This is a genomic window from Sinorhizobium sp. BG8 (assembly GCF_016864555.1).
Lineage (GTDB): Bacteria > Pseudomonadota > Alphaproteobacteria > Rhizobiales > Rhizobiaceae > BG8.
Map to the genome: position 1 here is coordinate 1,849,013 of NZ_CP044011.1, position 54,373 is coordinate 1,903,385.

At 62.9% G+C, this 54,373-nt stretch carries 51 protein-coding genes, 2 tRNA genes, 3 pseudogenes, 1 riboswitch and 1 other annotated feature (1 of these 58 only partly in view); of the genes and pseudogenes, 27 read left to right on the forward strand and 29 right to left on the reverse strand.

Features of this window, described 5'->3' with window-relative positions:
- Positions 1-1,936, reverse strand: the 5' portion of a protein-coding gene (locus F3Y30_RS08535; protein WP_203426025.1) for a hypothetical protein. Its footprint begins 350 nt before the window's first position; 1,936 of the gene's 2,286 nt are visible here — the first part of the coding sequence; its start codon is at positions 1,934-1,936; its stop codon lies beyond the left edge, outside the window.
- A 166-nt stretch (positions 1,937-2,102) separates the two neighbouring features.
- Here F3Y30_RS08535 and ppdK point away from each other — a divergent pair, with 166 nt between their 5' ends.
- Positions 2,103-4,769 carry a pyruvate, phosphate dikinase gene (gene ppdK / locus F3Y30_RS08540; RefSeq protein ID WP_203426026.1) on the forward strand — a complete coding sequence of 889 codons (2,667 nt, stop codon included), beginning with the start codon at positions 2,103-2,105 and terminating at the stop codon, positions 4,767-4,769.
- 46 nt (positions 4,770-4,815) lie between these two features.
- Here ppdK and F3Y30_RS08545 read toward each other — a convergent pair whose 3' ends face one another.
- Complete coding sequence (locus F3Y30_RS08545; RefSeq protein ID WP_246752916.1) at positions 4,816-5,088, reverse strand: hypothetical protein; 273 nt, start codon at positions 5,086-5,088, stop codon at positions 4,816-4,818.
- A 77-nt stretch (positions 5,089-5,165) separates the two neighbouring features.
- Positions 5,166-5,543, reverse strand: a complete 378-nt coding sequence (locus F3Y30_RS08550) for a hypothetical protein (RefSeq protein WP_246752917.1) — start codon at positions 5,541-5,543, stop codon at positions 5,166-5,168.
- 215 nt (positions 5,544-5,758) lie between these two features.
- On the opposite strand from F3Y30_RS08550, the gene F3Y30_RS08555 reads away from it, so the two are divergent.
- Complete coding sequence (locus F3Y30_RS08555; protein ID WP_203426536.1) at positions 5,759-6,664, forward strand: DUF1499 domain-containing protein; 906 nt, start codon at positions 5,759-5,761, stop codon at positions 6,662-6,664.
- A gap of 21 nt (positions 6,665-6,685) precedes the next feature.
- Here the strand turns inward: F3Y30_RS08555 and F3Y30_RS08560 are convergent, their stop codons facing one another.
- Together F3Y30_RS08560 and F3Y30_RS08565 are read right to left on the reverse strand one after the other, a co-directional pair.
- The gene (locus F3Y30_RS08560; RefSeq protein WP_203426028.1) at positions 6,686-7,603 is read right to left on the reverse strand and encodes an MBL fold metallo-hydrolase; all 918 of its coding nucleotides are present in this window, start codon (positions 7,601-7,603) and stop codon (positions 6,686-6,688) included.
- Positions 7,600-7,896, reverse strand: a complete 297-nt coding sequence (locus F3Y30_RS08565) for a cupin domain-containing protein (protein ID WP_203426029.1) — start codon at positions 7,894-7,896, stop codon at positions 7,600-7,602. Before F3Y30_RS08565 ends, F3Y30_RS08560 begins: the two co-directional genes overlap by 4 nt.
- Positions 7,897-8,245: 349 nt before the next feature.
- Here F3Y30_RS08565 and F3Y30_RS08570 point away from each other — a divergent pair.
- Positions 8,246-8,320, forward strand: a tRNA-Gln gene (locus F3Y30_RS08570).
- A gap of 11 nt (positions 8,321-8,331) precedes the next feature.
- Here the strand turns inward: F3Y30_RS08570 and F3Y30_RS26285 are convergent.
- From F3Y30_RS26285 to F3Y30_RS08580, 3 genes and pseudogenes are all read right to left on the reverse strand, one after another.
- Positions 8,332-8,556 (reverse strand): annotated as a pseudogene (locus F3Y30_RS26285) (flagellin); the annotation flags it as partial.
- Positions 8,557-9,675: 1,119 nt separating this feature from the next.
- Positions 9,676-10,191, reverse strand: a pseudogene (locus F3Y30_RS26290) (flagellin); the annotation flags it as partial.
- 187 nt (positions 10,192-10,378) lie between these two features.
- Positions 10,379-10,642 carry a hypothetical protein gene (locus F3Y30_RS08580; protein WP_203426031.1) on the reverse strand — a complete coding sequence of 88 codons (264 nt, stop codon included), beginning with the start codon at positions 10,640-10,642 and terminating at the stop codon, positions 10,379-10,381.
- A gap of 191 nt (positions 10,643-10,833) precedes the next feature.
- On the opposite strand from F3Y30_RS08580, the gene F3Y30_RS08585 reads away from it, so the two are divergent.
- Positions 10,834-11,172 carry a hypothetical protein gene (locus F3Y30_RS08585; RefSeq protein WP_203426032.1) on the forward strand — a complete coding sequence of 113 codons (339 nt, stop codon included), beginning with the start codon at positions 10,834-10,836 and terminating at the stop codon, positions 11,170-11,172.
- A 149-nt stretch (positions 11,173-11,321) separates the two neighbouring features.
- Here F3Y30_RS08585 and F3Y30_RS08590 read toward each other — a convergent pair whose 3' ends face one another.
- From F3Y30_RS08590 to F3Y30_RS08600, 3 genes are all read right to left on the reverse strand, one after another.
- On the reverse strand, positions 11,322-11,651 hold the full coding sequence (locus tag F3Y30_RS08590; protein ID WP_203426033.1) for a hypothetical protein: 330 nt from the start codon (positions 11,649-11,651) through the stop codon (positions 11,322-11,324).
- 126 nt (positions 11,652-11,777) lie between these two features.
- Positions 11,778-12,530 carry a class I SAM-dependent methyltransferase gene (locus tag F3Y30_RS08595; RefSeq protein ID WP_203426034.1) on the reverse strand — a complete coding sequence of 251 codons (753 nt, stop codon included), beginning with the start codon at positions 12,528-12,530 and terminating at the stop codon, positions 11,778-11,780.
- Positions 12,531-12,606: 76 nt separating this feature from the next.
- The gene (locus tag F3Y30_RS08600; protein ID WP_203426537.1) at positions 12,607-12,945 is read right to left on the reverse strand and encodes a hypothetical protein; all 339 of its coding nucleotides are present in this window, start codon (positions 12,943-12,945) and stop codon (positions 12,607-12,609) included.
- A gap of 242 nt (positions 12,946-13,187) precedes the next feature.
- Here F3Y30_RS08600 and F3Y30_RS08605 point away from each other — a divergent pair, with 242 nt between their 5' ends.
- On the forward strand, positions 13,188-13,646 hold the full coding sequence (locus tag F3Y30_RS08605; protein ID WP_203426035.1) for a YbaK/EbsC family protein: 459 nt from the start codon (positions 13,188-13,190) through the stop codon (positions 13,644-13,646).
- A 100-nt stretch (positions 13,647-13,746) separates the two neighbouring features.
- On the forward strand, positions 13,747-14,931 hold the full coding sequence (locus F3Y30_RS08610; protein ID WP_203426036.1) for a DUF3095 domain-containing protein: 1,185 nt from the start codon (positions 13,747-13,749) through the stop codon (positions 14,929-14,931).
- 38 nt (positions 14,932-14,969) lie between these two features.
- Here F3Y30_RS08610 and F3Y30_RS08615 read toward each other — a convergent pair whose 3' ends face one another.
- The 3 genes from F3Y30_RS08615 to F3Y30_RS08625 all read right to left on the reverse strand — a co-directional run bounded on the left by F3Y30_RS08615 (position 14,970) and on the right by F3Y30_RS08625 (position 16,879).
- Positions 14,970-15,926 carry a DMT family transporter gene (locus tag F3Y30_RS08615; RefSeq protein WP_203426037.1) on the reverse strand — a complete coding sequence of 319 codons (957 nt, stop codon included), beginning with the start codon at positions 15,924-15,926 and terminating at the stop codon, positions 14,970-14,972.
- Positions 15,927-16,060: 134 nt separating this feature from the next.
- Positions 16,061-16,645: a dual specificity protein phosphatase family protein gene (locus tag F3Y30_RS08620; protein ID WP_203426038.1), complete on the reverse strand. Its 585-nt coding sequence runs from the start codon at positions 16,643-16,645 to the stop codon at positions 16,061-16,063.
- Between the two features lie 157 nt (positions 16,646-16,802).
- Positions 16,803-16,879: transfer RNA gene (locus tag F3Y30_RS08625), tRNA-Pro, on the reverse strand.
- A gap of 141 nt (positions 16,880-17,020) precedes the next feature.
- Between F3Y30_RS08625 and F3Y30_RS08630 the strand changes: the two genes are divergently transcribed.
- The 4 genes from F3Y30_RS08630 to F3Y30_RS08645 all read left to right on the forward strand — a co-directional run bounded on the left by F3Y30_RS08630 (position 17,021) and on the right by F3Y30_RS08645 (position 22,095).
- The gene (locus F3Y30_RS08630; protein ID WP_203426039.1) at positions 17,021-17,548 is read left to right on the forward strand and encodes an MgtC/SapB family protein; all 528 of its coding nucleotides are present in this window, start codon (positions 17,021-17,023) and stop codon (positions 17,546-17,548) included.
- 214 nt (positions 17,549-17,762) lie between these two features.
- Entirely contained in the window at positions 17,763-19,487 is a 1,725-nt protein-coding gene (locus F3Y30_RS08635; protein WP_203426040.1) for a type I secretion system permease/ATPase, read from the forward strand.
- 124 nt (positions 19,488-19,611) lie between these two features.
- Positions 19,612-20,907 (forward strand): HlyD family type I secretion periplasmic adaptor subunit, encoded by a 1,296-nt coding sequence (locus F3Y30_RS08640; RefSeq protein ID WP_203426041.1) that lies wholly within the window; start codon positions 19,612-19,614, stop codon positions 20,905-20,907.
- 558 nt (positions 20,908-21,465) lie between these two features.
- Positions 21,466-22,095 carry a LysE family translocator gene (locus tag F3Y30_RS08645; RefSeq protein WP_203426042.1) on the forward strand — a complete coding sequence of 210 codons (630 nt, stop codon included), beginning with the start codon at positions 21,466-21,468 and terminating at the stop codon, positions 22,093-22,095.
- Positions 22,096-22,192: 97 nt separating this feature from the next.
- Here F3Y30_RS08645 and cysN read toward each other — a convergent pair whose 3' ends face one another.
- From cysN to F3Y30_RS08660, 3 genes are read right to left on the reverse strand one after another with little or no spacing between them, the layout of a single operon-like run.
- Complete coding sequence (cysN, locus tag F3Y30_RS08650; RefSeq protein WP_203426043.1) at positions 22,193-23,674, reverse strand: sulfate adenylyltransferase subunit CysN; 1,482 nt, start codon at positions 23,672-23,674, stop codon at positions 22,193-22,195.
- A gap of 1 nt (position 23,675) precedes the next feature.
- Positions 23,676-24,629 (reverse strand): sulfate adenylyltransferase subunit CysD, encoded by a 954-nt coding sequence (cysD, locus tag F3Y30_RS08655; RefSeq protein ID WP_203426044.1) that lies wholly within the window; start codon positions 24,627-24,629, stop codon positions 23,676-23,678.
- A gap of 52 nt (positions 24,630-24,681) precedes the next feature.
- Positions 24,682-25,431, reverse strand: coding sequence for a phosphoadenylyl-sulfate reductase (locus F3Y30_RS08660; protein ID WP_203426045.1), 750 nt, complete (start codon positions 25,429-25,431; stop codon positions 24,682-24,684).
- 292 nt (positions 25,432-25,723) lie between these two features.
- Here F3Y30_RS08660 and F3Y30_RS26600 point away from each other — a divergent pair, with 292 nt between their 5' ends.
- From F3Y30_RS26600 to F3Y30_RS08700, 8 genes are all read left to right on the forward strand, one after another.
- Entirely contained in the window at positions 25,724-26,710 is a 987-nt protein-coding gene (locus F3Y30_RS26600; protein ID WP_203426046.1) for a hypothetical protein, read from the forward strand.
- A gap of 167 nt (positions 26,711-26,877) precedes the next feature.
- Positions 26,878-27,333, forward strand: a complete 456-nt coding sequence (locus F3Y30_RS08670) for an Rrf2 family transcriptional regulator (RefSeq protein ID WP_203426047.1) — start codon at positions 26,878-26,880, stop codon at positions 27,331-27,333.
- A 255-nt stretch (positions 27,334-27,588) separates the two neighbouring features.
- A complete protein-coding gene (locus tag F3Y30_RS08675; RefSeq protein WP_203426048.1) occupies positions 27,589-28,614 on the forward strand; it encodes a sulfate ABC transporter substrate-binding protein in 1,026 nt (341 codons plus the stop codon).
- Positions 28,615-28,618: 4 nt separating this feature from the next.
- The gene (gene cysT / locus F3Y30_RS08680; RefSeq protein ID WP_203426049.1) at positions 28,619-29,479 is read left to right on the forward strand and encodes a sulfate ABC transporter permease subunit CysT; all 861 of its coding nucleotides are present in this window, start codon (positions 28,619-28,621) and stop codon (positions 29,477-29,479) included.
- Complete coding sequence (gene cysW / locus F3Y30_RS08685) at positions 29,463-30,335, forward strand: sulfate ABC transporter permease subunit CysW (RefSeq protein WP_203426050.1); 873 nt, start codon at positions 29,463-29,465, stop codon at positions 30,333-30,335. The genes cysT and cysW overlap by 17 nt, the downstream gene beginning before the upstream one ends.
- A gap of 14 nt (positions 30,336-30,349) precedes the next feature.
- On the forward strand, positions 30,350-31,381 hold the full coding sequence (locus tag F3Y30_RS08690) for a sulfate/molybdate ABC transporter ATP-binding protein (RefSeq protein WP_203426051.1): 1,032 nt from the start codon (positions 30,350-30,352) through the stop codon (positions 31,379-31,381).
- Positions 31,382-31,487: 106 nt separating this feature from the next.
- A complete protein-coding gene (locus F3Y30_RS08695) occupies positions 31,488-31,871 on the forward strand; it encodes a DUF6152 family protein (RefSeq protein ID WP_203426052.1) in 384 nt (127 codons plus the stop codon).
- Between the two features lie 10 nt (positions 31,872-31,881).
- Positions 31,882-32,352, forward strand: coding sequence for a DUF6644 family protein (locus tag F3Y30_RS08700; RefSeq protein WP_203426053.1), 471 nt, complete (start codon positions 31,882-31,884; stop codon positions 32,350-32,352).
- A 155-nt stretch (positions 32,353-32,507) separates the two neighbouring features.
- On the opposite strand, the gene betA is transcribed toward F3Y30_RS08700, so the two are convergent.
- The 4 genes from betA to betI all read right to left on the reverse strand — a co-directional run bounded on the left by betA (position 32,508) and on the right by betI (position 37,948).
- The gene (gene betA / locus F3Y30_RS08705) at positions 32,508-34,160 is read right to left on the reverse strand and encodes a choline dehydrogenase (protein WP_203426054.1); all 1,653 of its coding nucleotides are present in this window, start codon (positions 34,158-34,160) and stop codon (positions 32,508-32,510) included.
- Between the two features lie 92 nt (positions 34,161-34,252).
- Entirely contained in the window at positions 34,253-35,716 is a 1,464-nt protein-coding gene (betB, locus tag F3Y30_RS08710; RefSeq protein WP_203426055.1) for a betaine-aldehyde dehydrogenase, read from the reverse strand.
- 1 nt (position 35,717) lies between these two features.
- A complete protein-coding gene (gene betC / locus F3Y30_RS08715; protein WP_203426056.1) occupies positions 35,718-37,250 on the reverse strand; it encodes a choline-sulfatase in 1,533 nt (510 codons plus the stop codon).
- 44 nt (positions 37,251-37,294) lie between these two features.
- The gene (gene betI, locus F3Y30_RS08720; protein WP_203426057.1) at positions 37,295-37,948 is read right to left on the reverse strand and encodes a transcriptional regulator BetI; all 654 of its coding nucleotides are present in this window, start codon (positions 37,946-37,948) and stop codon (positions 37,295-37,297) included.
- Positions 37,949-38,088: 140 nt separating this feature from the next.
- On the opposite strand from betI, the gene F3Y30_RS08725 reads away from it, so the two are divergent.
- The 4 genes from F3Y30_RS08725 (at position 38,089) to F3Y30_RS08740 (ending at position 41,616) form a co-directional block, all read left to right on the forward strand.
- Positions 38,089-38,637, forward strand: a complete 549-nt coding sequence (locus F3Y30_RS08725) for an HdeD family acid-resistance protein (protein ID WP_203426058.1) — start codon at positions 38,089-38,091, stop codon at positions 38,635-38,637.
- 43 nt (positions 38,638-38,680) lie between these two features.
- Positions 38,681-38,744, forward strand: a riboswitch (Fluoride riboswitch).
- Positions 38,745-38,854: 110 nt separating this feature from the next.
- On the forward strand, positions 38,855-39,244 hold the full coding sequence (gene crcB, locus F3Y30_RS08730) for a fluoride efflux transporter CrcB (protein ID WP_203426059.1): 390 nt from the start codon (positions 38,855-38,857) through the stop codon (positions 39,242-39,244).
- Positions 39,241-39,678 carry an EamA family transporter gene (locus tag F3Y30_RS08735; protein ID WP_203426060.1) on the forward strand — a complete coding sequence of 146 codons (438 nt, stop codon included), beginning with the start codon at positions 39,241-39,243 and terminating at the stop codon, positions 39,676-39,678. The genes crcB and F3Y30_RS08735 overlap by 4 nt, the downstream gene beginning before the upstream one ends.
- 120 nt (positions 39,679-39,798) lie before the next feature.
- Positions 39,799-41,616 carry a GGDEF domain-containing protein gene (locus F3Y30_RS08740; RefSeq protein WP_203426061.1) on the forward strand — a complete coding sequence of 606 codons (1,818 nt, stop codon included), beginning with the start codon at positions 39,799-39,801 and terminating at the stop codon, positions 41,614-41,616.
- 119 nt (positions 41,617-41,735) lie between these two features.
- Here the strand turns inward: F3Y30_RS08740 and F3Y30_RS08745 are convergent, their stop codons facing one another.
- Positions 41,736-41,993, reverse strand: a complete 258-nt coding sequence (locus F3Y30_RS08745; RefSeq protein WP_203426062.1) for a DUF1344 domain-containing protein — start codon at positions 41,991-41,993, stop codon at positions 41,736-41,738.
- Between the two features lie 313 nt (positions 41,994-42,306).
- Between F3Y30_RS08745 and F3Y30_RS08750 the strand changes: the two genes are divergently transcribed.
- Complete coding sequence (locus tag F3Y30_RS08750) at positions 42,307-43,308, forward strand: NAD(P)H-quinone oxidoreductase (protein ID WP_203426063.1); 1,002 nt, start codon at positions 42,307-42,309, stop codon at positions 43,306-43,308.
- A 61-nt stretch (positions 43,309-43,369) separates the two neighbouring features.
- On the opposite strand, the gene F3Y30_RS08755 is transcribed toward F3Y30_RS08750, so the two are convergent.
- The 3 genes and pseudogenes from F3Y30_RS08755 to F3Y30_RS08765 all read right to left on the reverse strand — a co-directional run bounded on the left by F3Y30_RS08755 (position 43,370) and on the right by F3Y30_RS08765 (position 47,043).
- Entirely contained in the window at positions 43,370-44,362 is a 993-nt protein-coding gene (locus F3Y30_RS08755; RefSeq protein ID WP_203426064.1) for a sensor domain-containing diguanylate cyclase, read from the reverse strand.
- A 123-nt stretch (positions 44,363-44,485) separates the two neighbouring features.
- Positions 44,486-45,909 (reverse strand): annotated as a pseudogene (locus tag F3Y30_RS08760) (MFS transporter).
- A 171-nt stretch (positions 45,910-46,080) separates the two neighbouring features.
- A complete protein-coding gene (locus tag F3Y30_RS08765; protein ID WP_203426065.1) occupies positions 46,081-47,043 on the reverse strand; it encodes a class I SAM-dependent methyltransferase in 963 nt (320 codons plus the stop codon).
- A 412-nt stretch (positions 47,044-47,455) separates the two neighbouring features.
- Here F3Y30_RS08765 and F3Y30_RS08770 point away from each other — a divergent pair, with 412 nt between their 5' ends.
- Positions 47,456-48,460 carry an asparaginase gene (locus F3Y30_RS08770; protein ID WP_203426066.1) on the forward strand — a complete coding sequence of 335 codons (1,005 nt, stop codon included), beginning with the start codon at positions 47,456-47,458 and terminating at the stop codon, positions 48,458-48,460.
- A gap of 32 nt (positions 48,461-48,492) precedes the next feature.
- Here the strand turns inward: F3Y30_RS08770 and F3Y30_RS08775 are convergent, their stop codons facing one another.
- Positions 48,493-49,248 (reverse strand): DeoR/GlpR family DNA-binding transcription regulator, encoded by a 756-nt coding sequence (locus F3Y30_RS08775; RefSeq protein ID WP_203426067.1) that lies wholly within the window; start codon positions 49,246-49,248, stop codon positions 48,493-48,495.
- A gap of 99 nt (positions 49,249-49,347) precedes the next feature.
- Here F3Y30_RS08775 and F3Y30_RS08780 point away from each other — a divergent pair, with 99 nt between their 5' ends.
- Entirely contained in the window at positions 49,348-49,716 is a 369-nt protein-coding gene (locus tag F3Y30_RS08780; protein ID WP_203426068.1) for a DUF4406 domain-containing protein, read from the forward strand.
- A gap of 206 nt (positions 49,717-49,922) precedes the next feature.
- Positions 49,923-50,543 carry a glutathione S-transferase N-terminal domain-containing protein gene (locus tag F3Y30_RS08785; protein WP_203426069.1) on the forward strand — a complete coding sequence of 207 codons (621 nt, stop codon included), beginning with the start codon at positions 49,923-49,925 and terminating at the stop codon, positions 50,541-50,543.
- Between the two features lie 6 nt (positions 50,544-50,549).
- On the opposite strand, the gene F3Y30_RS08790 is transcribed toward F3Y30_RS08785, so the two are convergent.
- Positions 50,550-50,786, reverse strand: coding sequence for a hypothetical protein (locus F3Y30_RS08790; RefSeq protein ID WP_246752918.1), 237 nt, complete (start codon positions 50,784-50,786; stop codon positions 50,550-50,552).
- Between the two features lie 137 nt (positions 50,787-50,923).
- Between F3Y30_RS08790 and F3Y30_RS08795 the strand changes: the two genes are divergently transcribed.
- Positions 50,924-51,844 (forward strand): LysR substrate-binding domain-containing protein, encoded by a 921-nt coding sequence (locus tag F3Y30_RS08795; RefSeq protein ID WP_203426070.1) that lies wholly within the window; start codon positions 50,924-50,926, stop codon positions 51,842-51,844.
- Here F3Y30_RS08795 and F3Y30_RS08800 read toward each other — a convergent pair.
- Both F3Y30_RS08800 and F3Y30_RS08805 read right to left on the reverse strand, forming a co-directional pair.
- Positions 51,828-52,487, reverse strand: a complete 660-nt coding sequence (locus F3Y30_RS08800) for a glutathione S-transferase family protein (protein WP_203426071.1) — start codon at positions 52,485-52,487, stop codon at positions 51,828-51,830. The genes F3Y30_RS08795 and F3Y30_RS08800 overlap by 17 nt on opposite strands.
- A gap of 186 nt (positions 52,488-52,673) precedes the next feature.
- Positions 52,674-54,134, reverse strand: coding sequence for a SulP family inorganic anion transporter (locus F3Y30_RS08805; protein WP_203426072.1), 1,461 nt, complete (start codon positions 54,132-54,134; stop codon positions 52,674-52,676).
- A gap of 69 nt (positions 54,135-54,203) precedes the next feature.
- Positions 54,204-54,259: a sequence feature (sul1 is cis-regulatory element that is thought to sense ions involved in sulfur or methionine metabolism; They are found in Alphaproteobacteria), on the reverse strand.
- Between the last annotated feature and the right edge of the window lie 114 nt (positions 54,260-54,373).

Sequence of the window (54,373 nt, forward strand, 5' to 3'; positions counted from 1 at the left end):
ATGATCCCGTGGCGCAGAAACCGTGAGGCTTGAACTTTTCGACATGGCCGTCGACGAAGGTCCACCCGTTCGCCGTCGCGATGCTGCGCAGCTTGCCATTGAGTTTCCGCGTAACCGCATCGGCAATGGCCGGCGTCACGTCGCCCGGTCTCACCTCAGACTGCGCCTTGACGCTCAAAAGTGTCGAGACGTTCAGGCCGCGATTTCCGCCGCCGCAGAAATCGGTGGCCGTCTTGTTTGCGAGGCGCGGGTAGGCCGTCAGGATGACACGGCTCGCAGGAGCGATGCCCGACCGTTCCGTCTCGATCTCCAGCTTGGATTGGATGGCGCTTGAAAGAAGGGCGAACCGCGGATCGAGGTCCCGGTCGATCCGGCGTTCCGCCTCCTGCCTGTCTATCGCGTTCGCCGCGGACTGGAAGGCCTGCACGGCAAGTTCGGTCACGCCGGGAATGGGAACGTTGAGCAGGCCGGAATTGACGACGACCTTGGAGACGAGCGGCGCGAAGCCGATGTCGTTTCCGCCGATGCTGACGAAGAGGAGGTCGATCGGCCTGCGGAACTGACCGGTCTTCAGTTGTGGACTGCGCTTGAAGGCGTTGCCACCCGGCCATGTCGGGCAGAGTTTCTTCTTGTCCCGGTAGGGGGCCCAGCCGGAGGCCTGGACCATCTGGATCTCCCGCACGAACCGGTCCGACTGCGGCACCGTGGCGGCGAAGGCAGACAGCCCGAACTGGCCGCCCGTCAGGGAATCGACCACGCCGCTGATCTGCGGCTGGAAGAACCGGTTGGCGAGCGCGGTATTGGGGCCGCACTCGCGATGGTCCTGCGGCCAGAAAACTCCGTCGGTGACTTCGGCGCCGGAACAGGCATAGGAGACAAAGGTCACCGCATGGTGGCGCTGGCCGTGGAGCGCGAGTGCGAGCGCTGCCCGGGCCTGCGCACTGTAGATCGAGCGATGGCACTGCGGGTCGAGCCATCGCGCCTGTGTATCCTCGGCGACGCGCTGTCCCGACTGGTTCAGCTTGCGCGTCGGGATGTTGAGGCCGGGCCGCGTCGTCGTGATCGTCGTATCGGAAATCCCGACATAGGGCGAGCGGGCCCGTTCCCTGTCGAGGGTAACGGGCAGTTCCGGGTTCCCTTCACCGGAACCGAAGGAATCCCCGATGCCGACGATCAGGAGGTCGCGCACCGCGATCGTGGCGGCAGCCGGCGTCGGGGCCGCACTCGCGGCGGCGGAGAGCTCGTAGCTCGCTCCGTACTCCGCCCTGAGGAACACCGGCTTGCTGCAATCCTCGGCCACCAGAACGCGTTTCTCTGGCTCGATCCCGATCTTTTCCGTGACCAGTCCGAACCCAGCATTCGGCGGGGTGGCGAGTTCCAGCCTGCATTGACCCGTGAGCGGTTGCCAGTCGGTGCCGTTCTTCGTCTCCACGGCGATCTGGACCAGGTGGCGCTTCGGGAAGACGTAGTCGTCGTCACCATTGATCTGGCCGATGTCGCTCCTGCATCCCCTGTAGGTCTTGGATACCGCGTCCCAGCACGTTCCCTTGATCGGGGCGTTTCCGGGCTCGTTCCTGAGCATGGATGCCCATCCAAGGCGTGGATCGAAGCGGATGGGGGTGCGGTTCGGATCGGCTGCGCGCAGTTCGTCGAAGAGCTGGACGTAGGTCTTGGTGCTCCCTGGCGGTTTCTTCTGCCACCAGGAAGGACTGTTGAGGCGCTTCTCCAGCTCCGATACGAGGTTCGCGTCCTTGTCGGTGATCGTGGCGTCGGCCATGATATCGGCCAATGCCCATTCATGAATCTTTTGGTCGGATTCGAAGCGCAGCAGCCGGAACGGCTGGACCACGCTCCAGGTAAGGCGGAGTTCGGCCGCCTGCGCGGCGGACCCCAGGAAGCTCGCAATCGAGAATGCGACAAGCAGAGCAATACGCATGCCAGGGCCTCCGACAGATGCCGCAGGTTGAGGAAAGCAAGCCTTTTCGCCGCCGTCAACGGTTGTAATTTTGTGCGACGCAGCAAATTCCGGCGGCGAGTGCATTTTCATCCCCGCCGAGATGCGTTAAATCTTTTAGCGGAGAGGTTTTGGGTGGAGAATTGCGATGCAGAAGTGGGTGTACACCTTCGGCGGAGGAAACGCCGAGGGGAATGCTGGTGACCGCGATCTTCTCGGGGGCAAGGGGGCAAACCTGGCGGAGATGTGCAATCTCGGCCTGCCGGTTCCCCCCGGCCTGACCATCGTTACCAAAGCCTGTGCTCATTATTACGACAGTGGGCGCGTCATTCCCGATGCCTTGAAGGACGAGGTGCTCCAAGGCCTGCGCCGCATGGAGGAGATTACCGGCCGCAACTTCGGCGATACCAGCCGGCCGTTGCTCCTGTCCGTCCGTTCCGGCGCGCGCGCCTCGATGCCCGGAATGATGGATACGGTCCTGAACCTCGGCCTCAACGACAGCACCGTGCAGGCCCTCGGTCACGACGCGGGTGATGCTCGCTTCGCCTGGGACAGCTACCGCCGCTTTATCCAGATGTACGCGGACGTGGTCATGGGGCTCGATCACGAGGTCTTCGAGGAGATCCTGGAAGACGAGAAGGCCCGCCTCGGCCACGAGCAGGATACGGAGCTCTCGGCCGTCGAATGGCAGCATGTCATCGCACGCTACAAGGAAATCATCCAGGACGAGCTCGGGGAAGCCTTTCCACAGGACCCGGAGGTCCAGCTCTGGGGCGCGATCGGCGCCGTCTTCGCGAGCTGGATGAACGCTCGTGCCGTGACCTATCGCCATCTCCACAACATTCCCGCGAGCTGGGGCACGGCGGTCAACGTCCAGGCCATGGTGTTCGGCAACCTCGGAAACTCGTCGGCGACGGGCGTTGCCTTTACTCGCAACCCCTCGACCGGGGAGAGGGAGCTCTATGGCGAGTTCCTCGTCAATGCCCAGGGCGAGGACGTGGTCGCGGGCATCCGCACCCCGCAGAACATTACCGAGCAGGCGCGCATTGCGTCCGGCTCGGACCGGCCGTCGCTCGAAAAGCTGATGCCGGACGCCTTCGGCGAGTTCCAGCAGATCTGCGCCCGTCTCGAGGGACACTACCGCGACATGCAGGACCTGGAATTCACCATCGAGCGCGGAAAGCTCTGGATGCTGCAGACCCGTTCGGGCAAGCGTACGGCCAAGGCGGCACTCAAGATCGCGGTCGAAATGGCCGAAGAGGGGCTGATCACCGAAGCGGAGGCAGTGTCGCGCATAGACCCGGCCTCGCTCGACCAGCTGCTGCACCCGACCATTGATCCTAAGGCACGGCGTGATGTCATCGGCTCCGGTCTCCCGGCTTCGCCGGGTGCGGCGACGGGCGAAATCGTCTTTACCTCCGAAGAAGCGGTCCATGCGCAGGAGGAGGGGCGCAAAGTCATCCTCGTGCGTGTGGAGACGAGCCCCGAGGACATCCATGGCATGCATGCCGCCGAGGGGATTCTGACCACGCGCGGCGGCATGACGAGCCACGCGGCCGTTGTCGCCCGCGGCATGGGCAAGCCTTGCGTGTCCGGTGCCGGCACCATCCGGGTGGACTTGCGCAATGAGCTGTTGATCTCGCACGCCGTCACGCTCAGGAAGGGCGATGTAATCACCATCGACGGTTCGTCGGGCCAGGTGCTGAAGGGCGCGATAGAGATGTCGCAGCCCGAGCTTTCCGGGGATTTCGGCCGCATCATGCAATGGGCGGACCAGACCCGTCGCATGAAGGTCAGGACCAATGCCGAAACGCCTGCCGATGCCCGCGCCGCGCGCTCCTTCGGGGCGGAAGGCATTGGTCTCTGCCGCACAGAGCACATGTTCTTCGAAGGCGGGCGCATCAACGTCATGCGCGAGATGATTCTTGCAGAGGACGAGGCGGGGCGCCGCGCCTCGCTCGCCAAGCTCCTGCCGATGCAGCGCTCCGATTTCGTCGAGCTGTTCGAGATCATGCACGGCCTGCCCGTGACGATCCGGCTCCTCGATCCGCCGCTGCACGAATTCCTGCCGAAGACCGACGAGGAGATCTCGGAAGTCGCCGGGATACTGTCGATAGACGAATCCTCGCTGAGGCAGCGGGTGGATGCCCTGCACGAATTCAACCCCATGCTCGGCCACCGCGGCTGCCGGCTGGCGATCTCCTATCCCGAGATCGCGGAGATGCAGGTGCGCGCCATATTCGAGGCGGCGTGCCAGGCGGCTGCCGAGACGGGCGCGCCGGTGGAACCGGAGATCATGGTGCCGTTGGTCGGTCTCAAGGCCGAGCTCGATTTCGTCAAGGAGCGCATCGAGGCGGTGGCGAAGGAGGTTATGGGCGAGGCTGGTGTGACGATCGACTACCTCGTCGGCACCATGATCGAGCTTCCGCGCGCGGCCCTGCGCGCCCATGTCATTGCGGAATCGGCGGAGTTCTTCTCCTTCGGAACCAATGACCTTACGCAGACGACGTTCGGGATCTCGCGCGACGATGCGTCCGCGTTTCTCTCGACCTACCTGCAGAAAGGCATCGTCGAGCGCGATCCCTTCGTACAGCTCGATTTCGATGGCGTTGGCGAGCTGATCCGCATCGCCGCGGAACGAGGACGCAAGACGCGCGGCACCCTCAAGCTCGGCATCTGTGGCGAGCATGGCGGCGATCCGGCCTCGATCCATTTCTGCGAGGACGCGGGGCTCGACTACGTTTCCTGTTCGCCCTTCCGCGTGCCGATCGCACGGCTTGCAGCCGCGCAGGCCGCCTTCAACGGCTGCAAGTAGGGGCGGGAGAAGAGCTAGGGCGCGTTGCGGTTAACCCCAGCGCCCTCTAGCGCCGGTAGACGACGGTCGGGCCGCCGCCATAGTAGCCGGGTGCACCCCAGCCCCAGTAGGGATCGCCATAGCGGAAGGCGCGGGAATCCGCGTCGCGATTGAGGTCGATGCGCTGGAGGCAGTCGGCAAACGCATCCGTCCCGCGGCGGAAGCCGTAGGAACGGCACGTTTGCTCGTCGGCCGCCCGGCGTTCCTCGGGCGTCATCGTTTGGCATGAAGCCAGCAGCAGGGCCATGGCGGCAAGGGCAATCGTTTTCGGCGCGTTCATGCTCGTATCTCGGGGCGAGAGCGACGGATATTGATCGAGCACTGCATTACTGCGAAGACGGCCGTGACCGCAAGCGCCTACATGTGCTGCAAGACACCGACGAAGGCTTCTGCGAAGCGCTTCAGACCTTCCGTCCGCTCGCCGGGATCCTCAATCCGGATCGCCGTTGCGCTTTTGTCGAGCAGGGCGAACACGATCTGAAGGCCCTGGCCGTCGACGTCAGGAATGCGCAACGCCGCAATCCTCTGGCAGTCGTCGGCAAGGTCCGAGGCCGGAAGGTCGAAGAGGAAGTCGCCGCCGACGCTGCGTGCAGCATCGCGTACGGCGTCGGCAAAACCTTCTGGACCGGCATTGAAACCGTCCAGCGAAAGGGCCAGCTCGACCATCTCGAGCGGGAGTGGAGCTTCGGCATTTTTCGGCGCACGCGCCTCGGTATCGGCAGTGCTAGGCAACATACTCATGCTCCTGTTTGTCCGGTACGTTGCCAAAATTGGGAAGGAGCGTGGCATTTTTGCGGCAGGCGTCCGCAAACGGTCCGGTGCGCCTCTTTGGGGATTGCCCGCTTGCAACTTGACGCGGGCCGCGCAAGGCTGTCTTTTCGGATGATACGACTCTGGCCGCGACGCGGCGGGCGTGCATCGAGACAGGGGTGTTCGAGGGTAGCATGGTTCTGGCGATCGAGTACCAAAGACCGGTCTCCTACGCCGCCTACTGGTCGCGGCGCCTGGCGCTGTTCGGGCTTTTCTTGTTTCTGCTTTCGCTTCTCCTGCACCGCTTCGGCCCGCTGACCACGCCGCATTTCCTGGCGATCGCAGCCCTTTCCGCGACTCTGTCCTTCGTGGCCGTGCTTCTGGCGGCGATCGGTCTCGTGCGCCTCTGGATGGTCGGCGCAAAGGGCGGAAAGGCGGCGTTCCTTGCGCTCCTGCTCTCGATCCTTCCACTCGGGGCGGCGGGGGCCGCCGGTTACGCCTATTTCTATCGTCCCGCCATCTTCGACGTGACGACGGACACGCTCGACGCGCCGCCGTGGCTGAAGTTTCCGCTCGCCAAACAGGATTGGCTGCCGCGGCCGGATTACGCGACAGCGCGCGATCGCGAGCTGCAGCTCGCGGCCTATCCGGGTCTTACGGGACGACGTTACGACGGCGCTCTCGACCGCGTCTATCAGGGCGTGCGCAAGGTGGCCGAGGAAAACGACATCGTCATCACCGAGGAGAGCGGTCTCGAAAACATCCTCGTGGACCTCGAGGACCTCGCCGTGGACCGGTCGGGCAAGGAGCCGCAAAGCGATGAGATCGGCGAGGTGCCGATACCGCTGCAGCGGCCGTCTCCGCTGCCCTCCGCCGATGGGATCGGGCGCAGTGCTGACGTCTTGATGCAGGGCGAGTGGCGCACGCTCATAGCCGGTTTCCGCTTCGACGTGATGATCCGGCTGCGGGAGGAGGCGGAGACAACGCTCGTCGACATCCGCGTTGCATCGCGCTACGGGCCGCACGATCTCGGAATGGGGGCAGCGTTCGCCGAAGCCTATCTCAAGGCGCTGGATGCCGAACTGCTCGGTATCGCCGGAGACTGACGGGAGCGGGACGCATTTCGTTCAGACGGGGAAGTATTCGCCCTTCAGCGATGGTGCTCCCTCCGTCAGCACTTCACCTTTACCTACGAGGTCTTCCAGGTGCGACAGCACCGAAAGGGCGGCTGCGCCGTGGAGGCGGGGGTCTGTATCCTTGTAGATTGCCTTCACCATGTCCGCGATCAGCCGGTCTCCGGCCTTGATGCGCTTGAGGATCGCCCGCTCGCGCATCTTTCTGTGGGTCCTGAGGCCGCGCAGGAACGAGGCCGGCTCCCGCACGGGACCGCCATGGCCCGGCAGGTAGAGCCGGTCGTCCCGCTTGAGCAGCATGTCGAGCGACGCCATGTACTCCGCCATCGAGCCGTCCGGTGGAGCGACGATCGTCGTTGCCCAGGCCATGACGTGGTCTGCGGAAAACACGATGCCGGTGCCTTCGAGCGCAAAGGCGGCATGGTTGGCGGTGTGGCCAGGCGTCAGGAGTGCGGTCATCGACCAGCCGTCGCCGGAAAAGGTCTCGCCGTGCGAAAGCGCGACGTCGGGAAGGAATTCGGTGTCGGAACTCTCGGCGAATGGATTGGTCTCGCCCTCGTGAAGCGGACGGGAGGCGCGGTGCGGGCCTTCCGCCACGATGATCGCGCCGGTCTGCGCCTTCAGCCGGCGGGCGAGGGGGGAGTGGTCGCGGTGGGTGTGGCTGACCGCTATGTGGGTCACCTCGCGACCTTCGAGCGCCTTCATCAAGGCACGGTAGTGCGCCTCGTCGTCCGGACCGGGATCGATCACCGCGACGGAGCGGTCGCCGACGATGTAGCTGTTCGTGCCGTGGAAGGTGAACGGGCCGGGATTGTTGACCGTGATGCGCTGGATCCGCTCGGCGACAGGCACCGCCTCGCCGTGATGCGGATTGAACTCGAGGTCGAACTTCGGGGAGGAGGGCGTCTTCACTTGTATTCTATCTCGATGAAGCTCATGGGGCTGTCGCCGGCGTTGACCACATTGTGCGCGACACCGGCCTCGCGGCGGTAGACGGCGCCCGCGGGCGTCGTCACCCGCCGCTCGCCGCCTTCCTCTTCGATGAGAAAATTACAGTCGGTCATCGGCACGACGACATAGCCGAGCCCGTGCACGTGATGCCCGGTATCGGCGCCGGGCTCGAAATCCCACCGCGTGACGCGCACGAGAGCGTCGTCGAGAAGCACGGTCGGGTTGGCTGGCGGGCGGGCACGGAACTGGGACATCGGCTATTCCTGGCTGCGGACTACGAAACGAAGCGGCGGCAACAATTTGCATTGGTCCGTGCGTTCGGCCGAACCCTAACGCATCATCCTTGAAAGCGGAATCGAATTGAGGCCGCCAACCTGCGCTTTCTTGGGACGGGGAATGCGCGGAGGTCAGCACGAGGCGCGGACCAAGTGAGCGGAAGGGATTGCCAACGGGTCGAGGTCGCCGCCGCTGAGCTCGCTCATGCCAATTCGACGATAATGACCGCGCAAATATTGCGGCCTTGGGCAACTTAAGCATTGTCCGGCCCGGTCACCTTTGCTATCAGGCTCCCGCTTGCCGCAGAAGAATCTGCCGGCACTGCGTTGGGGCGTCGCCAAGCGGTAAGGCACCGGTTTTTGGTACCGGCATTCCCAGGTTCGAATCCTGGCGCCCCAGCCACCGCTCACTGGTCATTGACGATAGAGCTGAAGGATGCCGTCGGCGCTCGTGTTGGCGATCGAGAGCGACTGGATCGCGAGCTGCTGCTGCGTCTCGAGCGCTCGCAGGCGCGTGGAGGCTTCATTCATGTCGGCATCGACAAGGCGTCCGACGCCGGTGTCTATGCTGTCCGAAAGTTTGTTGGTGAATTCTGATTGCATGTCGATGCGTCCCTTGATCGCACCGAGAGATGCGGCTCCGTCGATGATCTTCCCGGTAACGACTTCCAAATAGTCTATGTAGGTGTCGACCATATCGGGATTTTTCTCGATATTGATTTCCAGAAAGTTCAGGGTCGATAGCGGCTCGATGCTGACGCGAATGTTATCGAACTCGATCTGCGTGCCACTTCCCCACTCGCGATCCACTGCAGGGTCCGACTTCACCATGACGGTGGAGGGCGACGTCGCCTCGATAATGAGGTCAGGCCAGTCTGCATCCAGCAGGGAATGGAGCAGAGTTGCCATTTCCTCCGCCGTTTCTACCTTCCCTGTATCCTTGCCCAACAACTCGTTGACATAGGTTCGGTCGAAGGAATGTGACGTGGCCGGTTCTCCGTTGACCGAGAAGGTAAAGCTGATCTCCACGCCGTCGAGATTGTCACCGTCTTCATGGACAATGAATTCGCTGAAGTTCAGTTCCACGCCCGATCCGCGGGACCCGAAAGCGTAAGAGTCCTTGAGGCCGCCTGTGCTTACGCCGACGCTGCTGAGGTTGGCAATCTCCACGTAGGACCCGTCCCCGTGCTGCTCCAGTGTGCTGATTGTCATCTTCTCGGGATCGTGTACCCAGTTCTTGGAGCTTGGTGGGTCATACATCCCGTAATCAGCACTCACACGTGCCCCTTCCGGATTCAGTACGGAATTGAGAACCGCTGCGAACTCGGTGTTGGTCGTTATGACACCGCCCAGGCCAGGATAGACAGCATCGACATCCGCTTTGGTGATTGTGATCGTTTTGGAATATCCTGGGTAGTAAGGTCCGGGAAGATCGTCCAGTGCCGCGGCGCTACCGCTCAAATTGTGGGGATTGGACGCTTCCTTGTCCAGTATGATATCGAAGCTGATCTCTGCGCCGGGAATATTGAAATCCAGAGGCGAGCCGACCGGGAAATCATCCAGATAGAAGTTGGCGGCGCTTCCATCTCCCGACCTGGGATACATCCATCCTGAACCCAGGTCGCCGTAGTATAAGGTGCCGTCACTGACAATAGGCTCGGAGGAGGAGAAGTACCGCATTCCGCCAATTGTCTTGACATCACGTGCGTCCGCCTGCAGCAATCCGCCCCCTGTACTGTTGAAGAGCGCGATCTCCGAAAGGTGGAAATCCATTTTTTGGACTGATACCCTGCCGGATGCGTCGCGAACGAACGAAGACACGACGGAAACCTCGTTCAGGTCGTTGTCGTAGATTTCAGCTATGTCGGTGTTCAGCCAGTTCTGGCCGCTGAAGCTCGCCGAGCCCGCAATGCTAACGACCTGCTGTTTGAGTTGTTCCAGCTCCGTCTGAACTTTCGACTTGTCGACACCTTCCTCGGTAGCCGCGACGAGCTTTGCTTTGAACTCGGTCAGGACATCGATTGTGGATTCCATTCCGGCGTAGGTTACGTCGACCTTCGCGGCTCCCAACCCAAGTGCATCATCCACCGCAGAAATCGCCTTGTTGTCGGAACGCATCGTCGTTGCGATCGACCAGTAGGCGGAGTTGTCGGAGGCGGTCTGGACGCGAAAGCCCGAGCTGACACGACTTTGGACCTCGTCCATGTCGGAGCCGATCGCGCGAAGGGTCTGCAACGCAGCAGTAGCCGCAGCGTTGGTGAGAACACTGGTCATGAAATTACCGATTGTCAAAGGATGGGGCGCTCGTCATGAGCAAGAGGAATGGGGCGATACAACCGGGATTTGGTTAACAGAAGGTAAACAAAATACCTCGAAAGCGAATAATTCTCGTACCTACCAATATTCTAACTATCTAAAGAAAAAGGGGAAATTCGAAATCCCCTATTGCCGGCGACGCACTCTAGACCCCGCCGCCCTTCACCGGCCGCCAGATCACGGTGTCCGGTTTGCGGTCGAAGGGGAACTCGATCACCGTCACCTTGCTGTCCCTCACGCCGCATTCCCGGCACTTGAAGGGAAGTTCGCGCGGGTCGCGGCCAGCGCCGTACATTCCGGCGAGGTCGCTCGCCATGAACTTCGCCTGCCGTTCGCAGCGGCGGCATGTGGCGACGACCAGCATCCGGTGCCGGGCGGCCTTTCCAAGCGTATCGATCGTAATGGTCATGGATATAGAAATGGAACAAACAAGGAACATCGTCAAGCTCGAAGCGACCTCGGGGAGGGGGCGCTGTGGACAGGCTGACAGGTGCTCACTCGTCGCCGCATGCCCCAGATTTAGACGCCGCCGGCGCGTTGACAGGGGGAAAGTCGAAAACTAGCAGGGACTTGCCCAATTTCGGGCCAGGATGCTCACCGATGAAAAGCCGTTTGATTGCCGTCAGCCTTATTGCGTCTTCCTTCATTTGCTCTGCAGGCCCGTCGCTTGCCGAGGATCTCGTCTTCAGCCTGAAGAACGGCACGGGATCCGTTCTGACCAATTTCTATGCTTCCCCGACGGGCGTCGACCAGTGGGAGGACGATATCTTCGGCCGGCAGGTGCTGAGGCCCGGCGAGACCATGGAGATCACCATTGCCGATGGTCGCGACGTCTGCGACTACGACATGCGTTTCGAGTTCTCCGACGATTCCGATCTCGATACGACTGATGACACGCAGAACCTCTGCGAAATGGGCTCGTACACTATCCACGAATGATCTGGTGAGCGCCTGCGCTCCCCGCTCTCCGGCGCTGACCGGCGGGCAAGGGCGCAGGTTTCGCGCTCCCGAATCCACGCAGCGTCGCCGCGCGCCACACCAGACACGCTGCATCCCCGGGGCCGCAAGCGCCCGGGGTCACGACAGCCTCAGTTTCTCGCGCGCTCCCAGCCCGCCATGCGGGCGTCCGCTTCCGAGCAGAACCACCGCTCTCCGTCGCCCGGACGGATGCGGATGCCGTCGTACTTTTGCTGGCCGGGCACGTAGTAGATCCGCTCGTCCGGCGTGCTGCCGATATTTCCCTTGATCTGGCAGTCGGTCACCGCCGCGGCAAACGCGCCGACGAGGCCCATTCCAGCGAAATGATCAAACAGGATGAACAGGATTCCGCCGAAGACGAGCCCCGGAATGGCGGAAACAACGGGCAGTCCATATCGGCGCCGAACCGGCTTATCCTCGGCAAATCTCGGGTGCATCATACTCCCTCCAGCGATTCCTAAAATAATGACGGCGGAACCTTGCCAATGGGATAACGAATGCGGTTATCTGCGAACTAAACGAAAAACTAAAATATTAATAGATATTTACCCGCCGCGGCGTGAACATCAGCCACCGCCTTTCAGCGCCCGTCCGAGCGGAATGATTTCCGGGGAAGAGGGAGCCCATGGGGACCCGCGCCAGTCGCCATACCACTGCGCGTCGCCAAGGCCTGCATCGGCAAGCATCGGCTCCAGCCTTTCCCGGGGCGTGAACCGGATCTGCGAGGTGGCGGAAAGCCGCTTGCCGGAAGCCTTCACTTCGTAATGCGTCTCGTAGGTGACGACGCCTGCCGCCGCATCGTGGCTCATGTCGTTCCAGGCCGCGACCTTTCCGTGGCGCGGATGGTCAAGCTCGCGACGCGAGAGGTGAGGGACCCATTCCAGCCACTCCTCGGCTGAGGGATTGCGCGTGTCGAAGATGAAACGTCCACCCGGCCCGAGGTGCCGGGCGATCGTGGTGAACACCGCCCGCTGGTCCTCGTCGGTCAGGAACACCTGGAAGGCATGTCCGGTCAGGAGAACGAGGTCGAAGCGGCGGTCGAGGCTGAGGCTGCGGGCATCCCCCTCGATCCACTCCACGGCGCTCCCGCCGGATTTGGCCCGGCCGATCTCCAGCATAGCCCTTGCCGGATCGACGGCGACGACGCTCCGGCCGGGCGCAAGCGCCACCGCGAGCTCGCCCGTTCCACACCCGAGATCCAGCACCGAGCGGGCCGTGCGGGCAATCTTCGTGCAGAATTCTAGGTCCGTGCCCCAGCCGTTCTCGAGGTCGTAGAAATCGGCAAGGGCCGGATCGTGGTAAAGCAGGTCTTCGCTCATCGGGCCCTCTCGAAAATGAAAAAGGCCGGTGCATCCGCTCCCGGCCCTTCGTTCTGTCTGGTTTCGGCGCCGCCGCTCAGCTTGCGGCGTCCAGTACCTTTTCGCAGTGCGTCGGTCCGCCCTTCGGATCCGGATGGTCGACGACGGTGCGAATCTTGCGGATGCTGTAGTCCGAGGCGACGGTGAGCTCGACCTGGCAGGCGCGACGCTTGGTATAGCCACCGCGCCAGCTGTAGAGCGTGGAGCCGTCGGATGCGCTCGTGTCGGAAAGCGGCGGCCCGTAGGCGGCGAAGAAGGTTCCGGCAGACTTGCCGCCCCAACGCGCCTGCAGCGGGTTCGTCGGAATGGTGGGAGTGGTGGTGCAGCCGGTTATGGCGAGGGCGAGACCAGCCAGGATTGCATTGCGAAGATACATGAGTTCCAGATCCTTGGACATGCGTGCGTGCGGCGGCGTTTAGCCGGCTCTTGGGAGCGCATTCACTGCTCTATCGAAGCCCCGCAAAAAGGGGAATCCTCCGCCCCGGAAAATCCAGGTATTCAACCCAACTGGCGGACGAGTTTTGCCGATTTGCAACACTTGTGTCCCATGCCGCCCCAACGCATGCCGCCGCCCGCATGCCTTGCCCTTTCTGGCTGCGTCGGTTATCGATTTCCACCATGAGTCTCGAATCCGTCCGCGCATTCTTCCGCGCACACGCGCCAGACATCGATGTCATCGAAACACCGGAGAGCTCGGCGACGGTCGCACTCGCGGCCGCCGCACACGGGGTCGAGCCGGAGCAGATCGCCAAGACCATATGCCTCAAGGTGGGCGACGAGACGATGCTGGTGGTGGCCAGCGGCTCGGCGCGGATAGACAACCGCAAGTTCAAGGACCGCTTCGGCGGCAAGGCCCGCATGCTCGATGCCGAGCAGGTGGTCGCGGTGACGAGCCATCCCGTCGGCGGCGTCTGTCCGTTCGGGCTGCCGGGCCCACTGCCGATCTATTGCGACCAGTCGCTCCAGCAGTTCGACGAGGTCGTTCCGGCGGCAGGCGCCACCAACGCCGCCGTCAGGATTGCGCCGGAGCGCCTCGTGTCGCTCGTCGGAGCGACCTGGGTCGACGTCTGCCAATAGATGAAGCCGGGCTTTCTCCGCCTCGCCGGGCGGATGGTCCTCAACAATTCGTGTTCCAGTCATTGGTCCCTCCCTTGGAGGGATATGGTAGGTTGATCCGATGGGAGAGAGCGACCGCGATACATTCTATGCGACGCTGCCCGCCTTCACGGATTTCTCGGGCGTGGCCGACGGCGGCAACTACCATCCCCTTCCGGAGGGATGGGTGCTTGCGGTCGCGGATATCGTGGATTCCACGGGAGCGGTTGCAGCAGGGCGCTACAAGGCGGTGAACATGGCGGGTGCGGGCGTGATCTCGGCCGTGCTCAACGCCATCGGTCAGCATGACCTGCCCTATGTCTTCGGCGGTGACGGGGCGCTGGTTGCCGTTCCCCCGTCCGCGATCGGAAAGGCGCGCCTGGCGCTTGCCGCCATCCAGACCTGGGTGCGCGAGGAAATGCAGCTCGTCATGCGCGCGGCACTCGTCGACCTCTCCGAAATCCGCAACGCGGGTCACGATGTCCGCATCGCGCGTTACAAGGTCAACGATTTCGTCTCCTACGCGATGTTTGCCGGTGGCGGGTCAAACTGGGCCGAATGCAGGATGAAGGAGGGGCTGTACGGCGTGGAACCGGCGACGCCCGGCACGCGGCCTGATCTCACCGGCCTTTCCTGCCGCTGGAACCCGATCCGTGCGCGTCATGGCAGCATCGTCTCCATAATCGCGTTACCGACCGGTTCGGCCGCCGACCGGGAATTCCAGGCGCTCGTCACCGACATCATCGCCATCGCCTCCTCGGAGGAGCGTGCCGGCCACCCGGTAGCGGTCGAGACCCTGGAGCTCGGACTGTCGAAAGAGGGCATGGACGCGGAGGTGAGGGCGACCGCTCCTCCGAACTGGCGCCTTCGTCTGCGCGCCAGGCTGATGATCATCCTGCAATATGTGCTGATGGTTTGGCTGCTGCGCATCGACGGCCACCTCGGCCGTTTCAACGCGAAGGTCTATCGGGCCGATGTCGCCGGCAATTCGGATTTCCGCAAGTTCGACGATGGCCTCAAGATGACCCTAGATGTAGGCGGCAATCGCCTTGCCGCGATCGAGGCGAGGCTTGCCGCCGCGGTGAGGGCGGGCGTCTGCCGATACGGGCTGCACAAGCAGGATTCCGCCCTGATGACCTGCGTCGTGCCGACGCCGATGAGCCGGGATCATGTGCATTTCATCGATGGGGCGGCAGGAGGATATGCGATTGCTGCAAGCCAGCTGAAGGCCGCTGCCGCAGCCCCGCCCCACGCCGTTTCGTCCTGAACGCCAGCGTGGAAGGGCGCAACGTCAGCGGTCGGCGCCTATCGATCCGTGGCGAGCAGCTCTCCCTCTACCTTCTCGGTGGTCGCAAGTGCGGCCTGGTTGTCGGCCGATACGACGGAGGTCGGTAGCGGCGTGCCGCGCACGCGCTCGCGCGCAAGCGTCAAGAGGCCGGACAGGATGATCAGCGCGATGCCGATCGCCATCGGCAGGTCGATGCTGTCATCGAAGACGAGATAGCCGAAACCGATCGCCCAGATCATCTGGCTGTATTGCGGCGGCGCGACGAGATTGGCCGGCGCCATCCTGGCGGCATTCATCAGCATGACGTTGCCGAGCGCGCCGAGAAGGCCGTAGCTCGAGAGATAGACCCATTGCAGCGGCGTGGGAGGAACCATCTGCGAGACCGTCAGCGCGCCGCTGACGATCAGCGTGCCGAGCAGTCCCGATCCATAGAGCGAAAGCCGCTTTTCCGAAGGGCCGAGCGCCCGCACAACTACGATCGCGATGGCGGCGCTGAGGCCCCCGATGGCGGCTGCGAGATGGCCGACCGAAAGCTCGCGAAAGCCCGGGCGCAGAACGACGAGGACGCCGAGGAATCCGACGATCACGGCCGCCCAGCGCTGCCAGCGGACGTCTTCCTTGAGAAACAGCACGGAGAGAACTGTCACGAACGACGGCAGCAAAAACAGCAGCGAGAAGGCTTCCGCCATCGGAAGTTCGGTGAAGGCGATGATGGAGGCGATCGATCCGATGGCGCCGCAGGCAAAGCGCATCAGCCACAGGGGGCGGCTTGATGTCCGCACCATGTCGAGCCAGCTGTCTCCCGGCGCCTTGATGAAGGGCAGGACGGCGAAGCCGAGAAGGGCGCCTATGAAGGCGACCTGATAGGACGGCACGGCCCCGTGAAGGATCTTGATCGAGGCATCGGATACCGCGAACACGGCATAGGCCGCGAACGCGACGAGCACGCCGCGAAACGGGGAATGGCTTGGCATGGGGTTTCAGTTCTGCGCAGTTTGATCTTGGTCCCGCTTTACGCGCGAAAAGAAATTTGGAGAAGACGCGTTTACAGAATAGCTGCTATGCGCAATTGCCGCGCAACGGCCGCAGCCGCGGCTAAGGCGATGGGTCAGCTTCCTATGCCGTAGTGCCGCTCGAGCTCTTCCCAGCTTTCATCCATTGCATATGCTGAAGATATGAAGGGGATGCTGAAGTGGCCGAAAAACAACGAGAGTTGCCGTTCGGCGATCTCTTCGGAGATGCCCGCGATGCGCTCGCTGTAGATCACCGAGACGAGACCGGTGCGATCCGCGCCCGCCTTGCAGTGAACCAGGATCGGCTTCGGGGCGGTCTTGAGGAGGGTCACCAGCTGGTCGGCTTGACCGGGGGAAAGCATCGTCGAGGACGACATCTTGAAATCCAGGAGTTTCAGCCCGAGCCTCTTCGCCGCCTCGGACTCTTCCTCGTACCATCGCTCGCCCTCGTTTCGTCCGAGTAGGTTCACGACAGTCTTGATGCCGTAGACCCGGGCGTATCGTTCCAGTTCGTGGGAAGTCGGCCGCCCCGAACGATAGAGCTCGCCGGGAACGACGGTGTGGAAATTGCCGCTCACCTGGAGATAGCCGAGATATCCGCCGAGCCCGGAAGCCGCGACCGCGACGATCGTCGCAAAAACGCGCGCCGAATGTTTATGAAGGCATTTCAGGACCGTCATCGTGATACTTCCAAGCAAACCGTGACGCGCAGGCGACCATCGCCATGCAACCGGGCTCGTTGTGCGGTATCAATCTGACAAGCAGCTGAACGGCTTCACATACGCCGTAAGCCGCTGATCTCAAACAAGGTAGGGAAATATCGGGAAGGATTTCGGCTGGTCGGAGTGGAGTGATTCGAACACTCGACCCCCTCGTCCCGAACGAGGTGCGCTACCAGGCTGCGCTACACTCCGTGACCAGCGGCGCCCCGTATAGAACAGGCTCTCCGTTTCCACAAGCGGAAATCTGAAAAAAATCCATGGTCTTCAACAGGCCTTCGGTCGGCCTTGGCTGGACCCGGCGGAACCTCCGGACGGGACGCGCGTTTGCGCACCATGGAACAGATCCTTGCCGACCTCTTTCCGGACACGGAAATTCCCTATCCCGTTATCGCAGCTCGGCTGACGGGGGCGATCGTGCTCGGTGCGCTCATCGGCTTCGAGCGCGAGTACAGGGATCACCCCGCTGGCCTGCGCACCCATATCCTCGTCAGCCTGTCGGCGGCGGTCTTTTCGATCATCTCCGTCGAAAGCGTTCATCTTGCTGCATTTTCGGGGGACCAGGTCCGCATCGATCCGCTGCGGGTCGTCGAGGCGGTAACCTCAGGCGTTGCATTCCTTGCCGCGGGCATGATCGTCTTTTCCCAGGGGCAGGTCAAAAACCTGACCACCGGTGCCGGCATGTGGCTGTCGGGAGCTGTCGGCCTTGCGGTCGGGCTCGGCTACTGGCTGATCGCCTTCTTCGCGGGCATCGCATGCGTCCTCGTTCTGAACGGGCTTGGGAGGCTGCAGGCAGCCCTTCAGGACGATAAACAGGCCGACGACCGGAAGCCTCACCCGTCGCCAGAGCGTCCCCGCGCCTGAGCCACGCGCAATCTTTTGTCTTACTCGCTTTGGTCGAGACTAATTCTTGTCCAACTCTTGATTTAGGAGCCGGCCGCGACGTATATCGTCCTCATATGGGGACGTAGGTCTCGTCGCCGGGAATCCCGGGGGAAAGCAGCGCGTTGCTGCTGAAGTCCAGACCCTATTCATTCTATTCGGTTGAGCCAGGTTTCTGGCAAGTTCAGGAGGGGCAATGAGCTCTTCAAGTAAGGCTGGTGCCGATGAATTGCGAGCGGCGCTGCGCAGCAGCGCGACAGGCTTCATCGCAATCGGCTGCTTCAGCTTCTTCGTCAATCTTCTGGTGCTGACAGGCCCGCTGTTCATGCTGCAGATCTACGACCGCGTGCTCGCATCGCGGTCGGAAGCCACGCTCGTTGCCCTGACCGGGCTGATCGCCGGCCTCTTCACGATCATGGGCGTTCTCGATCACATCCGCAGCCGTATCGCGGCCCGCATCGGCGCCCGGTTCCAGGCACGCTTCGACAGCCGCGTGTTCAACGCGGTGCTCGACCGCACCGCACTTCATGCCCGCGGCATCAATACGACGACCGGCATGCGAGATCTCGACGCGATCCAGCGGGTCCTGTCGTCTCCGACCGTCTTCACCGTCTTCGACATTCCCTGGACGCCGTTCTTCATCTTCGTCATCTTCACCTTCCATCCGCTGATGGGAATGCTCGGTGTTGTCGGCGGGCTTATCCTGATCGCGCTGACCTGGCTCAACCAGAACGGCACGAAGGAAGACCAGGAAAAGGCGGTCCAGATCAGTCGCCAGAGCGACGAGATGACCCAGACCCTGCAGAAGGAAAGCGATACGGTGCGCGCATTGGGTATGCGCCATTCGGTCGCCACCCGATGGCAGAAGCTGCGTGACCAGGCGCTGATCGCCAACATTCGTTACAGCGACAGCAACGGCTTCTACGCCATCTCCTCCAAGACCTTCCGCGTGTTCCTGCAGTCCGCGATCCTGGCGCTCGGCGCCTGGCTGGTGCTGCAGAACGAGATCACCGCCGGCGCAATGATTGCAAGCTCGATCATCATCGGCCGCGCGCTCGCGCCGATCGAAGGCGCGATCGGTCAATGGTCGCTGGTGCAGCGCGCCTTCCAGGGCTGGAAACAGCTCTCGGTCCTCCTCGAAAAGGTACCGGCAGAGGAAAGCCGCACCGCGCTTCCGAAGCCCCGGGCGATCCTCGAAGTCAATCAGGTCACGGCTTTGCCTCCGGGCGAGAAGGTGGCGACTTTGCGCATGCTGTCCTTCGACCTCGGTCCGGGCCAGGCGCTCGGCGTGATCGGCCAGAGCGCATCCGGCAAGTCCACGCTCGCGCGCATCCTCACCGGCATCTGGCCGCCGGCCGGCGGCAACGCCCGGCTCGATGGTGCCTCGCTCGAGCAATACGGATTCGACGGGCTGGCCGACCATGTCGGCTACCTGCCGCAGGACGTGGTGCTGTTCGAAGGGACCGTCGCCGAGAACATTGCGCGCATGGCGGTAAATCCGGACGCGGAAAAGGTCGTGGAAGCCGCCAAGAAGGCGGGTGCGCACGATATGATCCTGCGTCTGCCCGATGGCTACGACACGAAGCTTTCGGCAAACGGCGGACGCCTTTCCGGCGGACAGAAGCAGCGCGTCGGTCTCGCCCGCGCGCTCTACGGCGACCCTGTGCTCGTCGTGCTGGACGAACCGAACTCCAATCTCGATGCCGAGGGATCGATGGCGCTCAACATGGCGATCCGCAATCTCAAGGCGGACGGCAAGTCGGTCGTCATCATGGCGCACCGCCCGGCCGCGATCGAGGAATGCGATCTCATTCTCATTCTGGAAAACGGCCAGCGTCTTGCCTTCGGTCCGCGCGACGATGTGTTGCGTGCGCACTTGCGCAACCACGCGCAGGTCGTTGGCGGGACAGGCGGCAAGTAGTCAGCGGCCGCGTGCGCATGAGCAGAGGCGTTCGCGACCTTGAATTGGGGCATGGCCCCGCCGGGGGCCGGTTGCGGTCTTCGCGGGCGAGCCCGGACCGATACATGGACAGGAATTGAGTACCATGGACAAGAAATGGACCAGCCGAGGCTATCTCCTTGCTGGATATGCAACGATCTTCGTCTTCCTCGGCGGCATCACCGCATGGGCCTCGCTGACGCGGATCAACGGTGCGGTCGTCGCATCCGGCATCATCGAGGTGGCCAGCAACCGCCAGGTCGTTCAGCACCTGACCGGCGGCGTGGTGGGCAAGATCTTCGTTCAGGACGGCGATACCGTGAAGGCGGGCGACGTGCTGATGCGGCTCGACGATGCGTTCGATCGTTCGGAACTGACGGTCATCGAGGGCCAGCTCTTCAGCCTGATGGGCATGGCGTCCCGCCTCAAGGCCGAGCAGGACGAGAAGAACGAGATCAGCTTCGATCCGGAGCTGATCGCGGTGGCGAAGACCAATGGTGAAGCGGCCGAAATCATCGAAGGCCAGACGCGCCTGATGAAGGCCCGCAAGGACACCCGGGACAAGCAGATCGCCCAGCTCGAAGAAAAGAAGGTCCAGATCGCCAAGCAGAACGAGGGACTGGACAGCCGCATCGCCGCTCTCAAGACCCAACTCACTCTCATCGGGCAGGAGCTCGATGCCCAGAACAAGCTGCTCGCCCAGTCGCTGACCAATGCCAGCCGCGTGCTCCAGCTCCAGCGCGAGGAAGCCGAGATCAAGGGCACGATCAGCCAGGCCCAGTCCAACATTGCCGAGAACGCCGGACGCGTTGCCGAAATCGAGATCGGCATTCTCAACATCGATTCCGAAGTGAGGGAAGAGGCGACGACGTCCTTGCGCGAGATCGAGGCCAAGATCGCCGAGCTGAAGGAGAACCGCGCCGCGAAGCTCGAGACCTTGAGCCGCATGGATATCACCGCACCGGTGCCGGGCGTGGTGCTGGGGATGCAGGTTCATGCGCTGCGCTCGGTCATCCGGGCCGCCGATCCGCTGCTCTACATCATTCCCCAGGAGAGCGATCTCGTGATCTCGACGCAGATCTCGCCGACGCAGATCGACCAGGTCCGCGTGGGGCAGACGGCGCACATTCGCTTCGGCGCCTTCGATCACCGCTCCACGCCGGAGGTCTTCGGCCATGTGACCAAGGTCGCAGCCGACGTGCTCTCGGACCAGCGCACCGGTGCCACCTACTACAAGGCCGAGATCAAGCCGGATGCCGGCGAGCTCGCCAAGCTCGGCGACAAGCACGTGATGCCCGGCATGCCGGTCGAGACCTTCATCCAGACCACCGAGCGCTCGCCGCTCGAATATCTGGTGAAGCCACTTGCCGACTATTTCGCAAAGGCGTTCCGCGAGCGGTAATCTGCTTCCGGAAAGAGGTCGGAACGGCAAGCCCGCTGGACCTGACTATTGAAACAGCACCGCCCCCACAGTGGGGCGGTCCGCATACAGGACACTTGAGCGCGCCGTGAAGACATGGTGTCCCTTTCCCTTCGTCGGAAGGCCCTTCGCGCTCCAAGGCATTCCCTCTGCCGTCCTTGGCTTCCTTCGCCCGGCTGCGTCCGGGAGGTCGTCGTCTCAAATGACCTTGCATGGCTCGTGGTCGCTTGCCGGGTATGAGGGAGAGCAGGGGTGCGTAATGTGATGCTGGAACTTCAACGTTCCGGCTCAACCCCTTGAGAAGACTCTCATTGATTCCTTAAGCCGCTTCGCCGGCGCGCGCGTCAGAAACTGCGCCATCACAAACAGCGGCCTCAAATCCGATTCAAATCTCGGCAATCTGCGACGACGGTGTTGATCCTGTAGACCGCAGCCGCCTTGGGCTGATGCTCTCACATCGGTATTTCTTATGGACTGACACCGGGTACAGTGCCCGACAAATGCGGTTCCTTGCGGCCGCCAGGAAAGCGGAGTGAGCCCATGCATCTGGAGCACGTCAATCATCTCATGCTTGTCTATGCCACGTACCTGATCGCGGTCGCGAGCCCCGGTCCCAGCAACATGGCCATCATGGGAGTTGCGATGAGCCAGGGGCGTGCGTCCGCTGTGGTCCTGGCACTCGGTGTGATGACGGGGAGCATGTTTTGGGCGGTTCTTGCCGCGGCCGGCATGTCCACACTTCTGGCCGAATATGCCGGGGCTCTCATTGCGATCAAGATTGCCGGGGGTCTCTACCTGCTCTATCTCGCTTTCAAATCCGCAAGATCGGCTCTGTCGGACCGTGTTCGGCCGGTGATTGCCGATGCCCCCGGGAAAAGAACGACCCACTATCGCAAAGGCCTTCTGCTTCATCTGACCAACCCCAAGTCCATCCTCGGATGGATCGCGATCATGTCCCTCGGCCTGCGTCCTGACGCCCCGCCGTACACCCTGCAGGCGATCGTGGCGGGCTGCGCGATCCTCGGAGTTACGGTCTTCGTCGGGTACGCCCTGATCTTCTCGACGGCTCTGATGGGGCAGGCCTATCAGAAAACTCGGCGCTGGATCGAAGGCACGCTTGCGCTGGTCTTCGGGTATGCCGGTATCCGCTTGCTGCTTTCGAAGACGTAGGCACCCGGCCCGGCATGGCGCACCGCTGGCTTGCGCGCATAAGAAAAAGGGGCCGCTCGCGCAGCCCCCTTCTTTCGTTACAGCTGAGCCGGACCGGTTACTTGTCGAGGTCCGCCAGGATCTCTGCGGCGCGTCCCACGCTGGTGTGGCGCACGTCCGCGTCGTGGCGACGGTTTGCGAAGATCGCGGTTGCCATCAGCTTCTCTGCGAGATCTGCCGGCAGCGAAAGGATGACGCGCTCGTCGTCCTTGTGGATGCCGCCGATCTCCGAAAGCCGGTCCGTGATCATGCCGCCGGCGACCGTGTTGTGGGTCTCCGGATCGATCAGGATGAAGGCGCCGGTGGTGCGGTTCTGCTCGTAGGTGTCGAAGATCGCCTGCTCGTCGAAGGTGAGGTGCACCTTGCCGATGGCGTTCATCGCCAGCTTCTCGGTATCCGTCCACTTGCCGTTCTTCAGATCCAGCTGGCTTGCCGGCTGCACGCTCACGCGCTGGCGGCGGCTGCCGCTCTTCAGCCAGTAGCGCTTGCCCGGCTCGATGCCTTCGGGCTGAAGAGCAACGATCTGTGCGTCGAACTTGCGGCCCGTCATCGGCTGGTTGTCGATCGAGACGATCATGTCGCCGCGCGATACGTCGACCTGGCGGTCGAGCACCAGCGTGATCGCGTCGCCGGCCACGGCGGCATTGCGCACGAGGTCGTAGGTCACGATCTGCTTGACGTTCGCGACAATGCCGGAGGGCAGGATCGCCACGCTGTCACCAGGCTTGACCGCGCCGCCTGCGACGGTGCCCTGGTATCCGCGGAAGCTTTCGCCCGGCCGCGAGACGCGCTGGACCGGCAGGCGGAAGCCGACCGTGTGGCTGGAACGGACGGTTGCCGATTCCAGCGTTTCGACCAGCGTCGGGCCTTCGTACCAGGCCATGGAGGAACGTCCGTCATAAACGACGTTCTCGCCCTTGAGCGCGGAAACCGGAATGGCGGTGATCTGCTTCACGCCGAGCGAAAGCGCCAGTTCGCGGAACTCGTGCGAGATCTGATCGAACCGGCTGCGATCGTAGCCGACGAGGTCGATCTTGTTGACCGCGAGCACGAACTGGCGGATGCCCATCAGGGTGGCGATGGTGGCATGCCGGCGGGTCTGCTCGAGGATGCCGGTGCGGGCATCGACCAGAAGCACGGCGAGATCGGCGGTCGAGGCGCCCGTCGCCATGTTGCGGGTGTACTGCTCGTGGCCGGGGGTGTCGGCGACGATGAACGAACGCCGGTCGGTCGAGAAGTAGCGATAGGCGACGTCGATGGTGATGCCCTGTTCGCGTTCCGCCTGGAGCCCGTCGAGCAGCAGGGCGAAGTCGGGAAGGCCGAGATCGTTCTGCTTGCCGGAGGAATCACGCTTGAGCGTCGCCGCCTGGTCTTCCTTGACGGCCTTGGTATCCCAGAGCAGTCGGCCGATCAGCGTGGACTTGCCGTCGTCGACACTGCCGCAGGTGATGAGCCGCAGCGGGCGGGAATCACGGGACGACCGGGCCGGTTCGGCCGCCACGTCGATCGTGGCGGCGCTTGCAGTTGCGGATACGGTCATCTCAGAAATACCCTTCGCGTTTCTTCTTTTCCATGGAGCCGGACTGGTCGCGGTCGATCGCGCGGCCCTGCCGTTCGGAGACGGTGGCCGTCTCCAGCTCCGAAATGATGTCGTCAAGCGTGGTTGCCTCGGAACGGATCGCGCCGGTCAGCGGGAAGCAGCCGAGTGTACGGAAGCGTATAACGCCCTCCTGGCGGACTTCGCCGGGGAGCAGCTCGAGCCGCGGATCCTCGGCGAGGATCATCATGCCGTCGCGCTCCACAAAGGGGCGTTTCTTCGCGAAATAGAGCGGCACGATCGGGATTTCCTCGGCCTGGATGTAGCGCCAGATGTCGACTTCCGTCCAGTTCGACAGCGGGAAGGCGCGCACGCTCTCGCCGCGGTTGATCATGCCGTTGTAGATGTTCCACAGCTCGGGGCGCTGGTTGCGCGGATCCCAGCGGTGGTCCGGCGTTCGGAAGGAGTAGATGCGTTCCTTGGCGCGGGAGGCTTCCTCGTCGCGGCGCGCGCCGCCGAAAGCGGCGTCATACTTGCCGGCGTCGAGCGCCTGGCGAAGCGCTTCCGTCTTCATGATGTCCGTGTAGCGCGCGGAGCCGTGCGTGAACGGCGTCACGTTCTCGGCCGCGCCGCGCGGATTGATGTGCTCGACGAGATCGAGGTCGTAGCGCTTCACGATCTCGTTGCGGAACGCAATCATCTCCGCGAACTTCCAGCCCGTGTTGACGTGCAGGAGCGGGAAGGGGACGCGGCCCGGATAGAAGGCCTTGCGTGCCAGATGCAGCAGGACGGACGAATCCTTGCCGATCGAGTACAGCATCACCGGCTTGTCGAACTCGGCGGCTACCTCGCGGAAGATGTGGATGGCTTCGTTTTCGAGCGCCTTCAGATGCGGATCGAGCGGCGGCTTTGCAGGCGCAGTGCGCCGCGCTTCCGCGTTGCCAGAAATGTCGGACATGTTCGGTATTATCTCCAGAATGTTTTGCTGACCGCCGTGGGCGGGGCGCGCTTCAGAGCGCGCTCGATTCCAGCGAGGGAAGGGCGGCTTCGGGCACGTGAAGGCCGCATTCGCGTTTCTCGTCGTTCTCCCACCACCAGCGGCCGGCCCGCTCGGGCTCGCCCGGCTTGATGGCGCGGGTGCAGGGTTCGCACCCGATCGAGGGATAACCGCGGGCATGAAGCGGGTTGACCGGAACCGCATTCTCCTCGACGTAGGCCTTCAGGGTCTCGATGTCCCAGTCGGCGAGAACGTTGATCTTGATCAGGTTCCGTTCGGCATCGAATTCCGCGAACGGTGTTTCCGCACGGTTGCCCGACTGGCCGCGACGAAGGCCGGTGATCCAGAAGGATGCCCCTTCGAGTGCGCGCGCAAGCGGCTTCAGCTTGCGCACGCCGCAACAGGCGTGCCGCGCTTCGACGCTCTCGTAGAAGCCGTTCATTCCGTACTTGGCGACGTACTCGTCGATATCGTCCTTCAGCGGATGGTATCGCGTGATCGTGATGTCGTACTGGCTTTCGGTTTCGCCGATCAGATCGACGGTTTCCTTGAACAGCCGCCCGGTTTCGAGCGTCGCGACGTCTATCGGCAACCGGTGCGTACCGATTGCGGCCGTAATGACCTGATCCTCGATGCCGAGGCTGGTGGTGAACACGGTTCGGCCGCCTAGGCTCGCTACGAGCGAAAGCCGGCCGGCGAGATCGAGGCTTGCAAGCTGATCATCGAGGGCCTTGGCGGTCCCCTTATCGGTAATGGCAGTCATGATGGTGTCCTGTCTCGAAGTGGCCGGATTATTGCAGGTCACTTCCCGAGGGGACAGGAAAACGGATTTCCAATCCAAGCCGTTCAGAGCAAATATCTCCACAGCTCCGCCGTCTCAAAACAAATCGTCCCATCGGTGTGCAAAGCCCTGCGGGACCGCCCGCGGGCAGGACTGTCCACGGCTGCGCGGATGACGCGAATTTTACCGGCTTTCACCCCTTGTCAAAACTTGACACTGCAACTCACGTTTTATAGTTGAAGATTATATTCAAGTTTTTGGGAAGGACTTAACGATGGCCATCACGATCAAGGCCTATGACGCCAACAAGGACGGCAAGGGAATCAACTTCACGTCCTATCTGGCGAACTACGAGAAGACATTCGTGCCCTCCGGCTACGGTTCTTTCAACAGCACCGATCCGATGGCGATGTCAGGCTCGCAGTATGCGGCCACCAACGCCAAGGGCTACGGCGTCTTCCTCACGTCCGGCAAGAGCGAGTGGGACTACGACATCATCACCCACACGGTCAAAGGATCGCTGAACTCGGTTACCTTCGCCAATTCCATCAAGCTGAACAGCGCAACGAAGTTTACCGGTACGCTCGACCTGGAGATCTCCGGCCTCAACATCACCAAGACCGCGCTTGGCGGCGAGATCCTCAGTGACCTGAGGGACGCTTCGACGACCAGCCTGGTCAAGGTCCTGAAGGCCAACAGCATCAATTTCACCGGCAGCACCGGATCGGATACGTTCACCGGCTACTCCAAGGCGGACAAGATCTACGGCGGGTCCGGAAACGACTTGCTGAAGGGCGGGGCAGGCAATGACACGGTCTCGGGCGACAGCGGCAACGACAAGGTCTATGGCGGCAGCGGCAACGACAAGGTCTACGGCGGCAGCGGCAATGACTACCTCTACGGTGACAGCGGCAACGACGTGCTCGATGGCGGCAGCGGCAACGACACGCTCTACGGCGGCGCCGGCAACGACAAGCTGACTGGCGGCGCCGGTAACGACAAGCTCTATGGCGGCAGCGGGTCGGATATCTTCGTCTTCGCCAAGAACAGCGGCAACGACACGATCTACGACTTCGATGCCGGTTCGGCAAAGACCGACGTGATCTGGCTCGACAAGTCCGTGCTGAAGAACTTCTCGGCCGTTCTCGACCATGCGACGGATACGCGCTCCGGCGTTGAGATCGAATACGGCAGTGCCACCATCACGCTGAAGGGCGTCGACTACGACGACCTGCACAAGAACGATTTCCTTTTCGTCTGAGGCATCCGGCCTTTCAGGGCGGTATCGGCCGGGCTTCATCAGCCCGGCCGTTTCAGTTCGCAGGAGAGGTTTTCCTGCCTTCTTCGTTTGTATCCGCGGCGAGATTGCTCTAAAGCCGAACAAAGGGCGGCGCCTCGTCGTGGCGGCCGCGGAAGCGTTGGCATGCGATGATCTCACAAAAGGCGAAATATGCGCTGCGCGCGCTTGCGGCGCTTGCGCGTGCGAACCCGGCAGAACCGATGCTGATCGGTGACATCGCCGAGCAGCAGAATATTCCCAAGAAGTTTCTCGAGCAGATCCTGCTCGACATGAAGCACCACGGCATCGTGACGAGCCGGAGAGGGAAGCAGGGCGGCTATCTGCTTCTGCGGCCGGCGGCAGGCATCACCTTCGGCGAGATCCTCAGGATGATCGACGGGCCGGTCGCGCCGCTGCCGTGTCTTTCCATAACCGCCTATCGCCGTTGTGACGATTGCGACGGAGAGGAGGCATGCGAGATCCGCCACGTCTTTTCGCGCGTCGCCGACGCAACCCGCGCCGTGCTCTTCGGTACGACAATCGCCGATGCGATAGCCCGGGAGGATGCCGATACGGCCCGGCTGCTGGCGGCAAACGAAGCCTGAGTAACGGCCGAAAGCCCGTCTCCGGCGCTCCGATTTGCCGCCCCGGCTGCCACTTTCCACCCTCCGGCGCTGAAACAGAATCCTCACCCGGCGCCGGATTCGAAAACGCTCCATTTTGCCCGGGCGGGCTATTTCCAGAACCAATTTGCGCTACAATCCGGCTCGCGGAATGACTTTTGCGTTCACCTCTTTGATTGTTGACTAACCCTAGTAAGTCGATAGAGTTAAGCCACTGAGAACAGGGGAGTGACAAAAATGTCGATGTTTTCCAGAAGCTTAAGCGTAGCGGCCCTGAGTATTGGCCTGACGTTTAGCGGGCTCACGGGAGCCTGGGCGCAGACCGCCCTTCTTAACGTGTCCTATGATCCAACACGCGAACTCTACAAGGACTATAACCAGGCCTTCGCTGCGCACTGGAAGAAGGAGACCGGCGAAGACGTGACGATTCAGCAGTCGCACGGCGGTTCCGGCAAGCAGGCCCGCTCCGTCATCGACGGCCTGGAGGCCGACGTCGTGACGCTTGCTCTCGAAAGCGACATCAACGCGATCGCCGACAAGACGGGCAAGATCGCCAAGGATTGGCGGGCCCGTCTGCCGAACAACTCCTCGCCTTACACCTCCACGATCGTCTTCCTGGTCCGCAAGGGCAACCCGAAGGGCATCCAGAACTGGGGCGATCTGGTGAAGGGCGACGTGCAGATCGTCACCCCGAACCCCAAGACATCAGGCGGCGCCCGCTGGAACTACCTCGCAGCCTGGGCCTGGGCCAACCAGGAGTTCGGCGGCGATCAGGATAAGATCAAGGCTTACATTTCCGAGCTCTACAAGCGCGCGCCTGTTCTCGATACCGGCGCTCGCGGCTCGACGGTAACCTTCGCGCAGCGCCAGATCGGCGACGTGCTTCTCGCATGGGAGAACGAGGCCTATCTGGCCGGCGAGGAATTCGGCAAGGATTCCTTCGACATCATCGTTCCGCCGATCTCGATCCTCGCGGAGCCGCCGGTTGCGGTTGTTGACGGCAATGTCGACGCCAAGGGTACCCGGAAGGTTGCGGAAGCCTACCTGCAGTATCTCTATTCCGAGGAAGGGCAGAATATCGCTGCAAAGCACTTCTACCGCCCGTCCAAGCCTGAGCTTGTAAAGTCGGAGTTGCTCAAGCAGCTTCCCGATATTAAGCTGGTCACGATCGACGATCCGATTTTCGGCGGATGGGCCAAGGCACAGCCGGAGCATTTCGGCGACGGTGGGATCTTCGATCAGATCTACAAGCCGGGGAACTGATAATTTGACATCCACTTCTGCTTTTGCAGGGTGGCGGATCAAGAGGCCAAGTGTCATTCCAGGCTTTGGATTGACGCTTGGCTTTTCGCTCGCCTACCTGACGCTTATCATTCTCATTCCTCTTTCGGGCCTTGTCTGGAGGTCCGCTTCCCTTTCAGCAAGTGAGTTCATGGCGATCCTGACCGATCCGCGCACCATCAAGGCGCTCGAGGTCAGTTTCGGCACGGCCTTCCTCGCCGCGCTGATCAACGTCGTGTTCGGCGTGCTCGTCGCCTGGGTCGTGGTGCGCTACGAATTTCCGGGCCGGCGCCTGCTTGACGCCGTTGTCGATCTGCCCTTTGCGCTGCCGACGGCGGTTGCCGGCATCTCGCTTGCCGCGCTCTATGCACCGAACGGCTGGGTGGGCAGCATTCTGGCGCTTGTCGGCATCAAGGTCGCCTTCAATCCCGTCGGCATCGTCGTCGCCCTGGTCTTCGTGGGGCTGCCCTTCGTGGTCAGGACGGTGCAGCCGGTCATGGAAGAAATCGACAAGGAGGTGGAGGAAGCCGCCGCCACTCTCGGAGCCACGCGGTTCCAGACGGTGAGCAGGGTTCTCCTTCCCGGGCTCGCCCCGGCGATCCTCACCGGCTTCGCCCTGGCTTTCGCTCGTGGCGTCGGCGAGTACGGCTCCGTCATCTTCATCGCGGGCAATATCCCCTATGTCTCGGAGATTGCGCCGCTGCTGATCGTGATCCGCTTGGAGGAATTCAACTATGCGGCCGCGACAGCCATTGCCACGATCATGCTTGCACTTGCCTTCGTCATGCTTCTTCTGATCAATCTCATACAGGCGTGGAGCCGGCGGAGGTATGGTCATGGCGCGTAATGCACGAACCAAGCGGCCATCGTCACCCACGACGGAGACCGCATTCGCCCGCGGCACGATCATGGTGATCGTGCTTCTCTTCCTAGGCCTTTTTCTGCTGCTGCCGTTGCTGGCGGTGTTCGTCGAGGCGTTTCGAAAGGGCGCTGGCGAGTTTATCGCCGCGCTCCTGGAACCCGATGCGGTTGCGGCCATTCGCCTGACGCTGCTTGTCGCCGCGATCGCCGTTCCGCTGAACCTCATCTTCGGCATCAGCGCGGCATGGGCGATCGCCAAGTTCGAGTTCAAGGGCAAGTCATTCCTGACGACGCTGATCGACCTGCCGTTCTCCGTCTCGCCGGTCATTTCGGGACTTGTCTATGTCCTGCTCTTCGGCATGGGGGGAACGCTTGGTCCCTGGCTCAAGAGCTATGGCATCGAGATCCTCTTTGCCGTTCCCGGCATTGTGCTGGCAACGGTCTTCGTCACCTTCCCCTTCGTCGCGCGCGAGCTCATTCCACTGATGGAGGACCAGGGCACGGGGGACGAGGAGGCCGCGCTTTCTCTCGGCGCCAGCGGCTTGCAGACGTTCTGGTTCGTGACGCTTCCCAATATTAAGTGGGGGCTTCTCTACGGCGTCCTGCTCTGCAACGCCCGTGCCATGGGTGAGTTCGGGGCCGTTTCGGTGGTGTCCGGCCACATTCGCGGTCTGACCAACACCATGCCGCTGCATGTCGAGATTCTCTACAACGAGTACAACATGGTCGCCGCCTTCTCGGTCGCATCCCTGCTTGCCTTGCTTGCACTGGTTACGCTTGCGCTGAAGACGGTCCTCGAATTGCGGTTTGGCGCGGAAATCGCCGCTGGCCGCAAACACTGAAAGGCATCTCATATATGGAAGTCAGGGTTTCCCACATACGCAAGGAATTCGACCGGTATCCGGCCTTGCACGACGTCTCGCTGTCGATCCGTTCGGGCGAGCTGATCGCGCTGCTCGGGCCGTCGGGTTCCGGCAAGACGACGCTGCTGCGGCTGATCGCCGGCCTGGAGCAGCCGACCTCCGGGGAGATTTTCTTCGGCGACGAGGATGCGTCGTTCAAGACGGTGCAGGAGCGGCACGTCGGCTTCGTGTTCCAGCACTATGCACTTTTCCGCCACATGACGGTTGCCGACAACATCGGCTTCGGCCTGCGTGTCCGACCCCATGCCCAGCGCCCGCCGAAGACCGAGATCCGCAAGCGCGTGTCCGAACTCCTTGAGATGGTGCAGCTAGGCGGCCTCGAAAAGCGCTATCCGAACCAGCTCTCCGGCGGCCAGCGCCAGCGTGTGGCCCTTGCTCGTGCCATGGCGATCGAGCCCAAGGTGCTGCTCCTCGACGAACCCTTCGGTGCGCTCGACGCAAAGGTTCGAAAGGAGCTTCGCCGCTGGCTCAGGGAATTCCACGACCGGACCGGCCATACGACCGTGTTCGTGACCCACGACCAGGAAGAGGCGCTGGAGCTCGCCGACCGCGTGGTGGTGATGAGCCAGGGGGCGATCGAGCAGGTCGGCTCCTCCGACGATGTCTACGACCGTCCGAACTCGCCCTTCGTCTTTTCGTTCATCGGCGACAGTGCCAGCCTTCCGGTGACCATTTCCGGCGGCATGCTGAAGTTCCGCGGCCAGGACATCGGCATTCCCGCGCAGGGCGAGGGTGCGGCGACCCTGTTCTTTCGCCCGCAGGACGTGGTTCTCGCTTCCGAGGGACCGGCACTCTGTGGCGTGGTCTCGACCAGCCGCCGGCTGGCCGGGACCCGTATCGCGGATCTCGATATAGACAAGGGGGGCGAGTCCCACCACGTCGAGATCGAGGTCCCGCTGGAGGCCAACTCCCAGCCGGGCTCCGAGATCCGCTTCCGCCCGACGCGCTGGAAAGTGTTCTCGTAAGCGTCCGGTTTCGGGATCAAGGCGTCTTCAAGCATTCTTGAACGGAGCGGACGCTGAGGCCGTGTATCCTGTCCTCTCGTTGTGAGCGAGAGGAAAGGAACCAGACATGGCCCGCATCCTGACGACGACCTGTGCCGCTGCCCTTGCGGGCGTTCTTGTCGCCGGCACTGCGTTTGCCCACCACGGCTGGTCCTGGGCCGAGGAGGAGCAGACCGAGCTTACCGGAATTATCCGCTCCGTGGAGATTTCGCCGCCCCATCCGCGCCTCGAAGTGGAGACCGCCTCCGATGGCCTCTGGCGCGTCGAGCTCGGCAATCCGCGACAGACCGCGCGCTCCGGCTTCGTCGAAGGGTCGGCCAAGCCGGGCGACGAAATCGTCGTTCTCGGAAACCGGTCGCTCGACAAGAACGAGAAGCGCATGAAGGCGGTCCGCATCACCGTCGCCGGCAAGGTCTTCGACATCTATCCCGAGCGGATCCGGATGAACTGACGGAGCGAGCATGGACGTTCTGGCATGGCTCTCTGCCTCGCCGCTTGCGGCCGCCCTGAGGGCATCCGGCACGCTCTACCTGTTCGTGAATGCCGCTCATATCCTATCGATCGGCCTGCTTGTCGGGGCGATCCTGCCGCTGGACCTGAAGATGATCGGCCTCATCCGCTCAGCTCCGCTCGAGGTCGTCGGACCATTCCTGTCGCGTGTCGCTGCGACGGGCCTTGCGCTGGCGATCGTGACCGGCCTTTGCCTCTTCTCCGTCAAGCCGGCGGAGTACGCGGCCAATCCGGCCTTTCTCGTCAAGCTGTCGTTGCTGGCTTTCGGCATAGCCAACGCCCTCGCCACGCGGCTGAACGGCCGGTGGCGGCAGGCAATCGCGAGCGGCTATGCATCCGCGCGCCTGCGCGTGCAGGCGTTCCTGTCACTGGTGGTCTGGATCGGCACCGTGGTGGCAGGCCGCTGGATCGGCTTTCTCTGAACCCGTCTCCCGCACCTATGTCGCTGCGAGGCCTATGACACCAGGCGATATCCCGGAACGCGTCGCGATCCTCCGTATAATCCATCCGCGCTGAGCACCTTGCCTTCACGCATGCCTTCGCACCGGCTCCGGTGATTGCTTGCGGGAGACATGCTCTACCGGTCGCTCGTCTCCCAGCGCGGATTGGTCCAGGGCTCCTGATTGCTGCGGGGGAGCGGCTGTTTCCCCAGAATGTGGTCCGCCGCCTTTTCGCCGGTCATGATCGAGGGTGCGTTGAGGTTGCCGTAGGTCACATGCGGGAAGATCGAGGAGTCCGCGACCCGCAGGCCGTCGACGCCGATGACGCGCGTCTCCGGATCGACGACCGCCATCGGATCGTCCTTGGCTCCCATCCGGCACGTGCCGCAGGGGTGATAGGCGCTTTCGAGATGCTCGCGCAGGAAGGCGTCGATCTGGTCGTCGGTCTGCACGCCTTCGCCCGGCTGGATCTCCGGCCCGCGATACTGGTCGAAGGCCTTCTGCCCGAAGATTTCGCGCGTGAGCCGGACACAGTGGCGGAACTTCTCCCAGTCCTCCGGATGGCTCATGTAGTTGAAGCGGATCACCGGATCGGCCTTCACGTCCGCGGAGCGTAGCGTGACGTTGCCGCGCGACTTCGAAAGGTTGTAGCCGACATGGACCTGGAACCCGTGGGTGTTGGCCGCAGCCTTTCCGTCATAGCTGATTGCGACGGGGAGGAAGTGGTACTGGATGTCCGGCTGTCTGAGACCCGGTGCGGAACGCAGGAAGGCGCAGGCCTCGAACTGGTTCGACGCGCCGAGGCCACTCTTGGAGACCAGCCAGCGTGCGCCGACGACGCCCTGCCAGAACCAGGGCAGCCATGAATAGAGCGACACCGGCTTGGTCGAGACCTGCTGGAAATAGAACTCCATATGGTCCTGCAGGTTGGCGCCCACGCCCGGCCGGTCCACCTTCACCTCGATGCCCATGTCGGAAAGATGGGCGCCGGGCCCGATCCCGGACAGCATCAGAAGCTTCGGCGAGTTGAACGACGAAGCCGAGACGATCACCTCGCGGTTCGCCTTGACGACCTCGATCCGGCCGTCGCGTTCGATCTCGACGCCGATCGCCCGTCCGTTCTCTATAACGACCTTGCGGGCGAAGCAGCGCACGAGTTCAATGTTCGGCCGCTTCAGCGCCGGCCTGAGATAGGCGTTGGCGGCCGACCAGCGGCGCCCCTGCCAGACGGTCTGCTCCATCAGGCCGAAGCCTTCCTGCTTGGAGCCGTTGTAGTCCTCCGTCAGCTCGAAACCGGCCTGCTTGCCGGCCTGGATGAAGGCGTGAAACAGCGGGTTCTTCACCGGGCCGCGCTGGACATGCAGCGGGCCGTCTGTGCCGCGCCAGCCATCCTCGCCGCCATGGCTGTTCTCCATGCGCTTGAAATAGGGCAGCACGTCCGCATAGGCCCAGCCTTGAGCGCCGAGCGCTTCCCAGCGGTTGAAGTCCTCCGCATGCCCGCGCACGTAGACGAGCCCGTTGATCGACGACGAGCCGCCGATCACCTTGCCTCGCGGGGCGGTGATGCGCCGGTTGTTGAGGTTCGGCTCGGGTTCGGAAAGATAGCCCCAGTTGTAGCGCTTCATGCTCATCGGCCAGGCAAGCGCCGCAGGCATCTGGATGAACGGCCCGATGTCGGAACCGCCATATTCCAGGACCATCACGGTATTCTTGCCGTCCTCCGAAAGGCGATAGGCCAGTGCGGAGCCTGCCGAACCCGATCCGACGATGATGAAGTCTGCCTGCTGCATGGTGGATTGCTTTCTGTCGTCCAGGTTTGTCTCTCCCTGGGGGAAGGGAGGAAGCATTGGTTATGATGCCCCCCTGGGGAGGGAGGCAGATCTCAGTACGGCGCCTCGACCTTGCCCATCGACACGTAGACGGTCTTCAGCTCCGAATAGTGCTCCAGCGCGGCAAGCGAGTTCTCGCGGCCGAAGCCGGACTGCTTGGAGCCGCCGAAGGGGATCTCTACGGGGCAGAGGTTGTAGGTGTTGATCCAGAGCGTGCCGGCCTCCAGCTGGTCGACGACGCGATGGGCGCGGGTGATGTCGGCGGTGAAGACGCCGCCGGAGAGGCCGAACTCGGTGGCGTTGCCGCGGGCGATCACTTCGTCCTCGCGGTCGAAATCGAGCACGCACATGACAGGCCCGAAGATTTCCTCGCGGGCGATCGTCATCTCGTCCTTCACATCGGAAAAGACGGTCGGCTGGATGTAGTAGCCTTCGCCGGAGACGTGGTTGGGAATGCCGCCGCCGGTGAGAAGCGTCGCGCCCTCCGCCTTGCCCTTGCCGATATAGTCCATGACCTTGTCGCGCTGCGCCTTCGAGACCATCGGGCCAAGCTGCGTCGCCTCGTCCAGCGGCTCGCCGATGACGATCTTCTCCGTCCGCTCCTTGAGCCGCGACAGAAACTTCTGCTTGATGCCCTTCTGCACGAAGACGCGGGTACCGTTCGAGCAGACCTGGCCGGTCGAATAGAAGTTGCCGAGCATCGCCCCGCCGATGGCGCTTTCGAGGTCGGCGTCATCGAAGACGATCAGTGGGGACTTGCCGCCGAGTTCCATCGTGACATGCTTCAGCTCGGAGGCTGCAGCTCCCGCCACCTTCTTGCCTGTCGGCACGGAGCCCGTGAGCGACACCTTGGCGACATCGGGATGGTTGACGAGCAGCGGCCCGGTCGTCCGGTCTCCCTGGATGACGTTGTAGAGCCCCTTCGGCAGGCCCGCCTCGATCAGGATTTCCGCAATCTTCAGTGCGCCGAGCGGGGTGTTTTCCGAGGGCTTGAACACCATGGCGTTGCCACAGATCAGCGCCGGCGCGCCCTTCCAGCAGGCGATCTGCTGGGGGTAGTTCCAGGCGCCTATGCCGACGCAGACCCCGAGCGGCACTCGCTTCGTAAAGGCAAAATCCTGTCCGAGCGGGATGTAGTCGCCATTGAGGCCGGCGGCCGCGATGCCGCCGAAGAACTCGAAACTGTCGGCGCCGGAGGTCGGATCGGCGACGATCGTTTCCTGGATCGGCTTGCCGGTGTCGAGCGTCTCGAGTTCCGAAAGCTCGCGGTTGCGCTCGCGCATGATCTCGGCCGCCCGCTTGAGGATGCGTCCGCGCGCCGTCGGGCTCATCGCTGCCCATTCCGGTTGCGCGCGCTTGGCCGCCGCGATCGCCTTCTCGACGATTGTGGGCGTTGCTGCATGCAGCCGGGCTATGACTTCGCCCGTTGCCGGATAGAGGCTTTCGAAGGGCGTACCCCCGGCATCCTCGACATATTCGCCGTCGATGAAGTGCGAGGCTTTGGGTTGGGCTCTCATCTCATTCTCCCCGCGGGTAGCGTTTGGATTCCTCGAGATTGTCGAGGTTCATGTGGTTGCGCATGTAGCGCTCGGATGCCTTCTGCAGCGGCTGGTGATCCCAGGGATAGTAGGAGCCATTGCGCAGCGCCTCGTAGACGACCCAGCGTCGCGCCTGGCTTTCGCGCACCGCCGCGTCGAACGCCTCCATGTCCCAGCGCGCTTCCCGCATGGCGCGGAAAGCGTCGAGCGTCGCACGGACGACGGGATTGTCTGGATTGTCGGCGAGGTTGTTGAGCTCCCGCGGATCGGCCTCGAGGTCATAGAGCTGGTCCGGGTCGAGTGCGCAGTGGATATATTTCCACTTGCCCTCGCGAATGGCGACGAGCGGGGCGTAGGAGCCTTCCGCCGCATATTCCATCAGCACCGGAGAGGTCCGTTCGCCGCCGTTCATCAAAGGCAGCAGGCTCTCCCCGTCGGTCCAGTGCATGACCTCCTCCATCGAAATGCCGGCGAGGTCGCACAGGGTAGGGGTGATGTCGAGGTTCGAGACCGGAGAGAGGTGGAGGCCGCCCGCAATGTCGGGACCGGCGATCATCAGGGGCACGCGCGCCGAGCCCTCGAAGAAGTTCATCTTGAACCAGAGGCCCCGCTCGCCCAGCATGTCGCCATGGTCGGAGCAGAACAGGATGAACGTGTCGTCCAGCATCCGCGTGCGCGTCAGCGTGTCGATCAGTTCGCCGACCTTCTCGTCGATATAGGAGATGTTGGCGAAATAGGCGCGGCGCGAGCGGCGCACGTCGTTTCGCGTGACGTCGAAGTTCTTGTAGTCGCAGGAGTGAATGATGCGCTCGGAATGTGGATCCTGCTTTTCGAGCGGGCCGACCTCGGGAAGCAGGTGCTCGCAGTTCTCGTAGAGATCCCAGAACTTGCGGCGCGCCACGTAGGGGTCGTGCGGATGGGTGAAGGAAACCGTCAGGCACCAGGGGCGGCGGGCCTGGTCGTCGTTCTCTCGCGAAAGCTGGTAGAGCTTCTGGTTGGCGAGGAAGGCGACCTCGTCGTCATATTCCATCTGGTTGGTGATCTCGGCGACGCCGGCGCCGGTGACCGAGCCGAGATTGTGATACCACCAGTCGATCCGCTCGCCGGGCTTGCGGTAGTCGGGGGTCCAGCCGAAATCGGCCGGGTAGATGTCCGTCGTCAGCCGTTCCTCGAAACCGTGGAGCTGGTCCGGGCCGACGAAATGCATTTTGCCGGACAGCGCCGTGTAGTACCCGGCGCGGCGCAGGTGGTGCGCATAGGTCGGGATCGAGGAAATGTATTCGGCGGCATTGTCGTAGACCTGGGTGCGGCTCGGCAGTTGCCCCGCCATCAGGGAGGCGCGCGCCGGCGCGCAGAGCGGCGAGGATGTGTAGTTGTTGCGGAACCGTGCCGAACGCTTCGCCAGCGCCTTGAGGTGCGGCGCGTGCAGGAACGTTGCCGGGCCATCCGGAAACAGTGTCCCGTTCAGCTGGTCGACCATGATGATCAGGATGTTCGGCGTTCTGGCACTCAAGGTTCGGGTCCTCTGGATACGGGCATGCGGTTGAAAGGGGCAGTCTAGCGGCTTGCCGGTCCGCGAGGTCGCTGCAATGCGGCGCGGGGCGATGATCCTGCGCCAGCCGGGCCGCCTGCGGAATGACGCAACTGCGCGGAAAGATAGTCTTCCGTCAGTTCGATCGATGCATCGATGCTGATGGGAGCGGACTTCAGGCTCTGGCGGATGTAGAGCCCGTCGATCATCGCGGCCGCGCCCTCGGCGATACGGGCTGCGTCGTCGGCCGAGCAGAGTTCCCTCAGGCTCGCCAGCAGATTGGAATGCAACCGCCGCGCATAGATGACAAGAAGGCGGCGGACGTCCTCCGAGCGTTGCGCCTCGGTATAGAAGGCGAGCCAGGCGGCGATGGTGTCGGGGGCGAACTGGTCGGCCTGAAAACTCACACGGATGATCGCGGACAATCTTTCTCTCGGGGAGGGCGCGGCCTTCAGCGCGGCGACGGCATGCGCACGCAACTGTCTGAGAAGGCTGCGAATTGTTTCTATCAGGAGTTGCTCCTTGGAGCCGAAATAGTGATGCGCGAGAGCCGCAGACACGCCGGCGTGGCGGGCGATTTCCGACATCGTGACGGCAAGCGAGCCGTGGTCGCCGATCGCTCTCAGCGTCGCGTCCACAAGCGCCTTGCGTCGCACCGGTTCCATTCCGACTTTCGGCATCGATCACTCCTTGAAGGTCGGCAGAGTATTTTTAATTGATCGATCAATCAATAAAAATCAGATGGAAGCGGGTTCAAAATTTCTCTTGGGAAAACAGGGGACTATTGTAATATGGGCCGCGTTCAACAGGAGCTGTTCTCATGTCAGAGACTGTGAATACGTTTAGGGTGTCGGAGATTCGGGCCAAGTGGGGCTGGTTCGTGGCCCTCGGGATCCTTCTTCTCGTCTTCGGCATCATTGCCCTCGGAAACCTGCTCGTGGCCACCGTCGCATCGGTCTACGTCGTGGGCATGTTGATGATCGTCGGAGCGATCATCCATCTCGTGCACGCCTTCCAGGTGAAGGGCTGGAGCGACATGGCCTACTGGGCGCTGAGCGGCCTGCTCTATCTCGCCGCGGGCATCCTCGCCTTCGTCAATCCCATCCTCACCTCCGCCGTTCTCACGCTGCTGATGGCCGCCGCGCTGCTGGTATCGGGCATCTTCAGGATCTGGATCGGCATCCGCTCGCGGGAGTTGAGGGGATGGGGCTGGATCGTCGCCAGCGGCATCGTCAGCGGGCTGGCCGGCCTGATCATCATGGCCGGATGGCCGGTGAACAGCCTGTGGGTCCTCGGCCTCTTCCTCGCCTTCGATCTGCTGATGCAGGGATGGTCGATGATCGCCTTCGGGATCATGGCCAAGAGCTGAGCGGATGTTTGACACATTTGCCCGCTTCGGGTTAGAACGCTCGGCGTGGGATGGGGATGGAGCTCCCCGACAACCGCCGGCTACCGGCTGATAGCTCCTGTCAGGGCGACGTCAGTCGCTTTCGGCGGGAGTGTGTCCGGAGCAATGCTTGCTCCGCCAACCGCCGAAAGGCGGTTTTTTGTTGCCCGGTCACTCGAAACGAACAGAAGGGCAGCCCATGAATTATCTGATCGTCTTTCTCGGAGCCGGCATCGGCGGCGCGGGACGTCACGGGGTCAACGTAGTCGCCGCCCGGCTGTTTGGAACCAGCTTTCCGGTTGCAACGCTTGCCATCAACGTCCTCGGCTGCTTCCTGATGGGCATCATCGCCGGGATCTTCGCCTTTCGCAGCCATCTTCCCTATGAAGCCCGGCTCTTCCTGACCACCGGCGTCCTCGGCGGCTTCACCACATTCTCGGCCTTTTCGCTCGATGCGGCGCTCCTGTGGGACCGCGGTGCAATCGGGCAGGCGGCGTTCTATGTCGGGGCCAGCGTGGTCCTGACGCTCGTGGGCGTGGCGGCCGGCATGGCGCTGGCGCGCAGCCTCGTCGGAGGACAGATATCGTGAAAAGCCTGCTCTCGACCTGGCAGTTCTGGGCGCTCGGTTCCGCCGTCTTCGCGGCGCTCACCGCCATTCTCGCGAAGGCCGGCATAGGAGACACCAACGCCGATTTCGCCACCTTCGTGCGCACCGTGGTCATTCTCCTGCTCCTCGCATGCATCGTGACCGTGACGCAGAGCTGGCAGTCGCCGTCGGCGGTTTCGCCGAGAAGCTGGATCTTCCTGGTTCTCTCGGGTCTTGCGACGGGGGCTTCCTGGTTCTGCTATTTCCGGGCACTGAAGCTCGGGAATGCCGCGCAGGTTGCGCCGCTCGACAAGCTCAGCGTCGTTCTCGTCGCCATTTTCGCCGTGCTTTTCCTAGGCGAGAGGCTTTCCCCCACCCATTGGCTGGCGGTGTCGATGATCGCCGCAGGTGCCGTTCTCCTGACCTTGCGCATCTGACTCTGTTGTCGCCAACTCCCTGCAGTCGTTGAAGTTTCATTAAACTGTCACACTGGGGAAAGGAAAAATTCAGGCTTCAGCCGGAAGAGTCCCGCAAAAATTGTAGACGGGAGTTCCTGCATGTCTGCCGCTGAAATGCTCGCGTTGCGCCGCTATGCGGACGACGAGATAGTCACACTCGCCAAGCTTGTGGTCCAGACGGCGTTCCAGCCGATCGTGGAAGCGGCGACCGGCGCGGTCTTCGGCTTCGAGTCCCTGATGCGCGGCTTCGATCGCCTGGGCTTCCGCTCGCCGCTCGATCTTCTCGACCGGGCTCACGAGGCTGGCCAGCTGCTTGCTGTCGAACACATGATCAACAGTCGCGCACTCGCCGCCTTCGCCGCGTTGCCGGACTTTGCGTCCCGTACACTGTTCATCAATCTCGACTCGCGCCTCGTCGGTGTCGGGGGAGATGTCGTCGAGCGCCTGACCTCCCACCTGAAGCGTGCCGGGATCCCCGCATCATCCATCTGCTTCGAGATATCCGAGCGTTTCCAGAACGATGTCGTTCCCGAGTTCACCGAGCTGATGCGACGGCTCCGGCTCGAGGGTTTCAAACTTGCGATCGACGACTTCGGCGTCGGCCACAACGGGTTGAAGCTGCTGTGCGACCATCCGGTCGACTATCTCAAGATCGACCGCCATTTCATCTCCCGCATCGATGCCGATGCGCGCAAGCGTCATCTGGTCAGGAACACGATCAATGCGGCCCATGTGCTCGGCATACGCGTGATCGCCGAGGGCGTGGAAAACGAGGCGGAGTTCGTTGCCTGCCGCAACGCCGGCTGCGATCTCGTGCAAGGCTGGTTCGTCTCGCGTCCGGTCACGGATTTCTCCGCACTCCAGTCCGTCTATCCGCAGGTGGAACGCGCGGGCAGGGGGCGGCGCAACTCCCGTTCCTTCGACAGTGTCCTCATCCGGCGCCAGATCGAGCAGCTCCCGAGCGTGCGCGAGAGCGACAGCCTGGAGTCCGTCTTCGAGCTTTTCCGTCGAGACCCGACGCGGACCTTCTTCCCCGTGCTGAACGCCAATGACGAGCCGCGCGGCATCCTGCACGAGTATCACGTGAAGGAGCTGAGCTATCATCCGTTCGGGCGCGATCTCCTGAAGAACAAGATCTACCAGAAGAGCCTCTCGCATTTCGTGACTATGGCGCCGATCGCCGATCTCGATACCCCCGCCGAACAGCTGCTCAGCATCTTCGCCGGCATGGGCGGAAACGAGTGCGTCATCCTGACGGAGAACATGCGCTACGCCGGCATCCTCTCGGCCTCCTCGCTCCTGAAGATCATCAACGAGAAGCAGCTCAAGGCGGCCGAGGACCAGAATCCGCTGACCGGTCTGCCGGGCAACCGCTCCATCCGCGATTTCCTGCAGGACCGGGCGCTCGACGGCGATCAGCTACGCTGCTTCTGCTACTTCGACTTCGATAACTTCAAGCCGTTCAACGATCACTACGGCTTCCAGAAGGGCGATCAGGCCATATCGCTCTTCGCCTCTCTTTTGAGGCGTCACCTGGTCGGCGAGGATGTCTTCATCGGCCACCTGGGCGGCGACGACTTCTTCGCCGGCATATCGGGGCGCGACGCCCGCGACGTGCAGGCCCTCATCCAGCTCATACTTGGCGATTTCGGGCGCGAGGTACGCCACCTGTATGTGCCCGAAGACCTGCTTGCCGGTGCGATCCGCGGCCATGACCGCAACGGCGAAGCGCGGTCCTTCGCGCTCATGCGCTGCTCGGCGGCGGTTCTGATGGTGCCGGAAGGCGACGTCATCGCCGATGCGAGCCAGATCAGTACGGGGATTGCGGCGTTGAAGGGGAACGCGAAATCGAGTCTGGATGGCTTCGTGTTGCGCTCCATCCGTTCCGACGGGAACGACGGGGCAGGGAACGGCTGAAAACCTGGAATTGCATTGGGAATTTTAAAGCCGGAGCCTCCGGGGGCAGGAGTCGTTCGGGCACCTGCCCCCTTCGGTCATCGCCGCGCCTACACCTACGCACGCGGCCGATCTCCAGTTTATTTCAGTATCTTGACCATCGTTGCTTCGTGCTTCTTGCCCATCATTTCATAGGCCACGTTCACCTTCTCGCCGGCCTTCAGTCCGGGGTTCTTGAAGTTCTTCGGCAGCTGGTAGGTAACGCCGTCTGCAAGCGTGAGCGTCATCGCCTTCGGGCTGTAGGATTTCACGATGCCAGTCGTCGTCTGCGCTGCCAGCGCGAAGGCCGGAGCGGCAAGAACGGCGACGATTGCTACACATGAGAACGGAACACGCATCTTGGATGTCCTCGACTGACCCGCATGGGGCGCCTTCGAAGCCGTCCGGAATACGTCGTGTCGCAGCCCCTCAAGGCCGCCGGCGTTCCCCGGCTTCGCGATGAAGGATAGGGCCGGGCAAGATGCGGTTCAAATGAACAAAACTTAATTCTGGCTGTCCGAAAAATGTCGGAAAATCTGTGGTTTGCGGCAAAATTCGGATGGGTTGCACCGATCGCGAAGATTTGTCCGGCTGTACGGCGGAGTGTGTTGGAGTAGTGTGAAACAAAAGCATGCCTCGGCAGTTTAACCGCCGGCAGTGAAGGAGGTTGCGATGGCTTTGCCCAGTTCCATGTCGTTCGTCGAACTCAGCGCGTTTGGGGGGCCGGAGGCGATGTCTGTCGGCCGCACCACGATACCGCAGCCGCGCGCCGGCGAGATTCTCGTGCGAGTGGAAGCTGCCGGCGTCAACCGCCCCGATGTTCTCCAGCGCAAGGGGGACTACCCGCCGCCGCCCGATGCCAGTCCCATTCTTGGCCTGGAGGTCGCAGGTGAAGTCGTCGAAATCGGCGAAGGCGTGACTGCCTGGAATATCGGCGACAAGGTCTGCGCGCTCGCCAATGGCGGTGGCTATGCAGAATACTGTGTCGTTCCGGCAGGCCAGACCCTGCCGTTTCCCAAGGGCTACGATGCCGTGAAGGCGGCGGCGCTGCCCGAGACCTTCTTCACTGTCTGGGCGAACGTCTTCATGATGGCAGGCCTTCAGCCGGGCGAAAGCGTCCTCATACACGGAGGCACCAGCGGCATCGGCACGACGGCGATCCAGCTCGCGACCGCCTTCGGCGCCAGGGTCTATGCGACCGCCGGGTCGGATGCGAAATGCCAGGCCTGCCTCGATCTCGGGGCTCAGCGCGCGATCAACTACCGCAACGAGGACTTTGCGGCGGTCATCGCGGAAGAGACCGGCAAGAAGGGCGTGGACGTCATTCTCGACATGATCGGGGCTGCCTATTTCGACCGGAACCTGCAGTCGCTGGCGCGCGATGGGCGGCTTTCCATCATCGCCTTTCTCGGCGGGACCTTTGTCGAGAAGGTGAGCCTTGCACCGATCATGCTGAAGCGCCTGAGGGTCACGGGCTCGACCCTGCGTCCGCGCACGGCCGCGGAAAAGCGGGACATCCGGGATGCACTGCTCACCGACGTCTGGCCGCTTCTCGACGAGGGTCGCCTTGCTCCCGTCATTCACGCGGTCTTCCCGCTCGCGGAGGCCGCCGCCGCCCATCGGATGATCGAGCACGGGCAACACATCGGCAAGATCGTCCTTGCCATGGATTGAAGTCTGTCTCCCGGGGATGGCCACCGGCACCGGTGAGAGAGAGGCGTGAAACCGACGCGGCCTAGAGAAGGCCCTGGATTTCGGGCGCTTCCTCCACCCGGTCCCTGCCGCCGTTCTTCGCACGGTAGAGCGCGCGGTCGGCCCTGTCGAAGAACTGGCCCGCGGTCTCGCCGCCATATTCGGCAATGCCCGCAGACATGGTGTAGCGGCAGTCGAGGTCGATTACCGCACTTTCTGCGAGGTGAGCGCGCAGGCGCTCGGCGGTGCTGTGGGCCTGGCCGAGCCGGGTACCCCTCATGATAAGCATGAATTCCTCGCCACCGATGCGCGCAAGCAGGTCCTGCGCCCGAAGATGGCATCGCGCGGTTGCCGCGAAATGACACAGCACCGCGTCGCCGCGCGCATGTCCGAAGCGGTCGTTGATGTCCTTGAAGTGGTCGAGGTCGATCAGCATCAGGCAGAGCGGCATGGCTGATTCGCGGTGGGCGGCCACCGTCGCCTCGAGATTCGTCATCGCATGCCGGCGGTTGAACAGTCCGGTCAACGGGTCAGTCTGCGCCGCGATCTCGGCGGCGGCGTGGGCGAGCTTCAGCGTGCGCTCGTTGGATTTCAGCATGGAGATGTCCGAAAACACGCTCCACAGCCATCCGTCGCCCACCACCGTTTCGTTGACGAGGAACCAGCGCCCGTCGCAGGTATCGATCTCGAAGCTGCGATGGACTGCGCTGCGGCGCTTGGCCCCGGCCATCGCAAGCCAGTCATCGAGTGGGGCCGTCACGACCGGTCCCGTACCTGAGCGGAAGCAATGCCGGACTATGTCGGCGAAAGTGGCGATCTCGGTGGTAAGGTCGAAGAGGCTTTTGAAGGAATCGGAAGCATAGACAAGGCGGTCGTCCGGAGAAAACAAGGCCGACGCCACCTGCGATTTCTCGAGTCCGATTGCGATCAGCTCGTTGATCGATCGCTGCCTCAGGTCGGCAAGGGGCGCGACCGTCGTTGCCCCCGCCGATCCGTCGTCGGTGTCGGTTTGTCTATTGCCGCCGCGTTGCGCCAAGGTGAGAGAGTCCTGCCGTCTGTTGTCGAACCCGCGCGGCCACAAGGCGCGTGGATCGCCTCATTCTGTGAGTTATTCGCAGAAGCTTGACAACCGGGACCGGATATCTCTGTTAACGGCGCGTCAATTCTCTCCCGCATTGAGCGTGAGCGCGAGGCAAAAGGCAATCAGGCCGGGCAGGGCAAGCAGGGCATAGAGCCAGAAGGCTGCATCGAGGGTGCCGGAAAGCCCGCCGGGTTCGATCAGCCCCGCGGCGTTGACGATGGCTCCCGCAAGGGCTGCCCCGAAGGCGGTGCCGAGTGCCTGCATGGTGGTGATGGCGGCGGACGCCTTGTCGTTCTCGCCCTTCGGTGCGTGTTTCAGCACCAGCGTCACGAGATGCGCCCAGCCGAGGCCCACGCCAAACCCCATGGCGAAGATGCAGATCGTCACGGCGGCGAGCAGCCCGTAGCCCCCTTCCGGATTGTTCCTCGCCAGCAGGGCTGCAAGTGCTGCCGTCGCAACTGCCTCGGTCAACGTGCCCGCGACGATCGACCGGATGGCCGCCTTTCCGGAAAGACCTGCCGTGAGGAAGGCGGAGGCTGTCCAGCCGAGGGCGAGAAGCGCCACGAGATAGCCGGAAAAGAGGGGCGTGACGCCATGCAGTTCCTGCAGGAAGAAGGGAATGTAGATGTCCGACGCGAGCCCCACCAGCATCAGCAGCATGATCAGGTAGACCCGCGCGAGCGGGGAGGCGAGCCGCATGGTGCCCGATGGCAGAAGGCGGGAGGACGACGCCCTTTCCACGGCGAGCATGACGAGGAGCGCTGCGGCTGCGACTGCGGCAAGAAGGATCGCCGTCCTCGCCGTATCCACCGAGCCCGCGAACGAGACCACCAGCACGGCGCCGATTATCAGCAGGATCTGCGGGAAGGGCGCGCGCGTCTGCGGCCGTTCCTCCGACCCTGCGGGAAGCAGCCGCGGTGCCGCGAGCGACATCGCGGCAGCGATCGGAACGAGAATGAGGAAGGCCTCCCGCCAGAGGCTGCCATTGGCGAATATGCCTCCGATGCTCGGTCCGAGGAATGTCGCCATGCCCATACGGCTGCATAGAGCGTCGAGGCGGTCCGCCACAGCTCTTCCGGAAAGACGTAGCGGATGAAGGAATAGCCGAGCGCGACGAGCAGGCCTGCGCCGAGCCCCTGCACGGTGCGGCCCAAAAGCACGATCTCCATGCTCGGCGCGATCGCACAGACGAGGCTTCCAAACGCAAACAGCCCGGCACCGAGGACATAGCAGCGGTTGAGCGTGATGCTTGCCGGGCGAACCGCGATGAAGATCGATCCTAGAACCGATGCGGCGACGTAGAGCGTCGTCGCCCATGCAAACAGCGGCAATCCGCCGATGTCGCGCACGATCGACGGCAAGAGCGTGGCCGTGATGTAGGTCTCGACCGCATGCAGCGTAATGCCGCCTCCGAGCATCAGCGTGGGGAAGAGGTACTGCCAGGAAAAGAGACGGACGAGGCGGGGTGGGGTGCGTTTGGAAACGGTATCGATGCCGGTCATGATATGCGCCTTCAGCGCGGGCGGTCGCCGGGCGCGTGAAATTTCTTGGAGTTGGTGACTGTGAATGCAGTCGCCGGAGGGTGGCTTCTTTCGCCACGCCAAACCATAGCGCGTACCGCTCCGGCTGCAAGGCCGGACGCCAGGGGCTGGCGGTTTTCCCCGCGGATCAGGTCAGTGCTTGCCGCGCTGGGCGCCCTGGTAGTGGCTGATGATCGCGCGCGGCGTGATCGGCTCCTGCGCCTTGCGGCCATAGAAATAGACGCCGCTCGCGCCGTCCTGCGCATAGGGCTGGGGGATCAGCCGGTCGAGGTACTGCGTCCAGAAGAAGAGGAGCTTGGCCACCTTGCCGGCCTTGACAGAGCGGAACAGGCTGCGGGCGAGGTAGTCTGCCGACCACATGAACTGGATACCCGGCCCGCCGCTCGCCCCCGAGGAGATCCGCTCGAAGTTCCGGAACAGATAGCGGTGACCGCTCTCCGTGAACCGGGTGAAGTCGAACGCCCCCTCGTGCACCTGCTGCATGAACGGTGTCTCGGCATAGACAAGCCCGTCCGGCCGCAACACGCGCCAGATCTCGGCAACCACCTGCGCCGGTTGCAGCACATGCTCGAGCACGGCCTGGATGATCACGACGTCGAAGAAATCGTCGGCTAGCGGCATGTGGTGTGCATCGGCGATGAACTGCACATGCGGCGTGGAATAGACGTCGAAGCCGTAGACCTTGATGTCGGGGTGATCGTAGATCGGCTCCATTCCCTGGCCGACGCTGCCGCCGCCGACGACCAGCAGTCGCACGGGCTTCGGCCTCTTTTCTATATCGGCGATCATCCTGCGGACGTTCTCGCGCGTGCCGGCCTTGCGCGGCGACAGCAGCCGTTTGATGCCTGCCTTGACGCCGCCGTAGGAGGCGCGCTCGATAGGGCTCTCGGCGCTCGTCTTGAAGACGGCCTCCTCGGACAGAACGGAATCGGAAAAATCGATGAGGATCGGCTTGCCGCCGACGATCCTGTATTCTTCGCTATTGCCGTCGGCGGCTTGCGCACTAGATAACTTTTCCGCGTCTATTCTGCGCAGTTCGGTTTTTGTGCGGGGGCAGCGAAGGGCGGGAAGGCATTCATCTACGGTGACAAGCATGAAACCGACCCTTGAAATATAACGAAAGTTATAGGTCAATTGTATATCAACTTGGCTTCTGGCTGGCAATATCGTTGATCGGACAATGAGGGGGCGTTTTATTCTTTTTCAGCATGTTTAAGGTGTGTCTGAAGCGTATATGCGCGACAGCGTTCAAGTATTGTGTCTGATGTATATTTGATTTGCAGCAGTTCCTGAAAGGCGAGGCCCGCGGCGCGTGCCGGGTGGATGGCGGATTGTCCAATGATGTTTTCGCTCCGGGCAACTCTCCGCGGTGTTCAATCTATGACTTCTTCGATCGCACACGCGATGGGCATGTCGCCCCCGGTGTTGCAGGCAGCCCCCGATTCTGCTGGTTTCCGGCGCACTTTCCGCTAATACCGCTCCAGCACGATTCTTCGAGGGCGAAATCATGTCGAATCCGGTTCTGGTGGAGGTCACGCGCGGCCGGCTCGTGGAGAGCCGCCATCGCGGCATTGTTGCCGTGGTGGACGGGAGCGGAAAGCTCGTCCGCGCGATCGGCGATGTCGATGCCGCTGTCTTCCCCCGTTCGGCCTGCAAGGCGATGCAGGCCCTTCCGCTGGTCGAGAGCGGCACTGCGGATGCATTCGGGTTCGGTGACAGGGAACTTGCTCTTGCCTGCGCCTCCCACAGTGGCGAACCGGAGCATATCGCGGTTGCCGCAGGCATGCTCGCTGCGGCCGGCAAGGACGTCTCCTCGCTCGAATGCGGATCGCACTGGTCCTTCGACCAGTCGGTGCTGATCGGCCAGGCGCGCACGATCGACAGGCCGACGGCGCTTCACAACAACTGTTCCGGCAAGCATGCCGGTTTCGTCTGCACCGCGTGCCACACGGGGACAGATCCGCGCGGCTATGTCGGCTACGATCACCCCGTGCAGGCGGAGATCCGAGGCGTGATGGAGAACCTGACGGGCTCCCTGCTTGCGCACGACAATTGCGGCACGGACGGTTGCTCGATCCCCAGCTATGCGGTTCCGCTGAGAAATCTTGCACATGGTTTTGCCAGGATGGCGACGGGCGAGGGGCTGGCACCCTTGCGCGCCAACGCCTCGAGGCGACTGCTGGAGGCCTGCATGGCCGAGCCATTCTACGTGGCCGGCTCGCATCGTGCCTGCACCCGGCTCATGCAGACCGCGCCCGGACGCATCTTTGCCAAGACCGGTGCCGAGGGCGTGTTCTGCGCCGCAATTCCGGAGAAGGGCATAGCGATCGCGCTGAAATGTGAGGATGGCACGACGCGGGCTGCCGAGGCGATGATTGCAGCCGTTCTGGCGGGGTTCTTCGCAGCCGAGCCCGACCTGCACCAGGCGCTGATGGCCCAGGCAAACCGCCCCTTGCGAAACTGGAACGGCATCCACGTCGGCGATATCCGCGTTACCGAGGCGCTTGCCTGAGGACGTATCTGGCGGTCGGCGCCGGCGTCCGGTCAGGCCTCGATGATTTCGATGTCGAGTGAGCGGTAGGGGTCGAGCGTCCCGGCGGGCAGGCCCGGCGGAACGATGATGCCGTCCGCCGCGGTGATCGGCATGATCTTCCAGGGGGAGGCGGCGTTCAGCTTCGCCTGGGTCAGGAGCACATAGGTCGCGGCCGAATTTTCGGCGATCGTGCGCTTGGTCGCGGCTTCCTCCATATCGCCGGTCGAAAAGCCCTCGGCCGTGTGCGCGGCCGTCACCCCCATGAAGAAGATATCGGCGCGAAGCGCGCGGATGGCCGCAAGCGCTGCGGCGCCCATCGCGACCATCGAATGCGTGAAGAGTTTGCCACCGATCAGCACGACCTCGGCGGTCGGGTGCCTTTCGAGTTCGCAGGCGATCGTCGGGCTGTGGGTCACCACGGTGAAGATGAAATGGCGCGGCAGGGCGCGCGCGATCTCGGCCGTCGTCGTGCCGCCGTCGAGGAAGACGACCTGGCGCGGCTCGATCAACGCCGCCGCGCGGCGCGCCAGCGCCTGCTTCTCCTCGGTCGCGACCGTCTGGCGGGCGGTCAGGTCCGGCAGTGCCGGGCTCATGGGAAGCGCGCCGCCGTGAACCCGCTTCAGCCGGCCCTCTGCCGCCAGTTCCCTCAGGTCTCGCCGTATCGTGTCCTCCGACAGGCCGAGTTCCGAGGCAAGTGCCTTGGCGACGATTTCGCCGTCGCGATCAAGGCGTTGCGTGATCAGGGCTTTTCTCTGTTCCGTGAGCATGGCGTTCCGAATGGCTTGACGTTGCACGAAAATGCATGAATTATCGTGAAGTGTAACAATATAAGAAGTTTCGTGCAATATCATGTAAAGGAGTACACGATGCTGATCTTGATTGCTGGCCCATACCGCTCGGGCACCGGCGACGATCCGGCGAAGATGGCCGAAAATCTGAAGGCGCTCGAGGCGCCGTCCTACGCGCTTTTCAAGGCCGGCCATGTGCCCATGATCGGGGAGTGGGTTGCCTTGCCGGTCTGGCATGCGGCCGGCGGCGGCAAGGTGGGGGATGATCTCTACGAGGAAATCTTTCATCCGGTCGCGGGCCGCCTGCTGCAGTTGTGCGAGGGTGTGCTGCGATTGCCCGGCAGTTCGAAGGGCGCAGACAATGATGTGAGGATCGCGACCGAGCGCGGAATTCCCGTCTGGTATCGCCTGGAAGACGTGCCGGGCTGCGGCACCCTGGCAGCCTGAAAAGGCCACGACCTTTTCGTCGCGCTCCCGCGACACTGACGATCCTGCCGCGAAGCTACCGCGTATGGCGCAGCACCGGCATCAGCCTTGCGCATCCCTTCGAGGGAGGAGGTGCGCAAGGTCGCTCGTCCTGCTTGTAATGGCAGCGAAAATCAGGTCTCCTCGGTAGGCGGCGACCTACGAATTGCCGACTCGGGAGGTAGACCATGCTGACGCTCTATTATGCTCCGCGCACGTGCGCGCTTGCTTCGCTCATCGCGCTTGAGGAGAGCGGCACTCCGTTCCAGGTGGAGAAGGTCGATTTCTCCACCTCGGCGCAGCGGTCGCCGGCCTATCTCAAGATCAACCCAAAGGGACGGGTTCCGGCGCTCGCCACCGGCAGGGGCATCATAACGGAAACGCCTGCCATCCTCGCCTACATCGCTCATATCGGATCGCAGCGACGCCTGGCGCCGATCGAGGATGCCTTCGCCTTCGCGGAGATGCAGGCCTTCAATGCCTATCTCGCCTCCACGGTCCACGTCGCGCATGCCCATATGCGGCGCGGCCAGCGCTGGAGCGACGACGCGGCCGCCATCGAGACGATGAAGGCCAAGGTTCCCGAGAACATGACCGAATGCTTCCGCCTCATCGAGGAGGGGATGCTGCAGGGGCCCTGGGTCATGGGGGAACGCTACTCCGTTGCCGATCCCTATCTCTTCACGTTTGCCGGCTGGCTGAAGGGTGACGGAGTGGAGCCCTCGCTCTTCCCGAGGATCGCCGAGCATCGCGAGCGCATGCTCGGCCGTCCCGCGGTTGAGCGCGCCATGGCGCTCGAGGGCGCCTGACGGGCGTCAGCCTGTCCTGCATACATTTCCGGCAGTGTCGCGAAGTGCGGGCCGTTCATCGCCGCACGATGCGGCCGTGTTGAAAAGCCCGAAGGGCAGGTCGCCGAGCATGCGCAGGTCCATCTCCTCGATATCGGGATGGGCGAGCGGGTCGTTGGTCCAGGGAGGGATCGAGGACGACAGGGCATGACCGGCGCGCCGACCCGGGATCTGCGGCATGTGTCTGAAGAAAAACTTGAGCATGTGGCCGTCCTCGGGCACTCGCGGCTTCGGGAGTAAAGCCGTGTACCCTCTGATTTGTGAAGGTCAGGCTTTTATTCTTGCTCCGGCACGCTTCTGCTTCAATTGAGAAGTCCGATAGTGTGGTGTAGAAAAACTATATGAAGAACCTGAACCTCGTGCACCTCAACGCTCTCCGGGCCGTGGAAGCGGTCGGTCGCCTCGGCTCGCTCCAGGCGGCAGCCGAGGAACTGGGGGTGACGGTCGGTGCCGTCAGCCAGCAGGTGATCAAGGCGGAGGAGCAGCTGGGCCATCCGGTCTTCGAGCGGAAGCCGAAGGGCATGGTCGCGACGGAGTTCGGGCTCGAGATGCTGCCCCAGCTCTCCGCCGCCTTCCGCCAGCTGTCGCAGGTCGTCGCCGCGGCGCACTATCGTGACGACGCGATCCTGACGATATCGGTGGCGCCGATCTTCGCCTCGCGCTGGCTCGTTCACCGGCTCGATCGTTTCACCGCGCTCCATCCGGAAATCAGCCTGAGGATTGAAGCAACCACGATACTCGTCGATCTCGGCGCGTCGGACGTCGATCTGGCGATCCGTGTCGGCCCGGGGACCTGGCCGAATGTCCGGGCGGAGTTTCTCGTGCCGCAGGAGATGTTTCCCGTCTGCGCTCCCTCATTGGCCGCGCGCCTGCGCGAGCCCGCCGATCTCGTGAACTGCCCGGCGGTGATCGACCACAACGAAGCCTTCACCTGGGACCGGTGGCTTGCCGCCGCCGGCCTCGACGTGCCGCCGCCGCTCACCCGCCACCACTTCAGCGATGCCTCGCTCTGCCTCGATGCGGCAATCGCCGGGCAAGGGGTTTTGCTGGCCTGGCCCGTGCTTGCGGCCTGGGCGCTTCGAGAGCGCCGGCTCGTCACTCCGCTGCCGATCCGGGTGAAGACCGGGATGGGCTACTATTTTGTTACTGCGCCCGGCGTGCGCGAGCCACGCAAGGTCACCGTCTTCAAGAACTGGATGCGCCGGGAGATCGAGGACGACCTCGGGGAGGTCTCCGGCCTTCTGTCTATTCCAGCTCCTTGAGCCGTGTCTCCATCATGGTCTTGAAAGCCGGGCGGGCCTGGCAGGTCTGCAGCCATTTCTTCACGTTCGGAGCGGATTCGAAGAGTTCGGTCTGGGTCATGGCGTAGCGGAAGATCTCCGCGAGGTTGAGATCCGCCACCGTGAAGCGGTCGGATACCACGTGGCCGGTCGCCGCCAGCCTGTCGTCAAGAATGGCGAAGCACTTCTTCAGGGCCTTGTTGGCTGCGCGGATCGCCAGCCGGCCTGCTTCCGAATTCTGCGCGTTATCGTCGTGCAGCAGGATGATCTTGACCGCGTGCGGTTCGACCTCCGTCGCACCCCACATCGTCCACTGCAGGATCTCCGCTTCTTCCGTCAGCGTCTGGCCGGAGAGCGGTCCTCCGTGCTTGCGGGCGAGGTAGAGGTTGATGGCCAGCGACTCGTTCATCACGAAGCCGCCGTCGTCGATGCACGGAATGAGCCCGGTCGGGTTCACCTCGAGAAAGTCAGCGGAATGGGTGTTGAGCGGCGCGTCCGCAGCCTGCGGATCGGCGAGCCTGCGCGCCTGGATGACCGGGACGGAGACGAAGGGAATGCCGAGTTCGCCGGCCAGCCAGTAGTTGCGCGAGGCGCGCGAGCGATAGACGCCGTAGATCGTCAGCATGGGAACAGTCTCCTCTTCGGTCCGGCCGTGTATTGCGGCCCTGTCTAGCATAATCCAGACGCGGCACATCTTCGATCTGGGGGGATCGTGAACGAAACATGAGGCGACGCGACGGCATCGCTCTCGCCCTGCGTCGTCTCGTGTCTCGACCCGGCCAGACCTGAAACCGGGAGCCGCCGGCGCGGCTCACACCTCTTTCAGTTCCATCGATCCGTTGAGGCTTGCGATCAGCGTCGAACTCGCCTGGTTCAGCCCCAGGACGTCCACGGCTATCCCGTGCGTCTTGAACCGGTCGATTACCTTCTCCAGAGCCGCGACGGCGGTGATGTCCCAGAAGTGCGCTTCCGACAGGTCGATCAGGACCGTCATGCCGCTCGCCTCCTGAATGTCGAAGGCCTCCACGAACATATCGGCGGAAGCGAAAAACACCTGGCCCGAGACACGATACGTCAGACGGCCTTCCGAGGCATCGGATTCTATCCGAAGCAATCGGGCGACCTTGAAGGTGAAGAAGACGCCGCTCAGAAGGACGCCGACAGTGACGCCCAAAGCCAGGTTGGCGCTGAACACCGTGACGAGAACGGTGGCGACCATGACCGTGCTGGACATCTTGGGATGGCCGACCATCGAGCGCAACGACGACCAGTCGAAGGTGTCGATCGACACCATCACCATGATGGCCACCAGGGCGGCGACGGGGACCTGGGAAACCCATGGCTTGAGCAGCACCATCAACACCAGCAGGAAGGCACCCGCGAACAGGGTGGAGAGCCGACCGCGACCGCCATACTTTACGTTGCTCACGGTCTGGCCGATCATGCCGCAGCCCGCGATCCCGCCGAACAGGCTTGCGGCTGCGTTGGCGATGCCGAGGCCTGTGCACTCCCTGTTCTTCGAACTCGGAGTACCGGTAAGGTCGTCGACGACACTGGCCGTCATCATGGATTCGAGCAGGCCGACCATGGCTATGGCAAGCGCCGGTCCCGCGATGATCGTCAGCGTCTCCCAGGTCAACGGAACGTCCGGCCAACCGAAGACAGGAAGAGAGTCCGGCAGTTTCCCGAGGTCGGCGATGGTCATGACGGGAAGTTGCAGAGCCATCGACGCGATGGTCAGCACGAGGATGCAGATCAGCGGCGAGGGGATCGCGCTTGTGATCCTGGGGGCAAGATAGATGACCGCCAGTCCTGCAGCGAGCATGGCATAGGAAAGCCAGTCTCCTCCGATGATGTGCGGAAGCTGGGCCGCGAAGATCAGGATCGCCAGCGCGTTGACGAAGCCCGTGCGGACCGACTTCGAGACGAACCGCATGAGGACGCCAAGGCGCAGAAGCCCGAACAGGATTTGAAACACGCCGGCCAGCAACCCGGCCGCAAGGAGGTACGCGAGTCCGTGCGAATGAACCAGGGGCGCCGCCACAAGTGCCACCGATCCCGCTGCAGCCGAAATCATGGCAGGACGCCCGCCCGTGAAGGCTATGACGATGCCGATCACGAAGGAAGCAAACAGTCCGACCTGCGGATCGACGCCCGCGACGAAGGAAAAGGCGATAACCTCGGGGATCAGCGCGAATGTCGCAACCGCTCCCGCGAGCAGCTCGCGTACGGGATTGGCCGCCCAGTTCCGATGGAATGATGAAAGTTGCATGGGAAATTCTCGCAAATCATGCCGAACGCGCTCCGTGGAGCGGGCAATCTGGATCGCATGAAGGTTTTGCGTGGTCTGGCGGATCGGCGGCCAGAAGAGCCACCCGGAGTTTCACCGGGTCCGTGGTGAGTGGGATCTATATGACCCCGTTTTTTCTGCGTTGCAACATGAGATTGCCCGCGGTGGTGGAAGGCTCACACCCGATCGCGCGAAAATTCTTCGACTGCGGGATGGCCGCC

What these genes read in the sequence shown, in the direction of transcription:
- ppdK (WP_203426026.1), top strand. Translation starts at nt 2,103, where the DNA reads ATGCAGAAGTGGGTGTACACCTTCGGCGGAGGAAACGCCGAGGGGAAT.
- F3Y30_RS08545 (WP_246752916.1), bottom strand. Translation starts at nt 5,088, where the DNA reads ATGAACGCGCCGAAAACGATTGCCCTTGCCGCCATGGCCCTGCTGCTG.
- F3Y30_RS08550 (WP_246752917.1), bottom strand. Translation starts at nt 5,543, where the DNA reads ATGTTGCCTAGCACTGCCGATACCGAGGCGCGTGCGCCGAAAAATGCC.
- F3Y30_RS08565 (WP_203426029.1), bottom strand. Translation starts at nt 7,896, where the DNA reads ATGTCCCAGTTCCGTGCCCGCCCGCCAGCCAACCCGACCGTGCTTCTC.
- F3Y30_RS08580 (WP_203426031.1), bottom strand. Translation starts at nt 10,642, where the DNA reads ATGACCATTACGATCGATACGCTTGGAAAGGCCGCCCGGCACCGGATG.
- F3Y30_RS08585 (WP_203426032.1), top strand. Translation starts at nt 10,834, where the DNA reads ATGAAAAGCCGTTTGATTGCCGTCAGCCTTATTGCGTCTTCCTTCATT.
- F3Y30_RS08590 (WP_203426033.1), bottom strand. Translation starts at nt 11,651, where the DNA reads ATGATGCACCCGAGATTTGCCGAGGATAAGCCGGTTCGGCGCCGATAT.
- F3Y30_RS08595 (WP_203426034.1), bottom strand. Translation starts at nt 12,530, where the DNA reads ATGAGCGAAGACCTGCTTTACCACGATCCGGCCCTTGCCGATTTCTAC.
- F3Y30_RS08600 (WP_203426537.1), bottom strand. Translation starts at nt 12,945, where the DNA reads ATGTATCTTCGCAATGCAATCCTGGCTGGTCTCGCCCTCGCCATAACC.
- F3Y30_RS08605 (WP_203426035.1), top strand. Translation starts at nt 13,188, where the DNA reads ATGAGTCTCGAATCCGTCCGCGCATTCTTCCGCGCACACGCGCCAGAC.
- F3Y30_RS08610 (WP_203426036.1), top strand. Translation starts at nt 13,747, where the DNA reads ATGGGAGAGAGCGACCGCGATACATTCTATGCGACGCTGCCCGCCTTC.
- F3Y30_RS08615 (WP_203426037.1), bottom strand. Translation starts at nt 15,926, where the DNA reads ATGCCAAGCCATTCCCCGTTTCGCGGCGTGCTCGTCGCGTTCGCGGCC.
- F3Y30_RS08620 (WP_203426038.1), bottom strand. Translation starts at nt 16,645, where the DNA reads ATGACGGTCCTGAAATGCCTTCATAAACATTCGGCGCGCGTTTTTGCG.
- F3Y30_RS08630 (WP_203426039.1), top strand. Translation starts at nt 17,021, where the DNA reads ATGGAACAGATCCTTGCCGACCTCTTTCCGGACACGGAAATTCCCTAT.
- F3Y30_RS08635 (WP_203426040.1), top strand. Translation starts at nt 17,763, where the DNA reads ATGAGCTCTTCAAGTAAGGCTGGTGCCGATGAATTGCGAGCGGCGCTG.
- F3Y30_RS08640 (WP_203426041.1), top strand. Translation starts at nt 19,612, where the DNA reads ATGGACAAGAAATGGACCAGCCGAGGCTATCTCCTTGCTGGATATGCA.
- F3Y30_RS08645 (WP_203426042.1), top strand. Translation starts at nt 21,466, where the DNA reads ATGCATCTGGAGCACGTCAATCATCTCATGCTTGTCTATGCCACGTAC.
- cysN (WP_203426043.1), bottom strand. Translation starts at nt 23,674, where the DNA reads ATGACCGTATCCGCAACTGCAAGCGCCGCCACGATCGACGTGGCGGCC.
- cysD (WP_203426044.1), bottom strand. Translation starts at nt 24,629, where the DNA reads ATGTCCGACATTTCTGGCAACGCGGAAGCGCGGCGCACTGCGCCTGCA.
- F3Y30_RS08660 (WP_203426045.1), bottom strand. Translation starts at nt 25,431, where the DNA reads ATGACTGCCATTACCGATAAGGGGACCGCCAAGGCCCTCGATGATCAG.
- F3Y30_RS26600 (WP_203426046.1), top strand. Translation starts at nt 25,724, where the DNA reads ATGGCCATCACGATCAAGGCCTATGACGCCAACAAGGACGGCAAGGGA.
- F3Y30_RS08670 (WP_203426047.1), top strand. Translation starts at nt 26,878, where the DNA reads ATGATCTCACAAAAGGCGAAATATGCGCTGCGCGCGCTTGCGGCGCTT.
- F3Y30_RS08675 (WP_203426048.1), top strand. Translation starts at nt 27,589, where the DNA reads ATGTCGATGTTTTCCAGAAGCTTAAGCGTAGCGGCCCTGAGTATTGGC.
- cysW (WP_203426050.1), top strand. Translation starts at nt 29,463, where the DNA reads ATGGTCATGGCGCGTAATGCACGAACCAAGCGGCCATCGTCACCCACG.
- F3Y30_RS08690 (WP_203426051.1), top strand. Translation starts at nt 30,350, where the DNA reads ATGGAAGTCAGGGTTTCCCACATACGCAAGGAATTCGACCGGTATCCG.
- F3Y30_RS08695 (WP_203426052.1), top strand. Translation starts at nt 31,488, where the DNA reads ATGGCCCGCATCCTGACGACGACCTGTGCCGCTGCCCTTGCGGGCGTT.
- F3Y30_RS08700 (WP_203426053.1), top strand. Translation starts at nt 31,882, where the DNA reads ATGGACGTTCTGGCATGGCTCTCTGCCTCGCCGCTTGCGGCCGCCCTG.
- betA (WP_203426054.1), bottom strand. Translation starts at nt 34,160, where the DNA reads ATGCAGCAGGCAGACTTCATCATCGTCGGATCGGGTTCGGCAGGCTCC.
- betB (WP_203426055.1), bottom strand. Translation starts at nt 35,716, where the DNA reads ATGAGAGCCCAACCCAAAGCCTCGCACTTCATCGACGGCGAATATGTC.
- betI (WP_203426057.1), bottom strand. Translation starts at nt 37,948, where the DNA reads ATGCCGAAAGTCGGAATGGAACCGGTGCGACGCAAGGCGCTTGTGGAC.
- F3Y30_RS08725 (WP_203426058.1), top strand. Translation starts at nt 38,089, where the DNA reads ATGTCAGAGACTGTGAATACGTTTAGGGTGTCGGAGATTCGGGCCAAG.
- crcB (WP_203426059.1), top strand. Translation starts at nt 38,855, where the DNA reads ATGAATTATCTGATCGTCTTTCTCGGAGCCGGCATCGGCGGCGCGGGA.
- F3Y30_RS08740 (WP_203426061.1), top strand. Translation starts at nt 39,799, where the DNA reads ATGTCTGCCGCTGAAATGCTCGCGTTGCGCCGCTATGCGGACGACGAG.
- F3Y30_RS08745 (WP_203426062.1), bottom strand. Translation starts at nt 41,993, where the DNA reads ATGCGTGTTCCGTTCTCATGTGTAGCAATCGTCGCCGTTCTTGCCGCT.
- F3Y30_RS08750 (WP_203426063.1), top strand. Translation starts at nt 42,307, where the DNA reads ATGGCTTTGCCCAGTTCCATGTCGTTCGTCGAACTCAGCGCGTTTGGG.
- F3Y30_RS08765 (WP_203426065.1), bottom strand. Translation starts at nt 47,043, where the DNA reads ATGCTTGTCACCGTAGATGAATGCCTTCCCGCCCTTCGCTGCCCCCGC.
- F3Y30_RS08770 (WP_203426066.1), top strand. Translation starts at nt 47,456, where the DNA reads ATGTCGAATCCGGTTCTGGTGGAGGTCACGCGCGGCCGGCTCGTGGAG.
- F3Y30_RS08775 (WP_203426067.1), bottom strand. Translation starts at nt 49,248, where the DNA reads ATGCTCACGGAACAGAGAAAAGCCCTGATCACGCAACGCCTTGATCGC.
- F3Y30_RS08780 (WP_203426068.1), top strand. Translation starts at nt 49,348, where the DNA reads ATGCTGATCTTGATTGCTGGCCCATACCGCTCGGGCACCGGCGACGAT.
- F3Y30_RS08785 (WP_203426069.1), top strand. Translation starts at nt 49,923, where the DNA reads ATGCTGACGCTCTATTATGCTCCGCGCACGTGCGCGCTTGCTTCGCTC.
- F3Y30_RS08790 (WP_246752918.1), bottom strand. Translation starts at nt 50,786, where the DNA reads ATGCTCAAGTTTTTCTTCAGACACATGCCGCAGATCCCGGGTCGGCGC.
- F3Y30_RS08795 (WP_203426070.1), top strand. Translation starts at nt 50,924, where the DNA reads ATGAAGAACCTGAACCTCGTGCACCTCAACGCTCTCCGGGCCGTGGAA.
- F3Y30_RS08800 (WP_203426071.1), bottom strand. Translation starts at nt 52,487, where the DNA reads ATGCTGACGATCTACGGCGTCTATCGCTCGCGCGCCTCGCGCAACTAC.
- F3Y30_RS08805 (WP_203426072.1), bottom strand. Translation starts at nt 54,134, where the DNA reads ATGCAACTTTCATCATTCCATCGGAACTGGGCGGCCAATCCCGTACGC.